This window comes from Pseudoalteromonas sp. A22 (assembly GCF_018141345.1).
Lineage (GTDB): Bacteria > Pseudomonadota > Gammaproteobacteria > Enterobacterales > Alteromonadaceae > Pseudoalteromonas > Pseudoalteromonas maricaloris.
In genome coordinates this window covers 115,343-173,013 of the sequence record NZ_CP047237.1, presented here as the reverse complement: position 1 = coordinate 173,013, position 57,671 = coordinate 115,343, and the positions used below count along the sequence as shown (strand labels likewise).

The window sequence follows — 57,671 nt, the reverse complement described above, 5'->3', positions numbered from 1 at the left end:
GTGAGCTAAAACCTGTTCCAAAGTCGTCAATCGCGACACTTATTCCTGCATCTCGGCATTGTTGTAATTGTGAAATCGTATCATTGCTGGCCTTTATAAGAGTGGACTCCGTGATCTCCAACATCAAAGCGGTGGCTGGTAAGCCGGTTTTTTCCAAGGCCGCATTTACCCATTCAAAGACCTTTCTGTGTTTTAATTGTATTCCAGATACATTGACCGAGATTTTTACTTTTTTCATCCCAGCATTATGCCAAGCACACATTTGTCTACACGACTCAAGTAGGATCCAATCACCAAGCTCTAAAATTAAATTAGACTCCTCTGCAATTGGAATAAATTCGGCTGGTGGAATTTGCCCTTCTATCGGATGGTTCCAGCGAATAAGCGCCTCAAAATAGTCGATAGCACAATCTTCAACATGCACTATTGGTTGGAATGACAGATAAAAGCTTTGCGCAGAGATAGCGAGTCGTAACTCTTCTAGGAGGTAGTGATAACGTCGCATTTTCGACCCCATTTCGGGGGAATAAACTTTAAAAATTCCACGACCATCCGTTTTTGCTCTGTACATGGCAACATCAGCCATCTGCAATAACGAGTTCGGTGTTGCTGCACTATCTGGGTATACCGCGATACCGATACTTGCTCCAATTTTGACAAGTTTATTGCCAAGCAAGAAATCACGCTCTATATCACTAAGAATGGACTGGGCGATTTCTGTGCACAAACTTGGATTGTTTAATTTGGGAATAAATAGCGAAAATTCATCGCCGCCGAGTCTTGAAAGGTTTTGTTCAAGGCCATGAATAGGGTGGCGATCTTCTAAACCATATTGGCGAACCACTTTTGAGAGCCGAGCAGCAACTTGGATCAGAATTTCGTCGCCAAAACTGTGGCCAAATGAATCATTAACTTGTTTAAAGCCGTCCAAATCAATAAATAGCAGGCCACATTTTTGTTGCGCCAACTCAGCTTGCTTTAACTTTGCCTCAATATGGTCAATATATGCATGTCTATCTATAAGCTTTGTGAGCTTGTCTTGAAAAATTTGAGACTCTGAATGGCGTTTTACGCGAGCAAGATGGCTAGACAAGTCGTGGATCGCATGGCTGAGCTTGGCTAGAGAGGACTTATGATGTAGTGGCGCACTATCAACCTCTAGACGTGTCAATATTCCTCCAACGTCCTTATTCACCTCGCTAATATCTTCATCTTGATTACGGTAGCGGCGCTCTGATTTAAAAAGATACGCAACAATCGCGAGTAAAGTTGCAATTGAAATGAGAGTGATTGGAGAAGTAAATACGGCATACCAGACTGTACTTACATCCAGATATTTGGGTATTCCGAGTGTTGACTCTACCGCAACATAAGTGTGGTTTCCGTTTGCTGCAAAGTTCAAACCGTGCAGTAGTGGGGAATACCAAGGTGATACCATTGATACTGTAAGGTGCTCATTTACCGAGGTTGTAGCGATCAGCTCAAGCACGTGGGCCTTAAAAGACAGATGCAGCAATATGACAACAAATAATGTGCCCAGAAGTAGGGTACTTGTTAGTCTTATCGCGTTTGGCATGAATAGGCTTTCCTTAGTAATTCAGTCTCTTGCATATTACGGAATAATAGTACGCAGATGCGATCTTCATCGCAAAAAATGTAATCTGAAATTATAGTTGCTAACCTAGTTTTTTACACACTTTAGCATTCAGTTGCAAACTTCATCGTGCAAAAGTACTAAAAATTTCACTTTGCAGACTGCTTTATATGAGCGGGATCAATTATTAGTTAAATTCACTTTACATGATAACCATTCTTAACTAGCTTTCTTGTTGACTCTTAATGTGATTGGCTCAGTGATTGCAAGGAACTCATAGCAAACTGAAATCACTGCTTATCTGATTTAGATTGCGCCAAAGCGGTGCAAAATTGCACCAAATTTGTACTGTCATACAAACTCAATATTTGTTTGCTGTACTTAGGGCTGCTGATTTTTAAAGCGAACGGTGAGTTGCCAGCTAATTAAAATTTAATTTTGCAATTCAATATCACTTAAATCTCAATATGCTCGACATAAATCGTACACAGTTACCAGTCGTTTGCAGTATTAGCGTACGTCACTGTGAAATAAGGACTCACAAAAGGTAAACGGGGGTTATATGCTCACTAAACGGTTTTTCAAAACAAAAGACGAAGCAGAAATTACATTTTCATTTTCACACCCAGAAGCGAAAACGGTGGAACTTGCTGGTGATTTTAATGATTGGCAACCTGAGCCGATGAAATTCATCAAAAAAGACAGTGCGTTTAAGCTCAAACACCGTTTACCAACCGACAAAGATTACCACTTCAGATATTTGATTGATGGTGAAGTCTGGGACAACGATCATCAAGCAGATGATTATGTGCCCAACGGCTTTGGAGAAGACAACAGTGTTGTGTCCACAGCGAGAGCGTAACATTATAAATGGACAACATTGCCCAGCTTCTTTATCTCTATGGTATTGGTTATGAGTACCATAAATACACGGGTGATCATGTGGTATTTGATCACCAAACTCGCCTACAGGCATTGCAGGAGTGCGGTGTTGATGTCAGCAATCTAGATGAAATAAATACACTCAATTTTGAGCTGGATATTGCTAAGTGGTTAACGCCAGTTGAAGCCATTACTTTGGTTTGCAAGGAGACGCCAACTATTACGATAAGAGTGGATGCCGGCCTGCAAATTAACGAATTAATTGTGTCGATCCCCGCATTGGGTTATTGCTGTGTTTGCGATCCAAACAAGCAAGTAGCGATTGGGGATTACCGCTATCAAGATACACGTTATGTTCAACTTGAAGTGCCAATAAACGCGATTGAAGTGGGTTATCATAGCGCTGAGGTAATGTTAAATGGTGCGCGGTTTGAGACAGAGCTTTGGGTGACGCCTAGACAGTGCTATGACCCGATTGAACAACATAAAAAGCTCCTTGGGTTGTCTATTCAGCTATATTCGTTAAAGCCTGCTGGCAGCAAGTTAAGTTCAGACTTTTATGAGCTAAAGCAATTAGTTAAAGCTAGCGCAGCTGAAGGGATTGACTACATTTTGCTAAACCCACTGCATTTATTGTTTGTTGATGAGCCAGAAAAAGCGAGCCCGTACAGCCCAAATGACCGCCGCTTATTGCACCCTTTTTACATTTCTATCGAGCTTTTGTGTGAACAATTTGGTTTAGATGTGAGTGTGTTTACCGACTATTTAGACAGCTCAAAGGCTAACTTGAACGCGACATATCTTGATATGACTCGTTGTATGGAAAGTAAGCTTAACGCGTTACGTTTTGCGTGGCAGTTATTGTGTGAACAAACTGGAGCGTGGCGTGTAGACTTTACTCGATTTTGCCAGGCTAAGCAGCAAGAGCTTAAGGCATTTGAGGACGATGACTTCGCTAAATTTTTACAATGGCTTGCGTTTGAACAATTAACGCAATGCCAGTCTTTGGCACTGAATGCCGGTATGGCTGTAGGTTTAATCAATGATTTAGCCGTTGGTTGTGCTGACGGTTCAAGTGAATACAACAGCAATAAAAATTTGTATGCCGAACGTGCTCGCGTGGGCGCGCCTCCAGACCCTTGGGCAGAGCTCGGTCAAAACTGGGGGTTACCAGCGTTAAACCCCGTTAAGTTAAAAGCGCAGCGCTTTGCATTTTTTAAACAGCTGATCCAAGCGAACATCACCGGTGTTGGGGCATTAAGAATTGATCATGTGATGGGCCTAAGAAGGTTGTGGTGGTGCTTTTATCAAGATCAGCAGCAAACAGGTTGCTATGTATATTATCCATTTGAGTACCTTTTAGCGATCCTCAAAATTGAGTCTGTCAAACATCAAGTAATGATCATTGGTGAAGACTTAGGGGTTGTTCCAATCGAAATCAAAGAAGCAATGTCTGAGTCTCATATATACAGCAATATTCTTTTTTACTTCGAGAAGGATTATCACGGTCAGTTTTTAGCACCTACGCACTATAAGCACAATGCGTTACTCATGGTTGCTAACCATGACGTCCCGCCATTTTTTGGCTGGTGGAGCCATGATGACCTTAGGTTGAAACGTGAATATCAGTTATTGAGCGAACCCCAGCTAACAAAAGCGGATGAAGAGCGAACATCCGAGCGAGAGAAGCTTTGTCATTGGCTTAGTCGCTATGGTGAAGTGAGTGTCACCCTTGCGAGCGAAGCCCGTGATGTGTATCAGTTGCTTATCAATGTGCTCGCCAAGTCGCCTGCAAAAATGCTGACAATTCAGTTTGATGACCTCGACGAACAGAAGTTACCAGTGAATATTCCTGGTACTGACCAAGAGTATCCAAACTGGAGAAGGCGACTTAATCAGACATCAGCGGAAATTATTGCAAGTTCTCGGCCGCTGATCCGAGATGCGGTAACCAGCAGGAAAGAATAGATGAATACAAGAGCAAAAATAGAAGACGCCCAAGTAGATGACTACATCAGTCAATTAGCCGCTTTGGAAGCCGGTAAGTGTCGCGACCCATTTGCCTTTTTAGGGCTACACCAGCTAGATGCGAAGCGCTCAGTCGTGCGCTGTTTTATTCCTGGTGCGACAGAAGTTAAGGTGCTTACCAACAATAGCAGTTATGCGCTTGAACGGTTTCGCAAAAGTGCGCTATTCACATTAGATTTTAAAGCGGATGACATCAGCAAAGATTACCAGCTTGAAGTGCACTACCCAGAGCAAACCGTCACTGCGAGGGATGTATATAGTTTTGATAGTTGCTTGGCTGATGATGCCTTGTACTTATTTAATGAAGGAACACAAGCTCAAGCTTATTTGCATTTAGGTGCACATCAAGTAGAGATAGAGGGAGTAATAGGGTTTCGATTTGGTGTTTGGGCGCCAAATGCGTTGTCTGTTTCTGTGATAGGTGAGTTTAACCATTGGCAGGCCGTGCAGCATCCAATGCGATTACATCCAGCCAGTGGTGTATGGGAGCTTTTTATTCCGGATTTGGAGGTTGACTGCTGCTATAAATTTGCAATTACTACATTTGAGGGGGAGCGCATAGAAAAGGCCGACCCCTTTGCATTTAAAATGGAACAAGCACCGGGCACGGCGAGTATAACTCAGGCTCGACCAGCCGCTTTCACATTGAGCCAAGCAGATCATGATAAAAAGGCGCTGCGTAATAAAATCAATGCACCCATTAGTATTTATGAGGTGCATTTGGGCTCTTGGAAACGCCGAGAGGAAGAAGGTAATCGCTATCTTACGTATCGAGAGTTAGCGGACGACCTTATCCCCTATGTAAAGGCTCTGGGGTTTACCCATTTGCAACTGATGCCTATCAGTGAATATCCTTTTGATGGCTCCTGGGGTTACCAACCGGTGGGATTATTCTCGCCAACCAGTCGCTTTGGTGGCGTGGAGGATTTTGCTTACTTCGTTGAGTGCTGTCATCGTGAAGAGCTCGGATTACTTATCGACTGGGTACCGGGACATTTCCCATCAGATCCTCATGGTTTACATAAATTTGATGGCACACACCTATTCGAACATGCTGATAAGCGGCAAGGATTTCACCCAGATTGGAACACCTATATTTTTAACTACGACCGCGCTGAAGTAAAAAGCTTTTTGCTGTCGAATGCGATGTATTGGATAAAAGAATACGCCATCGATGGCTTAAGAGTGGATGCTGTGGCATCGATGCTTTATTTGGATTACAGCCGTAAACAAGGGGAATGGGTGCCAAATCAATATGGCGGCCGTGAAAACCTAGGTGCAATAGAATGCCTCAAATCAGTCAATACCCAATGTTATGGTGTTGATGAAGGTATTATGATGGTCGCTGAAGAATCTACAGCTTGGCCCGGTGTTACCCGCAGTGTTGAACACGATGGTTTGGGTTTTGGTTATAAGTGGAATATGGGGTGGATGAATGACACGCTAAACTATATGTCCAAAGACCCAATTCATCGCAAGTACCATCACCATGAAATGACCTTTTCGATGGTGTATGCCTATTCTGAAAATTACATCTTGCCATTAAGTCACGATGAAGTGGTACATGGCAAAGGTGCGCTACTGAGCAAAATGCCAGGAGACGATTGGCAGCAATTCGCTAATTTACGTGCCTACTATGGCTTTATGTTTGCTCACCCAGGTAAAAAGTTGCTGTTCATGGGCGCTGAACTTGCCCCCCGAGAGGAGTGGGATCATAACCAACAACTCAACTGGAAGTTGCTTGAAAGTGAAGCGCACCAAGGCGTGTATAAGTGTGTCAAAGCGCTCAATACGACCTATAAATCAACGCCGCAACTATTCGAGTGCGATAACAAATCAACAGGATTTAATTGGATTGATGGGGGGAACGCTGAGCAAAGCATATTTAGCTTTGTACGCTACGGACGAGATGGTGTCACACCGCTGGTGGTGATCGCAAACTTTACGCCACAAACCCATTTTCAATTCCGCTTAGGCGTGCCGTCAGCGGGTGTGTATCAAGTTATCTTAAACACGGATGACAAAGCGTTTTGGGGGAGCGGCATTGGAGTCGTTGCACATAAACAACAACTCATTGAATCGAAAAACATAGCAAGCCATGGCTTTGAGCAAAGTATCGATATAACCGTTCCGCCTTTGGCAACCGTGTATTTGCAGCTGATCTCTGGTGGCACATGCTAACCAGTTATCGCGGCGATCATCAATTATTGGGTGCAACGGCCAGTGATAAAGGCGTTAACTTTTGTGTTTATGCACCGAAAGCAAAACGCGTAACCCTGTGCCTGTTCGACAAAAGCGGCCATAGCGAAGTGAATCGGATAGGGATGTTTCGGCATGAGGGCGGGAATTGGTCACTGTTTATCGAGGGAGCACAAGTCGGAGACTTATATGGCTATCGTGTAGACGGAGAGTATAGCGCGGAAAAAGGGCTGCTTTTCAATGCCAATAAGTTACTCTTAGACCCATATTGCCGCGACTTTTTTGGTGAGTTTACTTGGAGTGAACGACATTTTTGCCATTTGCCAGTAGGCCATATAAACCCATCTGATAACGCCTGTGATATGCCAAAGAGTAAAGTGACGGCGATTGAGAAGTATCAAGGGAAGCGACCTAAGACTCCGTGGAGTAAAACGGTGATCTATGAATGTCATGTTAAAGGCGCAACTGTTAGGCATCCAGATATTCCAAGTAAACACCAAGGAAAATATTTAGGGATTGCTGAACAAACCTTTATCGATCACCTCAAGCATATTGGTGTTACTGCGATTGAGCTGCTACCTGTGCATGCGTTTATCAACGAGCAATTTCTTACGACCAAAGGACTAAAAAATTACTGGGGATATAACAGCCTCAACTTTTTTACGCCACACAAAAGTTATCTCGTTAACGACGACATCAACGAATTTAAGGTAATGGTAGAGCGACTCCATCAAGCCGGCATTGAGGTTATTTTGGATGTGGTGTTTAACCATACTGCGGAAGGTGGTTTGGATGGCCCGACAATTAGCTTTAAAGGGTTTGATAACCTGACTTATTACAGCACCTTGCCGAGTAAGCCCAATGTCTACATTAATGACACGGGTTGTGGAAACACAATGAATATCTCGAATCCAGTGGTATTAAGACTTGTCTTGGACAGCTTGCGCTATTGGGTGGAATACATGGGGGTGGATGGTTTTCGCTTTGATTTGGCGACGATCCTTGCTCGTCAAGCCTCGGGATTTTCAAATCAACATGCATTTTTGCAAGCGATCCATCAAGACCCAGTACTTAGCAAAGTAAAACTGATTGCCGAGCCTTGGGATATTGGTCCTGGTGGGTATCAACTTGGGCAATTTCCTTCTCCTTGGCGTGAGTGGAATGATAAATATCGAGATACCGTTAGGCGCTTTTGGCGTGGCGATGAGGGAGTATTGCCAGAGCTTGCGATGCGTATTCATGGCTCCAGTGATCTGTTTGAACATAACTTACGGGGTCCTTTGAACTCCATAAACTTTCTTACCAGTCATGACGGCTTCTCATTGTTTGATTGGACGGCTTACGAGCATAAACACAATGAAGCAAACGGCGAGGCAAATAGAGACGGCCACAGTGAAAACTTTTCATTTAATTGTGGGGTAGAAGGATTCAGTGCCGATCCTCAAATCAATGAATTGCGTCTCAGTATGCAGAAAAATGCATTACTCACTTTGTTTTTATCCAAAGGGATCCCGATGATTTGTGCGGGAACCGAAATGGCACATACGCAAAGTGGCAACAATAATGCTTACTGCCAAGACAACTGCACTAGCTGGCTGGCATGGAAAAACCACCAGCAACACCATACTTTAACTTTTTTTATCCAAGATTTACTTGCCCTTCGAAGGCAATTTGCCGCGTTTTCTCACTCATTTTATGTCCATGACAGTGACAGTCGTTTTGCGGTGAATTGGTTTAATGAACAAGCAAAGCCGTTATCGCCTGAACAATGGCGAGAGCCGAGCCGCAAATGGTTGAGTTACACCATTACTGATCAGCAGTTAGGGCAAAGCTTATTGATAATATTGAACGCCAGTGAAAGTGCATTGCAAATAAAGCTGCCATTTAGTGCATTTTCATCTCATTGGCAGCAAGCAATCACCACCGCGGTTGAGCCGCAAAGACCAGAGTTAGATTCTTATTTACAGGTTCCAGCTAAGTCAGCATGGATATTTACATCAATCAAAGGGGATGAAAAGCATGGCTAATAAAAGTGCGCCAGTATGCGTGGTAAAACATTGGCAAGATGCACCAAAGATAGATGAAAACACCTTGAGTGATGATTTGACTCGTCACTTTTACTACACCTTAGGTCGAGACAAAGTAGGAGAGTCGCGACTGTATTTGTACCATGCATTAGCCTTGACCATTCGTGACCGATTAGTCGCCCGTTGCCGAGCAACCAAAGAGCACATAAAGAGTAAAAAGACGCGTAAAGCAGCTTATCTCTCGCTGGAATTTCTAATGGGTAGAGCACTGTCTAATGCGGTGTTAAATCTAGACTTAGAAGAACAAGTTCAAGCGGCATTACAAGAATACTGTACTGAGCTTGAAGAGGTCGCGCAGGCTGAACATGATGCAGGTCTTGGTAATGGTGGTTTAGGCCGCCTTGCAGCTTGTTTTTTGGATAGCTGTGCTTCATTAGCCCTTCCTGTTGTTGGTTACGGTTTACGTTACGAATTTGGGATGTTTAACCAAACCTGTGAACAGGGTCACCAAGTAGAACAGCCAGATAATTGGCTCCGTGAAGGTCATCCATGGGAGCTTGCCGCACCAGAACAAGCCCGCAGAGTTAAGTTTTTTGGTCATGTTGAAGTACATACTGACAAAAATGGTAGGCAGCATCGTGAGTGGCTTGATACTCAAGATATTCTCGCGGTGCCTTACGATGTTCCTGTGCCTGGATATCGTAATGAGGTGGTAAACACATTAAGACTATGGAAATCAGAGGCAACCGATGAGTTTGACCTCAACGAATTTAACGCTGGTAGTTATTCAGAAGCGGTGGCGAAAAAGAATCTTGCTGAGCAGATAACGATGGTGCTGTACCCCAATGATGCCAGTGAAAATGGTAAAGAACTGAGATTAAGGCAACAGTACTTTTTATCCAGCGCGAGCTTACAAGACGTGATCGCAACGTGGGTTGAGCAATACGGTGATGATTTTAGTGATTTTGCGGATTATCACGTATTCCAACTCAATGATACCCATCCCAGTATTGCCGTAGCTGAACTAATGCGTATTTTATTAGACGATTACGAGCTGGAGTGGGATGCCGCGTGGAAGATAACGACATCAACCATGGCATATACCAACCATACTTTATTGCCTGAAGCATTAGAGCGCTGGTCTGTGAGTTTATTTGAGCGCTTGTTACCAAGGTTGCTAGAAATTATCTATGAGATCAATGCCCGCTTTTTGTCGGAAGTTGCAATGAAATGGCCCGGTGATATCGAAAAGCAGCGCGCGCTGTCACTCATTGAGGAGTCTAGCCATCCTCAAATTCGCATGGCGTATCTTGCGATTGTAGGTAGTTATTCTGTCAATGGTGTTGCTGCACTTCATACCGAGTTATTAAAAGCTGGCTTGTTTAACGATTTCTATCAACTGTGCCCAGAGAAGTTTAATAATAAAACCAACGGTGTGACGCCAAGGCGCTGGTTATCGCATTGTAATCCAGAACTGGCGCGATTGATTAGCGATAAAATTGGCGAAGGGTGGCAAGCTGATTTTTCTAAAATTAGTGAACTACGTCGTTTTTACGATAACCACGCCTTCCAAAAGCAATGGTTAACAGTCAAACAAAACAACAAACAACGTCTAGCTGAGCTAATTGCTCATGAATGTCAGGTAGAGTTTGACCCAACTATGATGTTTGATGTTCAGGTCAAACGTATTCATGAATACAAGCGTCAGTTGCTTAACGTATTGCATGTTATTCATCTTTACGATCGGATCTGTCGTGGCGATGTGGCAGAGCTTGTTCCTCGTTGCGTACTGTTTGGAGGTAAGGCTGCACCCGGTTATTACATGGCGAAGAAGATCATTAAATTAATCAATAATGTTGCCAATGTTATCAACAATGACCCCGCGGCGAGGCCCTATCTTCGAGTGGCTTTCATGCCCAATTACAATGTCTCAAAAATGGAAGTGATTTGTCCTGCAACAGACTTATCAGAGCAAATATCAACTGCTGGAAAAGAAGCCTCTGGCACAGGCAATATGAAGTTTATGATGAATGGCGCGATCACCATAGGTACCTTAGATGGTGCAAATATTGAAATACGAGAATGCGTTGGTGCAGACAACTTTTACTTATTTGGTGTAACTGCTGAACAAGCACAGCAAGTGCGCCAAAATTATCAGCCCCTTAAGATAATAGAAAGCAACAATGACCTTAAACGTGTTATGGCTTTGCTCGAAAGTGGGCACTTTAACCTATTTGAGCCTAATATCTTTGATGACGTAATTAACTCAATTAAGAGTAGTACCGATCCTTGGTTAGTGGCACAAGATTTTCCTTCCTATGTTGAGAGCCAAGAGCATGCGGCTCAAGCATACAAAGACAAGGAACATTGGCTGCGCATGAGTATTCTCAATACCGCAGCAAGTGGAAAATTTTCTAGCGATAGAACAATTCAAGATTACAGCGATGATATTTGGCGCTTGAGCCCAATGCAGTAGTCACCGCAAAAAAGTTATGGAGAGAAGAAATAATGCCTAATTATGCGAATCGTTATATTAGTACCCTCACTCGAGAAACATATGCTTTAATACTTGCGGGTGGAAGAGGTTCGCGCCTTCACGAGCTCACCAATTGGCGAGCGAAACCCGCTGTTTATTTTGGCGGCAAACATCGAATTATCGATTTTCCACTGTCTAACTGCATTAACTCAGGGATCCGTCGGGTTGGCATTGCCACGCAGTATAAGTCGCACTCCCTTATTCGTCATGTTAATCGCGCATGGGGACACTTTAAAAAGGAGCTGGGAGAATCTGTAGAGATATTGCCAGCATCACAGCGATATGGTGATGAATGGTACTGCGGCACAGCAGATGCAGTTTTCCAGAATATGGATATTATTCGTCATGAGCTTCCCAAATACGTTATGATCCTATCGGGTGATCATGTCTACAGAATGGATTACGGTGGCTTGCTTGCAAAGCACGTTGAGACAGGTGCAGATATGACCGTATGTTGTATTGAAGTGCCCTGTGGAGAGGCTGCAAAAACGTTTGGTGTAATGACGGTAGATGAAAGCAACCGGGTGCGTCGCTTTGATGAAAAACCGGTAGATCCGACGTCAATCCCTGGAAAGCCAGGTGTATGTTTGGCGTCTATGGGGAACTATGTGTTTAACACTGAGTTTTTATTCGAGCAGTTGAAAAAGGATGCGGAACGAGAAGGGTCTGGCCGTGACTTTGGTCATGATATTATCCCATCCATCATAGAAGAGCATAATGTGTATGCGTATCCATTTTGCGACCCATCACATGAAGGGCAGCCATATTGGCGAGATGTAGGGACGCTTGATTCATTCTGGGAAGCAAATATGGAGTTGGTTTCTCCTGAACCACAACTTGATCTCTATGATCCTCATTGGCCAATTTGGACTTATCAGGAACAGTTACCACCAGCTAAATTTATATTTGATGATGATGATAGACGCGGTATGGCCGTAGACTCAACGGTTTCTGGTGGCTGTATTATTTCTGGCTCTAAGGTTAAGCGTTCATTGCTGTTTTCCAATGTGCATGTTCACTCGTATTGTGAAATTGAAGGAGCCGTTGTGTTGCCTGGTGCCAAAATCGGGCGTAACTGCAAAATCAAAAACGCAATCATTGACCGCAGTTGTCAAATACCAGAGGGGATGACAATTGGTTACGATACTGACTTAGACAAAGAGAATGGCTTTAGAGTGTCGAATAAGGGGATCGTATTGGTGACCCGAGATATGCTCGCAGAGCTTGCGGAAAAAAATAATAAATGATCCATGTAGAGGTACTATGCATGTAATTTTAGTGGCAGCCGAAAACGATCGGTTGCCAAATTGTAAGGTAGGGGGCGTCGCAGATGTAATACGTGACGTGCCTTATGCATTGGCGCAGCTTGGCATTAAAGTATCGGTGGTGACACCTGATTATGGCCAAGCTGCTTTAAATCGAAACCTAGTCGCTGATATTGCTGTCCCTTTTCGTCAACACCTAGAAACGGCGACTCTTTGGTCTGTTGAAGAAAGCGACAATGTCACTCAGTATGTCATTTCACATTCATTGTTTAGTGAGCATCATGGCGCCATTTACTGTAATGATCCTCACCAGCCCTTCGCCACGGATGCAAATCGATTTGCGTTTTTTAGTGCGGCAGTTGCTGAACTTATTGAACATGAGTTGATAGCAGAGATAGATGTTGTACACCTACATGACTGGCATGCTGCTGTCGTTGCGGTACTTCGTCAGTTTAGTCCAAGATTCAAACGCTTAAAGGCGCTGAGGACAGTCTATACTGTGCATAACCTTGCGCTTCAAGGGATCCGGCCTTTTAATCAAGACTTTTCCAGCCTTGAGTCTTGGTTTCCGACACTCACCTATGATGGACTCAGTATTTGCGATCCTAAATATCCTCACTGCTTTAATCCGATGCGAGCGGCTATTAACCTGTCAGACAAAGTGCATGTTGTTTCTCCTAATTACGCCAAAGAGGTAATGATCCCAAGTCATCCGGAGCTTGGTTTTTTTGGTGGCGAAGGGTTAGAGAGCGACATGCAGCATGCTTCTTATGAGGGACGGTTAGCAGGTATTTTAAACGGTTGTGTGTATGATGAGTCAGGTGACGAAGAGAATCTAACTCTTGCTGACTATTTGGCGCTTGCTGAGCAGCATGTGTTTCAATGGATGGCGAAGTCTAGCCAAGTATTATCCCGGTTTTACATTGCCCACCAACGCATACTCGCTTGGCGCGGTGAAGCCTTTGGTGGCAAGCTAATTACAAGTGTTGGTCGTCTCACCGATCAAAAAGCACTTATTTTAAGACAGCCTACCCAGTCAGGCATTGTGCTCGATGACATCGCAAAAATAGCCAAGCACCAAGGAGCACGTATTGTGATTGTTGGCTCTGGTGACCCAAGTCTTGAGCAGCTATTTACCGAAGTAATGGCACGCCATAACAATGTCTTGTTTTTAAATGGTTATGGTAAAGCACTCGGCGAACAACTGTACCCGTTAGGTGATTTATTTTTAATGCCAAGCTCCTTTGAACCTTGTGGTATCAGCCAAATGCTTGCGATGCGTGCAGGACAACCTTGTATCGTGCATAAAGTGGGTGGACTATATGATACGGTAAAACACAATGAAACAGGCTATTGCTTTGAAGGAGAAACACTCGCTGAGCAAGGTAGCCAGTTTATTGCGATTTTTGAATTAGCGCTTGCTGATCTGATGAACGATAGCGAAAAATATCAACAACTCAGGCTGCAAGCTCGTATGCAGCGCTTTGACTGGTCTGATGTTGCACAAAAATACTGCGAACAATTATATAGATAGCGAAAATGTAGATAAAAAATTTTCGCATCTGTGTTAAGTATTTAGCAATTGGCTCAGTTGCTAAACAAAAAACTAGGTCAAAGGTATCAAAAGATAGCTTTGGCCTTTCTTTTTTGTCATTTTGCATTATCTTTTAAGCTATTATTTTGATTCTTAATAGCTTAGGTTGATTTTCTTTATCATCATAAAGGGTTAAAATCTAAAAATTGCTAAACCAAAAGTGTGATTGTTCACTTTAGGTACAAAGGAGTTTTTGTTTGAAGGTTTTTGTGGCCCGCCAAGCCATATTTAATCGTAAAAAACAAGTTGTTGCATACGAATTGTTGTTTCGCGATGGTGTAAAAAATAGCTTTCCAAATATTGCAGATGATGCAGCGACAGCCAAGCTGATAATGAATAATCAACTTAACCTCGGCATGCGATATCTCACTTCGGGAAAGAAAGCGCTAATTAATATTGGTCCAGACTCGTTACGTCAGGAGCTGTGTGAGTTTCTCCCAGCAAATGATGTGATCTTGGAGCTATTGGAGACTATTCCGCCAACAAAACAAAATTATGAGCGGATAAGAGGCTTATTTCACAGCAACTTTAGACTCGCGTTGGACGATTTTGAATACTCAAAAGAATGGGAACCTTTCTTAAAGCTCGTTAGGTTGATTAAGTTCGACGTCATGGAAAATCCGCTGGATACTATAGTGCCAGTAATTGACATGATCAAAGAGCGAAAGAACATCAAACTACTAGCGGAAAAAGTCGAAACCGAAGAAGAATTCGAGCAAGCTAAAAAGATGGGGTTTCAGTTCTTTCAAGGCTACTTCTTTGCAAAACCAAAGATGATTGAGCAAAAAGACATTACTATTAATTATGTGATTGTCATGCTCATTTATGAAGAAGCACTTAAACCGAATATGAGTATTACGCGATTAGCCGAATTGTTTGCTCAGGACACTGCGCTTGCGTACAAACTGCTAAGGCTAATTAATTCCGGCGTATTTCCAATCAAAAGTCGTATCGAATCTTTAAAACAAGCCTTGGTATATTTAGGAAACGAGCGTGTAAAAAAGTTTGTAAACTTAATTATGACAGCCCACGTAGCAGAGGGAAAACCGACAGAATTAACACGCCTCTCTATCGTTCGTTCGCGATTTTGTGAGCTTATTGCACAGCAAATTTCGCCAGGACTTGCCAATATGAGCTTTATGACAGGGCTATTTTCTCTGCTTGATGCCATTCTTGACAGGCCAATGGAGCAGGTTGTAAACAAGCTACCTTTTCCTGAGCAGCTTCATGATGCTTTGATAGGTAAACCCAACACGCTATATTATATTTTAAATATCGTTAGAGCCTATGAGTCTGGAAGCTGGTGGACTCTGCAGGATGCGTGCAGTTATCTAAACTACAAAGACGAAAACCTTCCTGATTTTCATGCTGCTGCGATAAACTGGGCTGATATGTATAAAAACCGTGTGTATTGATGAATAGAATTATTGCGATGGATGCGATCCGAGGGTTCGCGCTACTTGGCTTGCTTTCCATGAATATGGTACATATGGCCAATTTTGAGTTGGGCTATGTACCAGCCCAAACAGCCCACAATCTTGATCCGTTCTTCGCAATGGTTAATAGTATTTTCTTTGATGGTCGATTCAGAACCTTATTTGCAATGTTATTTGGAGCGGCATTATGTATTCAGGTAGCAAAGACGAATGATCAGAGCCTTGCAAGGCATCGACTAACATGGCTAATGGTCTTTGGCGTGTTACACGGCGTGTTGATTTGGCCAGGAGATATTTTATTTAATTATGCGTTGAGTGGATTTGTCGCGCTTCGATTTATTAATGCGAGTGACAAAAAGTTAAGTCGCTATGCAATAGGGTTCATTTTAATCCCTTCTATTGCTATCAGCTTATTGCTGTTAATTGATCCAGAACCACAAATAAATAGAACTTCAGAAGTCTACCTCGAGTTTTTGCAGCAAATTCCAGCAAACTACCTAGAACTGCTCACCCTTAATGGTCTCTACTTTATCATTATCAGTTTACTTATCCCGGTTATTACTTTGTGGTATACCGCGGGGTTAATGCTACTCGGTATGCGTTTATATCGAAGTGGAATGTTTGATTTAGAGCGTACTGAACCTGTTCGTAAAATTAACTTGTTTGCCGTGATAGCCATTATTTTGTCATTTGTCGGCTTTGTTCTTGAACGTAAGCTAGGCGTCGAGTTTTTTGAAGGAATAGATTGGATCCTTGCAGTACCCGTTGCGTTGTTTTATGTCGTCGTAATTAAGGCGGCAATGCGAGGTACAAAACATCAACTTTGGAGTCTCCAATGTGTTGGGCGTCTCGCGCTTTCGCTTTATCTTCTCCAGTCAATGGTGTTTGTAAGCTATTTTTACTTTATAAACCCGAGCGCTATCAGCATTTGGGAGCGGGTGGATTATTTCGCGGCATTTGTAATTGCGTCTATAATTCAATTAGCCCTTGCGGTGGTATATTGTAAGCTGTTTAAGCAAGGTCCATTTGAGAAGTTATTGAAGGTACTAGTGCTACGAAGAGCCCGCTATGATTAAAAAAGTACTAATTGGGTTAGTGCTATGGATGGTGTGTTTTAGTGTTGATGCTAAACAGTCTTTAAATGTCTTGTTTGTTAATCCTTCTGTGCCTGGTGAACCATTTTGGCAGCGCGTCCAAGGCATTACAGAAGCGGCAGCGGATCAATTCGATATTAGATTAGATGTGATCTATGGAGAAGGAAACCGAATTATACAGCTCGCTGAGCTTAAAAAATATTTGAGTTATCGTGCTACTCCCGATTATGTCATCCTCATTAATTATCCTGGTGGTGCTGAAGAAAGCCTAAAGCTTTTAGAAAAATATGGGATCAATCATATTACTTTAGAAGAAACGATTTCTGGCCCTGAAAGGCTCGCGATAGGTAATCCAAAAGAACACTATAAGTATTGGCTTGGGGAAGTGCATCATGATAATGACCAAGCTGGTTACGATCTGGCAAAGAAACTATACCAACAAGCTAAAACTAACGGTCATGAGACAATTTATCCTATTGCTATCAATGGTCACTATGGCACAGAGTCAGATATTAGAAGCAACGGTGCAAAGCGCTTTTTTGATGAAGTTGGCGTGGTGGTTCAGCAAACTGTCTACGCTGGGTGGTCAAAAGAGCAAGCGCTTGATAAGACTAAGAAATTGTTGCACCGCTATCCAAAAACAAACCTTATTTGGTGTGCGTCAGATTTGATGGCGATGGGAGCTATCACCGCAGCTGCATCAAGCACTTCACAAATAGTGTTTGGTGGGTTTGATTGGTTGTCGGATACTTTTGAGCTTATTGAACATAATGAGATGCAAGCATCCGTTGGCGGGCACTTTATGATGGGGGCTTGGGCGTTGATTTCGGTGTACGATCATTATTATGGGCATCCCTTTTGGAAGGATAACACTGAACTTGCGTTTGACTTAAGCGTAATCACCAAGGAAAATCTAGCGGACTATTACTGGATAAAGTCAGCGAAAAACTGGCAATCTATTGATTACAAGGCTATGAGTCTTAGAGGAAAGCCTAAAGAGCAGTATCGTTTTTCTCCTGAGCTATTAAGAAAAAGTTTGCAAAAGTAGAAATGCAGTAGTGTAAAGCGACTGAAGCGATTACAATACGGGTTTTTACTCAAAGTGGTTGTATCGTGACAGAGCAAAAGCGCCTCAATAAATACATCAGTGAAACTGGATTCTGCAGTCGTCGAGAAGCTGATGACTTAATCGCCTCAGGCCGTGTCAAAGTAAATGGAATTCTACCAGAAATGGGCACTAAAGTGTCTGATGCTGACACTATCATCATTGATGGTAAGCCTCTGAAAGCAAAGCCAAAGGCTGTATTTATTGCTTATAATAAACCTGTTGGTGTAACTTGTACCACCGAGCGTAAAATCAGAAGTAATATTGTCAGTGCAATAAACTATCCTGAGCGTATTTTCCCAATTGGTCGCTTAGACCGCCCATCCGAAGGATTAATTTTCTTGACCAACCAAGGCGATATGGTCAATAAAATCCTTCGCGCCGGCAATAACCATGAAAAAGAGTATGAGGTTGTGGTCGATAGGCCCATTGATGAACGCTTTGTAAAACGTATGTCCTCAGGTGTTCCAATCCTTGGCACCGTCACAAAGCCTTGTAAAGTTCGTAAAACCGGGGCTAAGTCATTTACCATTGTATTGACCCAAGGCTTAAATCGTCAAATTCGCAGAATGTGTGAATATTTAGGATTTGAAGTAACACACCTTAAACGTATTCGGATAATGAATATCGATCTAACTGGCCTTAGCTCTGGTAAGTGGCGTCACCTTAACGAAAACGAAATGCGAGCGATTAATCACGCCACAGAGTCATCGAGTAAAACGCAAGAGGCATCAGCGGGGGCTGGTGCGGGAAAACAGCATGATAAGCCTAGAAGTGAAGTTAGTGAGGTTGGTCGTCCAAAGCAAGATAGGCGAGCGCATCACAGCAAAGATCGAACAACTGAACTCGACAAGCAAAATAGCGTTAAGCCTAAGCCAAAAACGCGAAATAGTGAACAAAATCACAGTCACAACAAACGTAAGTCAAGCCCAAAGCCCAATGCTAAGCCTGCAAAAAGGGTCAAAGGTACTTTGTCCTTAAATAAGAATAAGTGACCTGAAGTTCGGATAATTAAGCAAAGAGTAGGGCAATGTAAAGCCCCTTGACAGCTTAATTAGAATGGGCAAAACGAAATAAATAAGGGCTATAGAAATAGCCCTTATTACATTTACTCAAACTGTTACTTTTCATCATCAGGTAGAGTAACGTTCAATTCTAATACTGCTAAATCATCCTCGTTTTGTTCAAACTGGACGTTGACGGCATCCGAATCTACTTTCACGTATTTGCGAATAACATCGAGGATATCTTGCTTAAGTTGTGGTAAGTAGTCAGGTGTACCACGCTTTGAGCGTTCGTGCGCAACGATGATTTGCAGTCGCTCTTTCGCTAATGATGCGCTATTTTTTTTCTCAGAACGAAAATAATCTAGTAATGACACCTTACCCTCCAAAGATCCGTTTGAAGATACCTTTCTTCTCAACTTGTAAGAAACGGAAATCAACGACTTCACCTAATAAGCGGTTAATTGCATCGCTATATGCTTGGCCTGCATCAGACTCTTGGTCTAAGATAACCGGTTGCCCTGAGTTAGACGCATTAAGTACTGCTTTTGATTCAGGTATTACACCTAGTAAGTCAATCGCTAGAATTTCTTTAACATCGTCTACCGACAACATTTCACCGCTATCTACACGCTCTGGGTTATAACGTGTAAGCAATAGGTGTTCCTTAACCGGCTCTAGGCCCATTTCAGCGCGCTTCGACTTGCTTTGTAGAATACCTAAAATACGGTCTGAGTCACGAACGGATGAAACTTCAGGGTTAGTTGCTACCACGGCTTCATCAGCGAAGTACAATGCCATCATTGCGCCTGCTTCAATACCCGCTGGTGAGTCGCAAATGATGAAATCAAATTCTTCTTTCATCTCATTTAGCACACGCTCAACCCCTTCTCGAGTGAGGGCGTCTTTATCACGAGTCTGAGAAGCTGGAAGAATATAAAGTTTTTCAACGCGCTTATCTTTAATCAATGCTTGATTTAGATTTGCTTCACCGTTGATAACGTTGACAAAATCATAAACAACGCGACGCTCGCATCCCATGATTAAGTCGAGGTTTCTAAGACCAATATCAAAATCGACAATGGCTGTTTTATAACCCTTTAGCGCTAAGCCAGTACCAATTGCTGCACTTGACGTTGTCTTACCAACACCGCCTTTACCTGAAGTTACGACAATAATTTTTGCCATCTGATTTATCCTTTGACCAAAGCTGTAATTTTTAATGATTCGTCTTGTTGTGTTATTTGAGCAGCTTGACCCCAGTGTTCACCTTGCAGCGAATCACTGATCCAATAACTCCCGTTTATAGACACCAGCTCAGCTTCTAAGCGCTGACAGAATATACTCGTGTCTTCTTGGCCTTGCGCACCTGCGATTGCACGACCACGTAAAGTACCGTAAATGTGCACGTTACCATCGGCGATAACTTCTGCACCATGACTTACAGCACCTAGCACGATCAGATCACGGTCTTTAGCATAAATTTGCTGACCACTACGTACCGTTCCGTTCACAATTTGAGCAGGAAGATAAACTTGTTTTTCTACTACTTCTGCTGCTTGAGATTGTGATGGGGTACTCGGTTGCACATCCCTTGAATAGTTTAGTACAGAAAACCCGGCTTCTTTGGCTAAGTCGTGCTGACTTTGAGTACCGCTACACACACCCACTGGATTGAGCTGTAAATCGACCAGTGTTTGCTTTAACTCTTCGAATTCTACAGTTTGCTCCTGAACATCAGCTAAATTAACCACAATTGGTGCACCTTGAAAAAATTTAGGCGCTTGCGAAATTTTGCTATCAAGATCTTGCCTTAACTTGGTCAGATCTAAAGAAAACAACTGCAGCACAGAGAGTGTAAATAGATTTCCTTTTAGTTCGAATGTTTGATTTGCCATATGTACTCAAATTTCTGTTACAACCGCCGCTAAAGCCTTATCTAGCTGACTTTAGCGCGTAGTAAAACTTTCCACAACTTACTAATAGCATGGTATAGTGACCGCCCATGATTAGCAAGAATTTATAGGCTTATAATGCTCACTGCCATATACAAAAGTCCAAAAAAAGCGGATACCTATCTTTTTGTAACTAAAAGAGATGATTTTTCCAATGTCCCTGCACCGTTAATGGAAACTTTCGGCACTCCTATCTATGTCATGATCATTGACCTTGCGAGAAGAACAAAATTGGGAATTGCTGATCTTGAAACGGTTAAGCAAAAATTAACTGACGATGGGTTTTACTTGCAACTTCCACCGCATACAGAAAGCTTGCTTGATGAATTTAGAAAGCAAAACGGAGTAACAGATTCGTGATAAAAAAAATTTCCCTACTAGTAGCCTCAGTTTGCTTGTCCACATCAGTCTTTGCTAACACTCAAGCGAAGTTTGATGAATACCTCAAAAACTTAAAACAAGAAGCGGTTGACAAGGGCTATACACAACAATTAGTTGATGAGGCTTTTGCAACAGCAGTATTTAAGGAAAAGGTGATTAAGGCTGATAAGTCCCAGCCAGAAATTGTCGAAACACTAGAAACTTATTTACCCAAGCGCGTCCCTGAATGGAAAATCCAACAGGCCCGCAAACTCTACAAAGAACACCAAGAATCTTTAGAAAAAATAGCAAAAGAATATGGCGTACAGGCACGGTTTATTGTTGCCCTATGGGGCCTTGAAAGTAACTTTGGTCGTATTCAAGGTGGCTATCCAGTCATTAGTGCGTTAGTGACGCTTGCTTTTGATGGTCGTCGAGAAGCTTTGTATAAAAGACAGTTGTGGGCTGCGCTGGATATTTTAAGGGATGGTCACATCGGTCTGGGTGATTTCAAAGGATCTTGGGCAGGAGCAATGGGTCAAACTCAGTTTATGCCAACTTCATTTAAGTCTTATGCCGTTGATTATAATAAAGATGGTCGCAAGGACATTTGGACGACGCAAGAGGATGCTTTTGCGTCAATAGCCAATTACCTGAAAAGTGTGGGCTGGAACGATGATCTTACTTGGGGTCGCCAAGTTAAGCTACCTGAAGGCTTTGACAATAGCTACATTTTAAAGCGTGGCACCAAATCACACAAAGAGTGGCTTAGTGAATGGCGTAAGTCTGAGCGTTCATTGCAGGAGTGGCAAGCGCTTGGTCTTCGCAGAATGGACGGCACTGACTTGCCACAAGTGAATATCACAGCCGCTTTAGTGATGCCAGATGACGCCAATGGCCGGATGTACTTGGCTTATGACAATTACAAGGCTTTAATGAATTGGAATAGATCTTATTACTTTGCCTCAAGCGTTGGATATTTATCTGACCGTATAGGCTATCCAAAAATTTAGCCTAGAAAATCTGATTTAGCCCGTTCTAGCAACGGGCTTTTTTATGCATTTTTATTGGTGGATATAGCTTGGTAAACAGAAAGACATATAGCTGAGGCGAGTATTATTCTTAATGCAATAAAAAAGGCAGCGTCCAACTCGCTGCCTTTTGGTTGGGCTAATGTATGCAAGTGTCAATAGTAGGACAAAGGTTGAACCTTGCCCCAAAAGACTCGGTACGAAAATAACGTATATGCAATTAAGGTCGGCACCACAATGACTACGCCATATAATAAGAAAGTAAGAGCCGATGCGTCAGCGACCGCTTCGAAGATGGTTAGCTTGCCCGGAACTACAAATGGGTAAAAGCTATAAACTAAGCCGAAGAAGCAAAGCACAAAGATAAATGCTGAAATCAGGAATGGTAGCCAAGCCCCATTATCTGGTGACTTTGGTAGTTTCTGTAACACAAGTTCTAAAATTACAAAGAGCGACAAGCAAATAATCGGGGCTGGTAATACGACTAAGGCCATCGGGAGGTCAAACCAACGCTCATAGATCCACTCATTAATCGCTGGGTTGATGATAGAAACGAGCAACACCCCAACAAAGGCTACTCTCGCAAATTTTTTGCACCAGCTAATAGCATCTTGTTGCAATTTCCCTTCACATTTCATAATTAGCCATGCTGAACCAATTAAGCCATACGCGCAGACAACGCCAATTCCACTAAAGATTGCAAATGCATGGGCAAGAGGGGTATTTTCAAAGCCTATGACATAAAGCCCCAGCATATACCCTTGCGCAAACGAGGTGAGTAGCGACCCAAATTTAAATACTTTGTCCCACCGCCTTTGGCGTTTAACTCTCGCTTTTGCTCTGAAATCAAAAGCGACACCACGCATAATTAAGCCAAAGAGTAAAAACACTACAGGAATGTAGAGCGCCTGCAAGATCATGCTATGGGCTTGAGGAAATGCGATAAATGCAAGGCCTACAGCTAAAACTAACCACGTTTCATTAGCATCCCAAAATGGACCAATAGAGGCTATCATAGTGTCTGCGGTTTCTTTATCGTCCAGCGGGATCATCATGCCAACGCCAAGGTCGTAACCATCTAATATTGCATAAACAAGCACTGCGAGTGCCATCAAACCGGCATAGATGAGAGATAGATATTCCGGATTAAACACGAGTCACCTCCTCAGCAAATTCCTTCATGTCGTACTCTTCCACTTCTACAGACTTGCTAGCAGTGTGGAACAAAGTGCGAATATAAGCGTACAGTAAGATTGCATATATCGTCAGATAGCCAATGAGTGTAAATAAGACGTTTTCTGAGGCAATTGTTGTGACTGCATCTTCAACTCTTAAGATCCCACTGACGATATAAGGTTGGCGGCCAATTTCTGTGACATACCAGCCTGCGAGGGTAGCCACCCAGCCTGAGAAAGTCATCGCAACAAGCGTTTTCAGTTGCCACTTAGGTAACTCGCCCTTTTTCCATAATGTAAAACGAGTAACAAACGCAACTAAGATCATCAGCATGCCCATCCCAACCATGATTCTAAAACCGAAAAAGACGGGCTTAACAGGTGGGTGTTCACCTTTAAATTCATTAAGCCCTTTAATTTCACCGTTAACGTCGTGGGTAAGAATAAAACTTGCCATGTTAGGAATACCGAGCGCAAAGTCGTTGCGTCTTTCTTCCTCATTCGGAATCGCGAATAATAATAGTGGTGCACCTTTCTCTGTTTCCCAAACCCCTTCCATTGCTGCAATTTTTTGTGGTTGATGTTTTAGCGTATTTAGGCCATGCAAATCGCCAACGAAAGCCTGCAATGGAGTAAGCAGCGCCGCAACTGTTAATGCAACGGTTAGCGCTTTCTTGGGGGCATGTTTTTCATCGTTTTTCAGCATTCGATACGCACTGACACCAGCTATCAAAAATGAAGCCGTCAGCGCACTAGCTAATAACATATGGAAGAAGCGATAACCGAATGAAGGATTGAAAATAACTTCGAACCAGTCCGTGGGATATACGATACCGTCTCTAAGTTCAAAGCCTGTCGGGGTTTGCATCCAACTATTCAAAGACAGGATCCAAAATGCGGAAAGCGTTGTACCTATGGCGACGATAAAAGTGGCTAAAGTATGTATTTTAGGTGGTACGCGCTTCATGCCAAACAACATGATCCCTAAAAATGTTGCTTCCATAAAAAATGCGGTCAATACTTCATAACCGAGCAAGGGACCTGCAATATTGCCGACTTTCTCCATAAAGCCGGGCCAGTTTGTACCAAACTGGAACGACATGGTAATGCCGCTTACGACACCGAGTGCAAAGGTTAATGCAAAAATTTTGACCCAAAAGCGATAAGCTCTTAACCAAACCGGGTGTTCGGTTAGGTCATACTTGAGTTTAAAAAACGCCAGAAACCAAGCTAACGCGATGGTTATCGTGGGAAAGAGAATATGAAAACTAATATTTGCTGCGAATTGTATTCGCGACAACAACAACGTATCAAGCATGACGCACCTCGCACTTTAAGACTTACGTAATAATTTATCCTTTAAATCTATTACTTTACTCACAGAAGAACCGAGCTTCATCAACGATTGCAATTGCTCTGGTGATAGGCGTTGAAGTTCCGCTGACCACTTAGTGACGGTTTCAAGTAGGTCATGAATGGATTGCATTTGCTGCTGTGCATACACTTCTTCAGGTGAGTTGGCGCTATCTAGGATTTGGTCACGAAGTAGAGTGAGTGTTGGGTCGATTTCCCTTTTTCTTCTCTCTTCAAATACGCGGTTAGCGAGATCCCAAATAGAGCCGTTTGGAGAGTAGTATTCTTTACGGTCGCCGGGAATATGATGCACCTTAACTAGTTGCCAAGATTGCAATTCTTTTATTCCCATACTCACGTTACCGCGTGAAATTTTTAACGCATCGGCGATTTCGTTCGCTGTTAATGGTTTTTCATTAATAACCAACAAACCAACCATTTGTCCTATAGTTCTGTTGAAACCCCAACGGCTTCCCATTTCGCCGCAATGAAGTACAAAATTTTCTATTTTTGGTGATAAGTTCATTGTTCTAAACTTTCAGTAATTATTGAAACTTTAATATAAAGGTCACTTTGACTTAGATCAAGCATTAATTAAGCTCAACTACAACATAGTGAAAGTTAACCCTCCCCGAATATCTATAATTGCCATCCACTGACCGCAAATCAATATAAATTTCAAATCATTGTGATTTAATGCGGCCGCAATCACACGGATTATGCTGCACAGCCTCTTACTTTTGCAGCGGTACTCACATGACACGGGAATTTATACATGCTAAGAATCCTCCTTTTCACCTTATCTATCTTTAGTTGCACTGCCTTTGCTGAGCGCGCGACAACCATATTGATCTCCATCGATGGATTTAGATGGGACTACATTGAAAAACACGATGCAAAGAATATTGCAAATCTTGCGAAGCAGGGCGTCCGAGCGACTAAGCTATGGCCTCAATATCCGACTAAGACATTTCCAAATCACCTGTCTATTGTTACGGGTTTAAAACCAATCAATCACGGCATCGTCGATAATTACTTTTGCGATAAGAAGCGTGAAGAGTGTTATAAGATGGGGATGGGTAAAGTGGATAGCTCTTGGATAAGTGGTATTCCCTTATGGAATCTTGTAAAAATGCATGGATATAAATCTGCCGCTTATTTTTGGCCAGAATCAGACGCTAGAATCAATGGTATGACGCCTGACTATTACTATCATTATTCAAAGAAAGCCGATTACAAGAATCGTCTTAATGAAATACACAATTGGCTAAAATTACCAAAAAGCGAAAAACCATTGTTTGTCGCCAGCTACTTTTCTCTAGTGGATTCTATGGGTCATGGATACGGACCTGACCATGAAAAAACGAGAGAAGCAGTACAATTTGTTGATGGCTTAATCGGAGATTTTGTCGTTGCTTTGAAAAAGGACAAAATTAAAGTGAACCTAGTACTCGTTTCTGATCATGGTATGGCAAGTATAGAGCCAGACAAAGCTGTGATCCTCGAAGAGCTAGATATACCTAAAGAATGGACTATCAAAAACAGTGGAACGAGAGTGTCGCTTTATGCGCTAGGCGAAGAAAAACTTGAAGCTGAGACACTTATACAGCAGTTACGTGAAAAAGCGGAGGGTCGTTATGAGGTGTTGAGTAGTGAGCGAAAACAGCAACTTAATGGCGGTGAGTCTTCTCGTATCGGTGACATTATCCTGCAAGCAAAAGCACCTATTGTCTTTATGCAGAAAGGCAAGCAAGGCTATTATGGTACACATGGGTATGAGGTAACAGCTGATATGGCCGCATTTTTTGTCGCAAGTGGCCCCGCCTTTAAATCGGGTGTAACGATAGAGCAAGCTAGCAATTTAGAAGTTTACCCAACACTTACACACATTATGGGGCTTAAGCCACTTAATGAGCTTGATAGTAGGGGAGAAAATCTATTAAAGCTGGTTAGGCAGTAAAACAAACTATTTATGATGTTCAGGGCTAATGCGTAACTTAGCTCTGAACTAGGTGAGTAGAGTAAGTTACTTTTTATTGGAAGATTTCATCAACCGTTTTGCTAAAGCAAATACAATATAGACAAGAACCAAGGAATTAAGGACAAGCAATGCATCTTTATCAGATACGAACATCCATATCGCCGCAAGCGCAAGGCAAGCAAGTGTAAAGTGGCCAACTAGTGGATTGGTAGTCTTTTTCTTCATTAAGAACTTCGCTGTATTTATGTTCAGATTATTTTACACCTGATAGCTGAGACAATACCAATAATCCGTTCAAAAAACTAAATATTTTTAACCATGTGGTTATAATACGGGCACACAGAATGTGGACGTTCTAATTCGTTATTGGTCTGACCAGAGTTTGATATAGATTAACTGTTTCACTCAAACGAATAGCTAAAATGTCATGGAAGTACATTAAAGAGAATTTTTAGTGGTACAAATAAATAAAGCAAAACATTGGTTAGACCTTAAAAAGCTGATACTCATTCTTGCCACATTATGCGTATTTACATCGTTACTAAACGCATTGTTTTCGAGCTACCAAGTGCAAAAACAGGTGATGGTAAAAGATACGCTAGAGGCAAATCGTGCCTATGCAACTAAGTTAGCAGATGTTACCGATCTCTTCTTGCAATCAGTATTGATGCAACTAAAAGCGTCGAGCGAAACCATTGCGACGCAGCTAGATAACCCTGAGGTGGTTAATAAAGAGTTGAGTCAAATGCTTACAAGGACACATAGTTTTGACTCTATCGTGTTAGTAAACGCAAAAGGTGAAATTATCGGTGCCCAACCAAGTTCACTTGGTGTGATAGGAGCTACACTCAAAAATGAAGTCGAAACTTTGCCACTTCGTGAAAAAGCCCCTTTTATTGTAGGTCCATTTGTTTCGCCGGCTGGGAATTTGATGGTGAGCCCAACTCATCCAATGTTTGACCAAGAAGGAATATTCGTAGGTTTTATCGCAGCCGGGATTTATCTTAAAGGTGACAATATCTTAGGCCGATTATTAGCAAACCATCATCACCAAGACAAAACCTATATTTATGTTACCGGCCCCAACGGTAAACTCATTTATCATCATGATGATCATCGTATTGGGCAAGACGTCACCAAAAATGAGGTCGTTGAATCATTACTCAGCAAAACTTCAGGTTCCGCCCAAATCGTCAATACCCAAGGGGTAGCAATGCTAGCTGGGTATGCTTCAGTACCGACGAGTGGTTGGGGGGTCGTGGCACAACGCCCATTAGAGGTCACGATGTCACAATTAGCGAACACCATGCGGCACGTCTTAAAAACGACCATTCCGTTTACCGTATTCTTGCTGATTTGTGTGCTTGGACTCGGAACCTTAATTGCTAAGCCATTATGGCGATTAGCTAAGTTATCAGAGCAAGTGCAAGATGGCAGAAACATCGATTTTCCACATGTATCCACATGGTATTATGAAGCCGCGTGGCTTTATCAGGCAATGCACAGTAGTGTTAAAAACTTAGGAGCACAGATCCAGCGCTTTGACGATGAAAGAAAGCAAGATCAGCTGACTCATTTATTCAATAGACGAGGAATGGAAAAGTGGCTAGAGACTGCCTATGAGCAGCAAACTCCGTTTAGCATTATTGCGCTCGATATCGATCACTTCAAACACGTGAATGATACTTACGGCCACGATGTTGGTGATGTGGTAATCAGAAAACTCGCAGAGCTGATGCGCACTAATGCACGTGAACAAGATCACCTATGTCGTAGTGGTGGTGAAGAGTTTTTGATGTTTCTACCGCATGTAGATATAGACAAAGCAGATAGGATCGCTGAGCGTCTGCGCGCATGTACCGCTAAAACTGAGTTTGGCGAGGCGGGACATATCACGATTTCTCTTGGGATCTCTCATTGGCCGCTATGCTCTGAGGATTTGCATCACGCACTTAAACTAGCGGACCGTAGTTTATATCAAGCGAAGGCTAACGGTAGAAACCGCGTAGAGCATGCCGTTTTAGCTAATCATAATGTAGCATAATTGGAAATTCGATATTAAAAAGTGAAATCTGCTCCGAATATCGGTAAGATGCGTTGCAATTCTTACCGTTACCTAATTTGGAGCTGTACTTTCCATGGCAAAAACATTGAAAGTTCCTCATACACTAGTCTTATTGCTAGGTATGATGCTAATTGCATTGCTGTCGACCTGGATTATTCCACAAGGCTTTTTTGATACTGCAACCACTGACACTGGCAGACAAGTTGTACTTGCTGGCACCTACCACATTGCAGAAGAATCTGTTCAACTTACTCCTTGGGATCTGTTAAAAGCTATTCCTCGCGCTTTTGCCGCCGCGCAAGACGTTATCTTCTTTGTGATGATAGTGGGTGGTGTACTCGCAATTGCACGTGCAACAGGCACTGTTGATGCATTGATCGGTCGCTTACTTGAGAAAAATGGCGATAAACCACAAAAGCTGATTTTTATGGTGGTGTTTTGTTTTGCAATCGCGTCAAGTGCGATAGGTACTGCAGGTGAATACATTCCGTTTGTGCTGATTTTAGTTGCGCTCTGTAAGGCAATGAGGCTAGATGCCATGACTGCCGTTGGCATGATCATCGCAGGCTACGGTATTGGATACGGTGTTTCAGCATTCAACCCATTTACGGTATTAATTGCCCAGCAAATTGCTGAAGTACCAGTATATTCGGGCATATGGTTAAGATTTGCTATTTTTGTTCCCTTTGTACTGATTGGCTTTCATCATGTATGGAGCTACACCAAAAAGGTACAGCAAAATCCTGAACACTCGATGATGAAAGATGTGCCTTGCCCACTGGCGGGTCAGGCCGCACCTAGCTATCCGCAGCTTAACGGTCGTCATAGAACCATTTTGCTTACTTTTATTGTGACACTTGTTTGTGCAGTTTGGGGAATTGCCACTCAGGGGTGGTATTTATACGAGCTAGGTGGTTTATTTATCGCATGGGGTGTCGTGATTTCAATTCTTGGTAAACTTTCAGCAGACGAAGCTGCAAACCGTTTTATTGAAGGGGTTTCAGACTTGGTCACTACTGCCGTGCTTATTGGCGTAGCTCGTGGTATTGCCCTTATTCTTGAAGATGGTCAAATCCTTCACACGATTGTGCATGGACTTTCAACTCCTCTTTCTTATGTTGCTGCAGAAGTTTCGGCCGTTGGTATGTTACTTATCCAAACGCTTTTAAATATGTTTATTCCGTCGGGCTCAGGTCAGGCATATGTGACTATGCCACTGATGGTGCCGGTAGGCGACTTAGTTGGTGTACCAAGACAGGTTGCGGTACTTGCGTATCAGTTTGGTGACGGCTTCTCAAATATGATAGTGCCAACAAATGCGGTATTAATGGGGATACTCGGCATGGCTGGCGTCCCTTACACACATTGGTTTAGATTCTGTATGCCGTTGATGGCTAAACTCATGGTCGCTGCGGCAACTGTACTGGTACTCGCTGTGATGTTTGGTTATGGTTTGGACGTACAACCGCAACTGTAGTTAAACAAATTTTCTTCTTAGATAGCGCCAATCGGCGCTATCTAACCTTCACTAGACTCAATTTCTCATCACAAAGCAAATTTATTGATCTGTATTTATATTCTATGTAGTTTATTAAGCTATTATTATTTATTAAACAAAAATCTTGGTCGGGAATGAGCCATACAGACTTCTATGAATTTAACGTTTAGCCATTTTTACAATTTAACATCCACTAATCAGCGATATCAATTTGCATTGAAACAGTTGTATGAACGATTTGATGCGGATCATTGTTTTGTGGGTAAATTTATCGATAACGATAAGCGTGTAAAGACCGTGATGTACCTCGCGGATGGTAAAGAAGTCGATAATATTATTTATGACCTTGAAGGGACACCTTGTTTTGATGCTAAAGCAAGAAATGATGTATGTTGCGTCACAAGTGGTTTACAGCAACTTTATGAAGAGGATGAGATCCTTCGCGTTTTAAGCATAGAGGGTTATCTTGGTTTAACTTTGCGAGCATTAGATCATACACCCATAGGAATAATGGTCTGTTTGTTTAATAAAGAAAAACAAGTTAGCCTAGAAGAAAAACTATGGTTTCAAGAATTAGGACACCTGATCTCAACGGAGCTTAGCCACAATTTAGAATTGACCAAACAAGGAATTTTACTCAAACAACTTGCAAAAGGTGAGCAAATAGCGGACCTATGCACATGGACATGGCAACTTAAACAAAATAAGCACTACTTTTCCCCCCACCTAAATCATCTACTTAAGACAAAAGCTCATTCTCCGTCGCTGTCATTATTGCTCGATAAACTCACGATAGAAGATAGTGAAAGGCTGCGGATTGCATTAGAAAAAGTGAGGTTAGGTGCCGTTCGAAATACTGATTTGCAAGTTTCATTGGCCGCTCGCACGGAAAATCATGGGTTATTAAGAATTATTGGACAAGTAGAGTCTGATGAGCAGCATAGCGATGAGTTTGTATTCACTGCGACTATTCAAGATATTAGCTATATTTCATCGCTAAATAAACAGCTCGAACTCACTAATGTTGTGTTCGAGCATGCTACAGAAGCCATTATGATCACCAATAATGAAAATAAAATCATTATGGTAAATCGTGCATTTGAGCGGCTAACGGGTTATACCGGCTACGAATTATTGGGCCAAGACCCCGCGGTGTTATCATCTGGTAAACAAGATAAATCATTCTATGAAGCCATGTGGGCATCATTGAGCACGGTTGGCCATTGGAAAGGAGAGATCCACAACCGTCGCAAGAACGGTCAGATTTATCCTGAGGAATTAACACTGAGTGTGGTGAAGGATGAGCAAGGTCGAGTTGCTAACTACGTCGGCATTTTTAGAGATATTACCGAATGGAAGCGTAACGAGTCTCAACTTACCTTCTACGCTAATCATGAACCATTAACCGCGCTGTTAAATCGCCGTAGCTTTATGCAGCGCTTAGAAGAACAAATATCGGGCTCAAGAAGTAACAATACCAGTTGCTCATTGCTTTTTATTGGCTTGGATAGGTTCAAAGAAGTCAACGATGTCTTTGGTCCGGAGATTGGCGATAAGGTACTTATTTCTGTAGCTAAACGATTGAAAAATGCGGTTCGCCAAAATGATATTATCGCAAGATACGGTGGTGACGAGTTTGCGTTACTACTTACGTGCAGCGATGTGGAAAGCGCGCTTAAGATTGCTCAAAAGCTTTCACAGAAACTCTCTCAGCCCTATGTATTTAATGAAATTACCATAGAAGTCACTTGCTCGACAGGCATAGCTCAGCTTGAAGCTGGCTCTCGGATCACCGCAGCAAATTTACTCAGAAACGCTGCGCATGCACTTAACAGTGTGAAAAAGACCGAGCGTGGACAGGTAGCCCTACACAATGCCGCAATTCAAAATGCCTATTTAAATAAAATAAAGCTTAAAGACAAGTTAAAACAAACACTGAAAGAAGGAGCGCTTACCGTTTATTATCAGCCGATCGTTAATGCTGATACCAACCACATCACAAAGTTTGAAGCCCTAGTACGTTGGTTTGATGATGAATACGGAATGGTATCACCAGGTACTTTCATTCCTATCGCCGAAGAATTTGGTCTTATTCATTTAGTTGGACAGTTCGTGCTTGAGCGTAGTTGCCAAGACTTAGCAAAAATCCACCAAGCTGGTTTTACAGAGGTTGGGATCTCTATTAACCGTTCTGTTAGTGAGTTTAAAGCCAGTATTAATCAGGTGAAGTTAATTACCTCTGCCATCGAAAAAGCAAAGATCCCGTATGAAGCAATTACCATTGAAGTTACCGAATCGCTTGCCACAAATCGTTATACTTGGAAAACGCTTAATCAACTAAGAGAGCATGGGATAAAGGTTTCGCTTGACGATTTTTGTACTGGCTATTCATCATTAAGTAACTTGATAGAAAACCAAGTGGATTACCTAAAAATAGACAAGAGCTTTGTCGACAGCTTAATGTCTGATTACAACAAACAAGTAATGATAGACTGCCTCATTAAGCTCAGTGATAAGTTGGGAATTGGTGTAATAGCCGAAGGGGTAGAGCAGTTTACTCAACTCGAAAAGTTAAGAGAGCTCGGTTGTCATCACATTCAAGGATTCTTTTACAGCCCCGCAAAACCAATAGATGCCTGCCTTGAGTTACTCACAACAGACGCTTTTGTTGAACAAACACAAAGTGCGTTAGAAAAATAAAGGTGTGATATTTTGATATCACACCTAAAAAATAGCAGATTGCCTCTGTGCCTTTATTACAACAGTGGTTTTATCAACGCAGTGATTGCTTTAATGTGATCATCACGGTCGTTTAGTGCTGGAATATAGCGATACTTTTCACCGCCAGCAGACTCAAATATCTCACGGTTTTCAACTTCTAACTCTTCGAGTGTTTCTAAGCAATCGGCACTAAAAGCTGGGCTTAAAATTGCGACGTTTTTAATACCTTGACTCGGATAACTCTCAAGTGTTTTGTCCGTATAAGGTTGCAACCATTCTGCTTTACCAAAACGACTTTGGAAGGTCGTCATCACTTTTTCTTTATCAAGATTAAGTTTTTCAACGACTAAGCGAGTCGTTTGTTGGCAAAAACAATGATACGGGTCGCCTCTATCTAAAAATAACTTTGGTGTTCCATGATATGAAAAAACCAATTTATCTGGCTCTCCATTCGCCTCAAGATCTTCTCTAATGGAATTAGCTAAAGATTCAATATAAAGCGGATGTTTGTGATAGCCATTAATAAAATGCAGTTCTGGTACCCAGCGCCAACCTCTTAGCACCTTTGAGATCTGATCAAAGGTTGAACCTGTTGTCGCGCTGGAATATTGAGGATATAGCGGCACAATGATAATTCGTGTGATGCCTTTTTCTCTTAACTTCTCAAGCCCTGATTCAATTGACGGGTTGCCATAGCGCATGGCAAGCTCAACTTCGATGCCTTCAAAACCTTCACTGCGTAATTGCTTTTCTATTTTATCAGTTTGCGCTCGACTAATGGTTATCAAAGGTGAGCCTTCATCAGTCCAAATTGACTGATAGGCGTGTGCAGATTTTTTAGGGCGAACACGTAAAATTATGCCATGCAAAATCATTAACCAAATTAGTCTTGGAATTTCGACAATACGGGGATCGGAAAGAAACTCAGCGAGATAAACTCTAAGTGCTTTAGCCGTTGGTGCATCTGGGCTACCTAAATTTGTAATAAGAATACCCGTTTTGGAATTAAATCGGCCTTCATGGGGGTTATCTGTTATGGCTGAAAAGCGAGACACCTAACGCTCCTTAGATTATCATTTTAATAGGATTATTTTACAAGAAAGGCTATACGGGAGTAAGCCTAATTTCGATCTAAACTGGCATAAATCAATTTGCGCCTAAAATTAACTCACACTATAGTTGTAATTATCATTAATTAATCCCTTCTCTATTGCTATTCATGGATTGAGGGCGTATTTTCCTGCAAATCTTTAAGGGAAAATCAATTTTTTGTTAGTTTTGGACATGTCTAATGAGAACCAACCACCCAGTAACCCAAAGAGAAAAAACCTTTTCTCGCGATGTAAAACTCATCTCCGTCACTGATTTGAAAGGTAATATTGTTGACTGCAATCAAGCGTTTATTGATGTTAGTGGATTTTCCCGTGATGAGTTAGTTGGACAACCTCATAATATAGTACGACATCCAGATATGCCACCTGTGGCGTTTCAAACCATGTGGGCGCAGCTTAAAACAGGTAAGCCATGGATGGGGATCGTAAAAAACCGCTGTAAAAATGGTGATCACTACTGGGTAGATGCCTATGTAACGCCAATAACAGAAAATGGCAAAATCATTGGCTATGAGTCGGTTAGAAGCTGCCCAGATAGGGCGACGGTTGAACGGGCAAGTCAACTTTATACAAACGTAAATACTAATAAAGGAAGCAGTTTCGGTCTTCCCAAATTACGCGTGGTTTGGCCAGTCTTTAACATCATCTCATCACTGGCGCTTTGGTATTTTGCTTCTGAGTCTGCAGGATTTTTTTGGTTGATGGCCAATATGCTGGCATATTCAGCCTATGCAACTTGGCGCGATAAAGAACAGCTGAGACGACTAGAATCTGAGTTGGCGCACAGTTTTTGCGATGAGATATCTGAGCAAGTTTATTCGACTTGGGATGGCACCATGGCATCAATCCAAGTACGCTTAAAGAGTGAAAGGGCACACCTAGATACAATTCTTACGCGTGTTGAACATGCGGCGCAAAACGTATCAAAAGGAGCGCATACGGCGAGTAAAGAAGCGCGAGCAACTTATGCCGATTTACAAAAGCAGCAAACTGAGACTGAGCTTGTTGCTACTGCCATGAATGAAATGACAACAACCATCAACGATGTCTCTAACAGCGTGCAATTGAGTGCTAAAGATGCTCAAAACTCCCTTGATTTGACTTCTCAAACAGAGAAGATCGCTAATAAAACCAAAATTGCTTTTGGTGATTTAAGTAATACCATTGCCGATATCCGCAATTCTGTTGAAGGTGTCTCTAAACAAACTGATAAAATTGCAGCAGCCGCACAAATTATCGAACAAATCGCTGAGCAAACTAATTTGCTAGCACTAAATGCAGCAATTGAAGCTGCGCGAGCTGGTGAGCAAGGTAGGGGCTTTGCAGTAGTTGCTGATGAAGTTAGACATCTAGCACAGCGCACACAAGAGTCGACGAAAGAGATCCATGCAATTATTGAAGAACTAACCAGCAGCACACAAGCGTCAGTAGACATTGCTCAGCAAGGCCAAGAAGAATCGCTTCACGGTATTGAACAGCTGAATCAAAGCACCGATATGCTACAACAAATCACCCAAGCAGTTATCCAAATTAGTGATATGTCGATGCAAATTGCAACTTCTGTTGAGCAACAAGCGACCGTGTCTGATGACATTAATCAGCAAGTTGTGAATATTGCTCAGCTTGCGAACAATAGCCTGGATAGTGCAGACAAAGTACATCAAGAGAGTAAAGATTTAGAATCGACCGCAAAAGAAATGTACGAGCTGATTGTACGCTTTAAGCGTAAGTGATGCTATTTAGTTGAGTTAAATGTAGTAGTTCAATCCATCGCTTTTTTGCTAAGACACTTAAATGATAAAAAGGACATCAGTGGATGTCCTTTTTCATAATTATTTTCATAATTAAGGCTCATAGCTTAGTAGTGACAATACTTTTTCAATCGCCGCATCTTTGTTCTCTTTTCTAAATGTGATGTCGAAGGGATCGACTTCAACGTCAACAGGAACACCTAGCACTTCCACATTCAAATCCAAACTATTTTCATAGTACTCATTACTAAGCTCATAAATCCAACCATTAGGCAGCATCCGTGGAAAAGTATCGGAGGTAGCACCAGCCGTAGCGCGTCCTACCAATGTTACTTGAGGGAGCGCAGACATCGCCAACGCAAAGGTTTCGCTAGCACTGAAAGTACCGTTTGAGGTTAGGAGATAAATATCTTTAAGATAATATGGCCTGTCATTATCAGGCTCTGCATAAACCGATGTCAGCTGATGTAACGCCCCAGCATAAAATGTACTAATATCCCAAACAAGCGTATTTTGTGAGATAAAGCGCTTGATTAATTCTAGTGCTTGTATGTCATGGCCACCTTCATTATCGCGAATATCAATAATCAGCTGATTAGTACGGGATAAGTCTGTGAAAATTTCATCCAGTAAATCGTTGAAAGCCGCATTGGCATAACTAATATCTTGACGCTCAATACCTGCTACATCAATAAAGTTTTGAAAATGATAGAGTTTCAAATAACCAATATGTTGACCACCAGTGTTAATCACTCCCCAATTAGGGCCATTTGGACTTTGCTGCTTACGCATTATAAAGTCTTGCTTTGTCTCTTGAACCAGGTATTGTGCAATCGTCATTTGTAGTTGATTCGTTTGCGTTTCAATATATTTTTCAGCAAGTTCACCACTCAAGTTTAGAGCAACCGCTTCTCGTTCTAACCTTTTGGATAGGGTAGGTTTAGCTTCAAAATTTATCGGTTCTTCTTCAAGGCTAAAATAAAGCCTGGTGTGACCATCATTTAGTAGCTCAAGTATTTCACGAAATACGCCTAGTAGTTTTGTCTCATTGGCATCACTTAGCTGCCCAGCATACTGGTTATAAACAGCGTCCCAATCTATATTACGCTCAGAGAAAAATGCATAGTGATTTTTCATATCCAGCCAAAAAAGTTCAAAGATTGCCTGTGCATCAAAGGTATAGTCACTTTTATCTGAGGTAGATATAAATCCGTCTTTACAGACTTCATCGAGACTGGATATTTCAGTGTATTTTACAGGGCCAGAATCGTAGGGTCGTTTATAGGTAAGCAAGCCTGCACTTTTGGCGCTAAACGCATCAAATAACGGAAGAGGGTCTAATGTCAGAATTGGATAGCAAGAGGAGCCTGTTACTTGCCAGGTCACTAGACGCTCATCAACTATTTGTTTTATTTCACCATAATGTTCCGAATACCAAAGCTCATTTCTTTGCGTTTGTTGAACAACCTCTACACTGCTTTTATTTTCGTCAAAGTGGCAACCAGCAAGGACGATACACAAGATTAAAGTGATGGGTCTTAAGTTGAATTTTTTCATCATAACTTCCTATCGATTAAAATATGAAGCTATTTTAAAGTGTAAGTGGTGATTTGATTGTCGCGGATTTGTCAGGGGTTTGTCATAGTTAATAGATCAACATTGGGGACAAATTGATAGTTAGACATGCGCCACCGAGTTCACTTCTGCTTACCGAGACCTCAGCGTCATAGTTCAATAAAATTTCTTTTACGATGGTCAAGCCAAGGCCTGCACCCCGTCTTCTTCCTGAGCGACTTTCATCTACCGTAAAAAAGGCTTGGAAGACTAACTCATGTTTATCTTCTGCAATGCCAATGCCATCATCTTCCACAGTTAAGAGAAGTTGAGCGTTACATAAACTTAGTGAAACACGGATCTGCTCGACTGCAAATTTATCAGCATTAACAATTAAGTTATGAAGCACGCGTTTAACATCTGTTTGGCAGGCTCTTATCCATACTGAGTTTGGACAATTTATAATTATAGGGTGATTACAATACTTTTCTAAAGTGACGATGTATTCATTAATTAGTGTACTCAAATCAAAATTGGAAACGCTGGTCTTTGCGGAAAACTGTTCTACTTTACTGAACTCCAAAATCTCATGCACCAGCATTTCAAGCTCTTCACATTCCTCAAATAACTCTCGAACCAGATTTTTGTTCTTTGGTGGAACATCAAGCAACTCAAGCTTGAGCTGAAGTCGGAATAATGGCGTTTTGAACTCGTGAGATACGGCTCTGATCATATTCCTTTGCTGTGCAAAGGCACACTCTAATTTTTCAGCCATTTGATTAAAGGCGTAATTGACACGTCCGACTGCTAAAAGTCCGGTATCTGCACGTTTAGATAACAATCCGTGTGCAATTAATTTACTAGCATGTTCTAACCTAGAAAGTCGAAATTGCAACCAAAGTGAGTGCAACAAAAATAGGACTAGGATTAGTCCTAAGGGTAAACCATACTGAATAAAATTGAGGATCGCCCCTGCAGAGCCTTGCACTCCAAGCGCAGAAAACGCTATTAACTCTTTACCTTGTATTTTTGCGATTACGGTTTGTAATTCCTCATCATAAACGTTTTCGATGACTAACTTAGTCGTTTGCTCAAATGCAGGTCTATCTAGTGTCTGTACTTTTAGATTACTTTTTTCTGAGATCTGGGCAAGTAAAGCTTGCCACTGAGCATCATCCAAGCCAGGACGAGCTGCATCTAAAGCATAAACATAGGCTAGATAATCTAGCTCTACATCCTTTTTCAGCTCTTTTGAGAAATAACTTGTAGCTAGAGAAGTCAAAAGGGGGTTTATCACTAAAAACAAACTAACAAAGAGTGAGCTTGCAAATGCAAAACGTATGCTTGTCATTCAGTTTCCTTGCTATTTACAAAAATATATCCTTTCCCTCTTACAGTGATGAGGTGTTGATAGGGCATTTCATCACCGATAATCTTTCTTATCTTCATTATTTTATTGTCAACTGTACGATCGAAACCATCAAATGAGCGGCCGTACAGCTGAGTTGAAATTTGGTCGCGACTTAGAATAGAGTCAACATTAGACGCCAAAAAATGGAATAATGTGTATTCACTGTCTGAGAGACCAAGCGGTATACCATCTTGGCTTGCTTGCCTTGTCGATGAGTTAAATGAGAAGGGGCCAACACGGATCACGTGCCCATTTTGCTGTTTATTCTCACTTTCTTCTGCTAAGCGAACTAGTTTTCGAAATCTCGCTAGGATAATTCGTGGGTTGACTGGCTTATGAATAAAGTCATCAGCCCCCATTTCTAATAGCGTAATTTCGTCTATATCATCGTGACTCGCGGTTAACACAATCAATTTACCATTGTACCTGTTTTGTAGTGACCTACAGATCTCGAAACCATCTTTATTTGGCAACATCAAATCAAGCAATACAAAATCTGGCTGAAGTTGCAGGACATGCGCCAATCCGCTCACTCCATCATTTTGGATACTCACGATAAAACCATGTTTTTCAAAGAAGCGCCTAAGCAGTTCCGCAAGGCCTAAGTCATCTTCAATTATTACCAATGATCTTGAGCTCATATATACTCCTTAAAATCCAGACCGAACGCTCAGAGCCTAAATCTTCCGTTTCAAACCCGATTTGGCGCGTTCTTTAATATTGGTTTGAATATAAATTTGATCTGTTGTTGCGATTTTAGCGTGACCTAAATCTTCAGATAGATGCTTTAGCGGTCGGTGTTGCGCATCATGCGTTGCACCTGTATGTCTTAGCCAGTGTGAAGTTGCGGCTTCGAGTTGCTCTGACTCTTCTGTAAAGCCATCTTCCTTTAGTTTAGCCACTGCTAAGTCAAAACTTTGCTGAACAATACGGCGTAATTGACGAACGTTCATACCGCCTTGGCCCCTTAGTTTATGAACAATTGGGTAGGGCTCATCAACGCGAGGTAGGGTGCTTAACCCCCGGTACTGCCGGTAACGCTTTAAATAACTGATAAAGTCTTCGCTAAGCGTTACATCCCTTAGCTTATTGCCTTTACCCATAATTCTTAGGTACCAAAAGTCATCTTGATCTTGCCAAAAGTGGCTCATTACTGGTGACCAATGAGGGCGGTCAGATAGCTCTGAAATGCGTAAATACAAGCCTTTTAAGCAAGCTAATACGAAAAGATTTCGTTCTAGGTCCGGCTGCTGTTCACTTAAATCACGTGTTACACCAAAAACATATTCCCATTGCAAATCACTCAGCGTATCAGGAAGATTGATTTGCGATTGAACCACTAAATACGGGCTATTTTTCTTAACCACTGGAACAAAGTTAGCAAATGATTTTTCTTCTAAAATGGCAAACTTGTAAAACACATTGAGCGCGGTAAACATTGCTGCCAACGTTTGCTGGCTAGCGCCGTTTTCTTTGAGAACAAATGGCCGCCAATTTTCGTTAACCTGACGGATACCTTGGTTTTGCTTATAACGCCACTGCACAGAAGTTTGTGTCCATGCGTTATCTGGCTCTACCACAAAATCCACATATGCCTCGATGTCTTCGCGTTTTAGCTCAAACACTGACTTCTCAGCAACCAGCCACGACCATAAATAAAAGCGCTCAAGCTCATTACGAAAGCGGTTAAAAGTTGCTTCAGACTTACGACCGTAAACATACAAAAACTGAAATAAGAACTGTAGCTCGCTATGTACCGGTAGTGATTTACCATGACGAGCCAAGAATTTTTTCAGCTCTGGATATTCATGCCCAAGCGTATCATCTTCAAGATGGGCGATTTGATACCTAAGCTGCTTTAAAGTGTCGACCAGTGGTAAAATCATGATAAGTCCGATATTGGTTAGTATTGGACATATTATAGTAATTCAGATACGTATTATGCAATACTGTATAAATAATCCCATAATTTATATTATGTTAAATTTGTTGTGTGGCGTTTTTGACCGTCATCTGAGGACCCCTATTCTAATTTCTTTCGTCGCATTACAACAGCAACTTTAGATTCATATCATCAATCATGAAGTTATCCAAAGCACAATTTAAGTTGTATCTCCATAAGCTATTAACGTCTTTAGCCGTTGTACTAATTATTAGCAAAGGCATCGTCTACTTTGGGTAGGAATTATAAAATAAAAAATTAGCTCTTAACTAAGTGTTTACAGTTGGTGCTCTACAGATCAACAATAGTAGAGAGAAGATCTTTAAAGATTAAGCTCACAGTACTTTTGTAGTTGAAGATATTTTAGCTGCAAATAAGATGGTAGATGTGGTCTTGCAAATTATGTTTTCATGCGAGATCTGCATACCGTAGCGTGGCCTTCTAACACTTAAACAATCCATGTCATTGTTGTAGGAGAAATTCTCTAGATACGACTCAATAACGTATTGGTTGAAACTGTTGATGAAGGGACGCATTTTATGACTAAAAGGAAATCTCTATGTTTAAAAAGATACTACTTCCAATCGCTGCAACTATGTTTTGTATTAGTGCGGCTAACGCCCTAACTCCACTAGAGGACCGTGCTCGAGTTTCTAGGATGAATGCCGATTTGCTGTTGCCTGATGGTTCTACATTAAATGTAGACGTGTCATTCGATTGTGGTAGCGACTATAAAAATACGGCGCTTATGGTGATGAGTGATTCTGGAGCTCAGCTATTAGCGGCAGCCTACACACATTTATATGGTGTTGAAGCCGGCGAAGCGGTAATGCATTCTTGGAATAATAAAAAGAATGAATCTGATCCTCGTAAACCGACCTATTTGTTTGTACTTGCTGAGCGTGAAAAGCAATTTGATTGGGAAAAATCAAAAGGTGACAATCAAAAACTTAACAAAGGCTTAAAGAGTGTTACAATGGAGCGTAATATAGTTGATAAAACGGCATCTGGAGAAACTAAGAACGATTTGCCTATCGTCGTAGCGGGTTGTGGTGTAAGAGATCACAATGCGTACGAGATCAACTAGGAAGTAAGGCCAGCTCTTGTGGTTGGCCGTATTTAATGAATGGATTGTTTCATGCGTATCTTCGTATTTTTATTTCTTACTGCCCTTTCATTGCAGTTACAAGCGTTCCAATTTGAACATCTAAATGGCGTCGTTCATGACTCAAACGATAACTTTTATTTGTCCTCGCACAATGGAGTATATAGATACGATGGTCGTCATTTTCTTCCTTTAAGTAAAGCTGCTGGATTACCAAGCGGTTTAGTTCGTGATATTAAACTGCAACATAAAACTTTGTTTTCTTTGTACTCTAATGGTGACGTTTGGATCACGGATCTAACAAGTCTAGAATCTAAAAAAATAGCGTCTGTGGAAGCGACAAAACTTGCCTTAACAAACTCATCGCTTTTCACTTTAGGAAAATATGATGTTAAAAGGATTGATCTTGATTCTGGAGTAGTTAGTACAATATACAGCAGTTCAAGCCGAGTTTTAGACATTGACGCGTTTGCAAACTTAGCCTACCTAATGACCAGAGATGGTGTGTTTATAGTACAAGATGGTGTGATTAAAACTGTTGAAGCACTAAGCATTGATAACGGAAATTTAGCGGCAACACCACATGGCGTTGTTTATTTCGTTAATAATAGGATGAGTTACTACTCTACCCTACAGCAGCAGCTTATCTCTAATATGGAAATACACAATGCTGATAATATCGTGTTTGCTTCCCCCTATTTTATCTACTTTACAGATAACGAAAGTGTCAATGAAATCACACTCACAGACCTAAATATTACGAGAACCGGTATTAATACTAAGAAGAAAAACTACAGCAAGTTACATGTAGATGGTAAAAATCGGGTGTGGGGTTTAAGTCTAAACACATTCGAACCTATCGAAGTTGGTCTTAAGTCTTCTGAGTTGTCGCTAGGGTCTAAATACAACGTACTTGAAGGCGTTGCTGGAGAATTGTGGGTTGGCACTACAAAAGGCATTTTTCAAAAGGCCGACAGAAATCATTTTGAGCCATTAACTTGGTTAAATAATCAAATATCTGCACAGGCATTTGAGGTCACGGCCTTTCAACTATTCAATCGCGGTCTCGCGATAGGAACCAATGTGGGTACCTATTTTGTGGATTTAGCGAGTAAGAAAATAACAAAAGTTCATGATGATTATGTACTAAATTTTTCAGTGATCGATAATAATTTGCATATCGCAACAAATGGTTATGGGGTTGTGGAAGTTGATTCACACTTAGAATTGATAGTAGATAAAAAGCTTAGACAATTGCTTCCTAGTTTAGAAGTTTTAGACATTAATCATAGTGGGAACTATATCTATGCAAGCACCAAACAAGGGTTGTTGGTTGTTGATACACAAGACTGGACGCACCGTCTATTTGAAGACGGTGTAGTTGTCACTGACAGTTTTGTTACAGAGGAAGGCCTATTTGCAGCGACTTATGGAAAAGGTGTCTGGTTTAAACCCAATAGTGGAGTTTGGCAAAAGTTAAGCTCACCAAATTTTGTTAAGGAGTTTGTGGAGTTTAATGACAATTTGTATTTAGCGACCAACAATGGTGTCCACATTATAGAAAGAGGCGCGGATCATACAAAATTGGTACCTGGAACAAAAGCGCACTCTTTTACGATAGGAAGTCTTAAGGTACTGGGCGACAAGCTTTATGCTGCCAGTTCAGATTTTATATTTGAGCTGACAACGGCACCTTCAGTCGATCTTTATGCTCCAAAGGTAACAAGTGTCACTCTGGATGGTAAAACCTATTTGGAGTTTTCTGAACTGGTTAGTCAGCATCCAGCTATTGAAATAACGATTAGTGACTACAATTTTGTAGATCAGCATGTCAACTCGTTTGAAGCAAACATAAACGATACTGGATGGCAAAAATTGTTAGCTGCAGGAATCCAACTTAGCAATTTAAAGCCAGGAGGATACGATATTTTATTTAGGGTTGAGAATAAGGGACGCTTCAGTGATGTTACGGCGCTGACTTTTAACGTGGCTGCGCCATGGTATTCAACACCTTTAGCTATTTCAATGTATGCTGCTTTGGTCTTTATCCTAGTAATTGCGATTTCTGTGTATATATATATTTGGGTGCAGAGTTTTCATAAAGTTTTCAGGAATAATCAACGCCAATACCAAAAAGAAGACTTGAGTGATGCTGTCCTTAAAGTTGCCGAGGCTAAAAAGTTGTGTAGCGGCAATGACATTATGATTTCAGAAGGTTTAGACAAACTCGACCAAGCACTTTTGAAGCTCGAACCACTGGCACGAGGTCATGCGGCACTTGGAAAAGAAAAACTGAGCGTTGCTATCGGTATGTTGCAGGCTCACTGCTCATATATGAGTGATATGGAGCTTAATTTCAATATTTCTATTGGTGAGACACAACTTAAAAAACAGTTGGAAAAAGATATTTACAGTGTAACCTACCATTGTATTGATAATGCGCTTAAACACTCAAAAGCAACGCAACTCAGCCTGTCCATTAGCAAACAACAAGATCAAATTCACGTAATTATTTCTGATAATGGCAAGGGAATGGCGCTTTATTCACGACTTCATTTCGGATTAGGGATATATACCATAAAACAAATTGCGAAAAGCTATAAAGCCAAGTTGAGTATTAAAAGCTCAAAACAAGGAACTGCTATTCGCTTTGTGTTTCCTCTTTTAGAAATTGGCAGGCCGAGCAAAGAAGAAATTCAAAAAGAGGTTTTAGAGAGAATGAAGGATTAGACACGCTAACCAGTCTTTTTATCTTACAGATTTTATATGTCTTGGAAGTATCAAAGCGGCTTCGCTAAGGTCTTTACAAACTTAATCTTCTAATATAAAACAATCAACTACTTTAGCTATAAACAAAAAAGCGAGGGTTCCCCTCGCCTTGCTTAATTAGATAGACCTATTCGCAGTAATTCGCTACATACGTTAAATCGTTGATGTGCTCCGGACCATCCATAACAAAGGTCGCTTGTGCCGTATTTGGATCTAGTGTGTAGATCTTCGCGTCTTCACCTGAGTTACGGCCAGATACGTATAACGTGCCGTCTGAGCTTACTGCTAAACCCGATGCCCAATTTACACCATGCTCGCCAACGAGATCTAAAGACATGTCGCCTTTATCTAGTGTGTAAAGTGCTTTACCTGTTAGTACGTAAATCACGTTAGTATCTGCTGAATAGGCGATATCACCGTGTGAGAAGTCGTCACCTGCATAGCTTAGTTTACCAAGCACTGTTTTTGCGCCTGTTTGTATGTCAAACTCATAAAGATAGGTTTTGCTGCTTGCGAGTAATTTTGTACCGTCTGGCGTTACAGCTGAACGGTATAATGGCCATGAAATCGCATTAGCAGCTAGAGTCTGTTCTGCACTATCTAGTGAAACTTTCCAAAGTGATGATGTTTTAGTTGCACTGTCATTTTGTTCCATAAAGTAAAGTGCGCCATTGTGCGCAGCAATGTTTGACGCTGTGTTAGCGACGCCATCAACGTATTCATAGGTACCGTTAACCATGTCGAATTTATAAACATAGCTATTGCTGTCTTCACCAAAGTTATTGATGCCATACACACCGACTTTACAGGTTACTGGCGGCTCTGGAGGTGTAACTTCCTCCTCTTCTGTTACAACAACGTTGTCTAATAACGCACCATATGAGTCAGAAGTGCCTAAACCTTGAAAACGTAACTGCGTCGAGCTACCTGTCGCTTCAACCGTATACTCGTACTTTGTCCAGCCACGGGTCGTTGCATTCATCGTTACTAGTGTATTATCGCCAAACCATGCACGTGCACGATTGGTAGAATCATTGTTTACCACTCGAGGTGAGTAATAAAAACTCACTTTATACTTTTTACCAGCCGTTGTTGGGATATTCTGGTAGATTGTATAATTTGCAGTCGAGTCAAGCTCTAGGTATTGGTTGCCGTCTTGAGGTACGACAATACCAAGGCTTTGTTTTTGAATTTCGAATTTGGCACCTTCTCTGCTCCAACCTTGGAGATTGTCAAATAACGCCCAATCACCAGAAATATTGCCTGATGTTTCAAACGAGCCGTTAACGACTAAATTGTCGGCTGCACTTGCTGTACCAACAACTGACATTAGCGCTAGGGTTGCAAAGTTAAGTTTCATAGCCACTCCAATAAAATAGAGTTAATGTAAATTTTTTGTTTACATTAACATCACTTAATATACTACCATTGTCGTATTTTTTAAGTTTGCGGTCAATGAATAACCGAAAAACCAGATTTTATGATGTTTTACGTCTCTAAACAGGTTTTTAAATTGATACTTTAGTATTGTTTTTGTGGCGTGAAAAATAGATGTTGAAACCTTTCCGTTATTTTGACTGAAGCTTAGGTTACGTATAACAAGGTCATTAAAGCTAGTGGTTAACGGTACATCTAAGAATGTTTGTTTGATTGCAGTAATGAAAGTCTAAGTAGTAGTTATCCTCGGAGGGTGCTTGGCCAAGTGCTATCGTATTATAAAGCAATTCAGCTCCTTTTCGGCCCATTTCATAGGGGTTTTGGCCAATATTGATTGTTGAAAGTCCCTTTCCCAAAGCTTTAAGTTGCATCTCTTCTGTATCTGCGGAAATGATCACAGCATTGTAATTCGTGATCTTCTCTTTGTAGGGTAAGACGCGCTCAATATAATTAGAGTGAAATTGGGCGAAGCCTGCTACAGCAATAAAAATCGGGGGGTTTTCATAACTTAGCAAGGTCAATAGTTGGCTTATCGCATCTTCGCGTTTACCCATAGTATAGAGTGGGCATCGTTCGTACTCTCGCCACCCCTGCTTGAGATCATTTTCTGTTTTTGTAAGGTTATCTATTGTATGTGTGGAGAGTGCATATCTAACGCCTTTAATTCTTTTATCTAAATTAGGTGTTGAGTGATGACCTGTTTGAATACAAAACGATTGAAGCGCAGCCTTTTTATAAGGCTTGGCGGCTTCTCCTAGTGCAACACCAAACGCAAAGTTATCGGTTCCTACATAGGCGAGACGGTAATCTTTATGCTCTGTTAAAAGGTCCGAGTCAAAAGTGATCACTGGGATCTTCAATTGCTTCGCCTTTTTGAGTGAACGTGACACGAGATAGTTTGAATCGGTAGTTGATATTAATAACCCATCTACCTTTTTATTCAATAGTTCGTTAATGATAAGGCTTTGCGTTCTAAAATCTTGATAGTCGTCAGCACCATCGTAGATACACTCTACATTTGGATGTTGTTTCGCAAAGTCTACACACCCTTTATACGATTGTTCATAAAAGGTGTCATTTTTAGTTTTGCCTACAACCGCAATGGTTATTTCCGCTTGAGTACTTTGGCTCAGTATCGCAAACAATATTAGCCCAAATATCAAGGTACAACGGGAGAATAGATTTTCCTTTAACTTCATGTTTAGAGTGAAATAATTTTCTTAAACTACTGCAAGCATAACGTAGATTTTTAGTAACGCAAATGAGGACAACATTCCATCTGGCGCTCACTAGTGCATCGCAGCATTTTTCAATACAAATTGATGAGCATCCATATAGCTTTTAATAGCACTTTGCGCAATTCGTATCGTCGCGGGCACATCAGTACTACCTTTATGAATGCAAAATACTTCCACTTTTTCCAGCTCGAATTCGGGATCTACTCGCTCTAGGTTATGATTATTAAATGCGATGATCTCTGGTACTAACCCGATACCCAAACCGCTTTCAATGAGCCCTATTGTATCGCTAACGGAATTGGTTTTGTGATGTGCTTTGAATGAAAGCGGTTTAACGATATTTTGTGTGGTATGGATAAATTCATAATTTGTGACTTTACCTTCCCAAGAGTTTGCAATGTAAGGAGCGGTTGTGTCGTTAAATTCACTGTCCTTTGCTTTATACAGCACGTCTCTAAATGAACCAATATATTGCTGTGATTGCTCCACATCTGCGCTTTTTCCCACTCTAACAGCAAGATCTATCCCCCGCTCTACTAGATTGAGAGGGCGATCTTCATTAATTAAATTCAGGCGGATCTTAGGATGCGCTTTAATCAGCTTACATAGTGCAGGTGCAACGATGGTTTGCATCAAAGCATAGGATGTTGTCACTGTTAACTGCCCTGCAAGTACTGATTGCTTAGATCTTGCTTTCTCCCAAGCTAATTCTGATAAATGGCTGATTTCAAGGCAGTATGCATAGAAGTCTTTACCAACGTTGGTCAATGATTGGCTTCGTGTGTTTCTATATAGTAGTGGTGTTCCTATCTCATCTTCTAGTTTCTTGAGATGTTGGCTGATCACTGATTTAGACAAAGATAACTTCTCCGCGGCTTTGGTCAGTGAGCCTGACTCTACCACCCCCTTAAATATCATCATTCTTCTTAGTTTGTTCATTTTGACTTCTCTTTTCACGTTACTTTATAAGATAAAGACCGCCACACCTAAATAAAATTACATAAATATTACATAAATTAAACATGTATTTTTAATAGTTATAAATGAAATGCACTTTTTGGTCTATACCAAATTAAGCGGCACTTTCCCAACCTAGCTAAAAGTGGTTATTGATAGTCTGCTTAATCGTTTTAGATTTAATCTTGTTTGAATTTTTAAGTCATTTAGATAACTTAAAGTAGCTGCGTTAACGGGCAGCTACTTTGATTTTTCGTAACAAGATCAGATGGCTGACAATAGATTTAATTTATTTTTTCAACAAAGAATGTGCGTCTAATTTACAGTGGTAGAAACATTGAGTTCGATTTTATGAAACAGTTTAATAAAGGTTGAATTTTGAGCGAAAGCGGCTGTAAAAATAAACTGTCGACTATCTGTCTGGAACAACACCCCCTACATCTATAGCTATGGATGGCCAGATTGTAGCTGGTTTTTGTTAACTTTCATTTACTTAATTTGTTATTTTGTAGATTGTATACTGTGGTGTTTGGTGTTATTGAAAATGCAACTAAATCCCTCAATTTGTTAGAAAGTGTAGAAGTTCTTCCATTCTCATTGTCCCTATATCAATAATATTAAAGGTACATTTGGTTAACATTTTAACTACATGCACTTTTATCTTCAGTTGCACCTTTAGAGACCAAAATAGGTCTAGTGCAACTTAATAGTTAGAACACCGATTGATTAAGGAATATGAAAGATGAAATCAATTAAGTTAAAGAAAAGCGCAATTGCTATCGTAACGTCACTCCAATTATTTGGGCTTAGTCAGCTCGCAACTGCGAATACCGACGTCCCAGAAATCTCACCAATTATGTACGATACACTTCAAGGTGATATTGAAGGTGCACCTTTGTTTGTAGATGTTGGTTCAGATGATTTTCTATTAACACAGGAGCAATGGCACACAATTCAAGTGTTCGCTCAAGCTGCTGTTGGCTTACCAAACAACGAGTCTGCATTTAGAAGTTCAACGCGCTACCCTGACAACACGCCTTTGAATAACCACTACAAAGCGTTAATGGAAACGTTTGGAGAAATCAACGCATCTGGTCAAAACTGGAATCATAATATCTACCCTAGCGTTATTGATTTAGCGACAAAACTTGCTAACTACTCAGACACTCATGCACTGTTAATTAACCCTTTTATCAGCCAATTAACCAACTTACATAACGCTTCACTTACGGGGGATATGCAAGCTGCTGAGCAGAGTCGCCAAGCCGCAATTTCATTTCTCAATACTTTTATGAGTTTTATTGATTCAAACCTGAATAAAACAGAAGAAGTGGTGAATGAACTTGTTAGTTTTCAGGGGGGATTGACTACGCATACAGGGGAATTGGAAACGCTTGAGAGTACATTTGCTGATATCTTGAATAAAGATCAGCCTGCGAATATTCGCGAAAAAATTAGTACCTTGCAAAATCGCCTAAACAGTCTTAACAACGAAAAAGACACTAAGTTGAAGATAGTTGCAGGCCTCTCTGCTGGAGGTCCTTTAGTGTTGTTAATCGGCGGCTCGGTGCTTGGCAGCCAAGTCGAAGAGCTTAAAGATGAAATAGATAAGGTTCAAGCACAAATTGATAGTTCAAACAAAGACCTAGCACATTCTGTGAGCCTGGCCGCATCTTACGAGATTGCAAAAGGTCAAGTAGATGGCATGAATGATAAGATCCTCAAAGCAATCGATAATGTGCGCTTAGTGCAAGTGCATTGGCAGTCTCTACTAGGAGATATGCGGTCACTTAAAGAAGTCTTGGAGCAACTAGACAGTGAAAATGCACTTCGAAATGCTAATGTTGTGGTAGCTGGTATTGTTTCATCTCCGCTTGCTAGTAGCGCAACAAACTCGTGGAAAGACATTTCAGACAAAGCGAGAGCATTTTTGCAAAACGCTTATCTACCTATCTCTGAGCAGTAATCAAATACAACATGCATTCCTTTCTTATTGCTATAAGGAATATATCACCGTACCTGAGCTAAATATGCTCAGGTACATAAGGAGTTACTATGAAACCAACTTTACTCAGCCTATTGATTGGCTGCGCTTTTTCGAGCCAAGCTGCGACTTGGAACGAGCTATATAATCTTGAGCTAAGTCAAAATCTACCGAGCGTTACGACTTCAAATCAACAACAGATAGACACACAAAATTATTTGGTCTCGGCCTTACATGTAAATTTGAATGACGTGCTTACCAGTGCAAGAGATCATAATACTATCGTCATTGCGGCTGACACTGTAGAAATCGACCGAAACATGATTTTCGATGCACCAAACAAACGAATTTTTATCGTTGCACGTAAAATAATGGGTAATGGTACGGTGAGTATCAATTTAGACACCCAAAATGCTCAAGCATCAACATTGGTATTTATGGCTGATAAAGTTGAGGCCAATATCAATATAATCACAGCTCATTCGCCAAGCGATGGTGAAATTGAACGTTTTAGTATTGCACCGGACTCGTTTGGTACGCTATATCAGGTAATACAAGGCAATAAGTTTGCAACGCCTGTTTCGCCAGCGTTAACGTCACTTATCTCTGTGCATAAAGAGTACTTTTTAGATGCATTTGAAAAGTCATTCGATATGGCGGCTTCTATCTATGATCAAAATCCAGCGTTGAGTATTGAGATGTTGAGCTGGCCTGAATCTATTTTAAACGCAGCTCATGATGTTAGAGAATCTTCCGTTCAAGCAAAGAATTTTTACTTGCAGCTTGCTAACTTTAAACAGTTTTTGTCGTACGCAACACTTAACAAAAACTATGTGCCTAGTCTATCCCGCGACTTTTATGAGTTAACGATTAAAGCATATATTGACGCGATGGAAGCATATCAGGATAGCTACAACAATTTTCAGCAACAAGGCCGAAGTTTAGAAAACAAGCGCCAAGATCTCACTTTGATGCAGGATAACCTATTCGACGTTGCATCTGCTGAGCAACGAATTATCTCTCGCTCTGTTGAGCAACTGACTAGCTTGGTAAAAACACTTGATGAACAAAAAGCATCATTCAGCGGACAAGAAAATAATGTCTTCTATTCAGGGGTCGAGTTTCAACAAGGAATTTTGGACTACAAACTAGATAAAATCACTGAAATTGGGCTTAAAGTACTTGAAACCGTAATTAGTGCGGGCACTGCATTTGCGGGGGCAGCTGGGGGTGACACCAGCGGTCTGAAAGACTTGGTCGCGAGCTTGCCCGCCACAATCCAAGAGATCAATGAGTTAAAAACCAAAATTGATGATATCGCGTCATTAATGGATAAAGTACAAACGGTTAGCGGCCAGTTAAACGTGTTATCGCAAAAAACCGCGGATCCGTTTTCTAGTAGTGAGCTTGCACAAGAGTTCAATCGTCTTAATTCACTGATTCCGACCAAAGAAGAGGCAAATCGAATTTGGGACGAATTTTTGATAACTGCTAAGGCACAAATGAAAAAGGCCATAGATGAAGACATTGATGGTGCACGTGACTACCTTGTTGCTATCGAAAAGTTGATTAATCATGGTAAGGCAATAGTTGCTGTAGAGATTGATATTGCCCAGGAGCAATCTAGACAGATAGATTTGCGGATCACCGCTGATGCAAAGCTTAAACAGATCAATCGTATAGATGCATTTTTACAAAACACTCAAAACAGTCTAGATGAAATTCAGGACATGGAGGAACAGCTATTCCGGACTTTGAATAATCTAAAACGTCCGATATTTGTTGCATTAACAAACTATCAGGCGGCATTTAGCTACTGGTCTCTTGATGACACCATAGTGACACCAAGCCTTAATCAAAGTTATCAAGAATACCGTCACGACTTAGCTTTACTACGTGAACAAGAGGCCGCGTCATTATTGCGTTTTAACCCTCGACCTCAAGATTTTATGCTCACCATAGAAGAGTTAGATGCGCCGCAGCAATTGCTGGATTTTGCGCAAGACGGTGAAATGAGTTTTACGCTGTCGTTGGAAGATATTGATTTTTCCCAGTTTGATCGAGTTAGATTAGACGAGGTCAATGTTGTACTAGAAGGTTCTGGGTTAAATGAGAGCCAGCGCTATGATATCGAAGTAAGATCTAGTGGTTCATATCAAGATAGGTTTAAAGGGCAACCCTATCAATTTAGTGCAGAGTCGTTATACCGATTGGTAAGTTACGAGCTGTTAGATAGTGAAACGACGAGCATAGATCCAATCACCAGTGGTGCAATCGCAAATGATTATGCAATTAATTATTTTAAACCAACTCCGTTTACCACTTGGTCAATTAAGCTGAAAAATCCACAGCTTTATGACTTAAGTAAAGTGACGAATATCAGAGTGTCGTTTAAAGGTAATGCGATCCCCAAACAATAGTGTAGCACTTGCACTTTACAGCCTAGTAGGGGCCACTTCACGTGGCGATCTGTTAGCAAAAGCTCGCAGGGTTAACCTGTTCCTACTTTGGTGAGGTTTGAATATTTGCTAAACCAGATCGCCTTTTCGTAGGAGTCACTTCACGTGGCGATCTGTTAGCAAAAGTCCGCAGGTTAAGTCTGCCCCTACTTTGTTGGGGCTTAAATATTTGCTAAACCAGATTACCTTTCGTAGGAGCCACTTCACGTGGCGATCTTTAACAAAAGCTCGCAGGATTAACCTGCTCCTACTTTAGTGTGGCTTGAATGTTGGGTAAACCAGATTACCTGTTCGTAGGAGTCACTTCACGTGGCGATCTGTTAGCAAAAGTCCGCAGGTTAAGTCTGCCCCTACTTTGTTGGGGCTTAAATATTTGCTAAACCAGATTACCTTTCGTAGGAGCCACTTCACGTGGCGATCTTTTAGCAAAATTCCTCTGGATGAGCCGCCACCTACTCTACAACTTGAGCCCTGTTATCTAGATGGCCACTAAAACGGGTTGCTAATAAGGCTGCAGCGCTAATAAGTGCCCCTACCCAAGCGGTGTCCTGCAGCGACATATTTTCAACAATTTGGCCACCTAAAACAGAACCGAGCGCAATGCCAACGTTGAAGGCAGTGATATTCAACCCTGATGCGACATCCACCGCTTTTGGACTAAACTTTCCGGCTAGCTGTACAACATAGACCTGAAGACCAGGTACATTTCCAAAAGCAAATGCTCCCCACACTAGTACTGTGATCACCACGCCTATTTTCGACTGCATGGTAAATGTCAACACAGCCAAAATGACCGAGAGTAACGCGAAGATGATGGTCAGAGCGCTTATCGGCCCTTTCTTATCGGCTAATTTTCCGCCATAGATATTGCCAACAGCAACAGATACACCATAAACTAGCATAATAATACTGACTGTAGCGGCGTTAAAACCGGCTTCCTGTTGTAAAATTGGCGCAAGATAGGTGAATGCCGTAAAGGTTCCACCGTAGCCGAGTATGGTCATAAGATAGACGAGCAGTAATCTGGGTTGCAATAATACCTTTGCCTGCTCAGATAGACTGGCAGATGCGCTTTGCTTTAGGTTCTTTGGAATTAATAATGCACTCCCCAAGAGAGCGATAAAACCTAAAGCAGAAACTACTAGAAAAGTGGCTCGCCAGCCAAACTGTTGGCCAATCCAAGTACCCAAGGGGACACCTGTTACGAGGGCAACGGTCAGTCCCGTGAACATAATGGCGATGGCACTTGCCTCTTTGTCTTTTGAGACCAAGCTAGTTGCAATCGTAGAGCCAATCGAGAAGAACACACCATGAGCGAGCCCTGTCATGATCCTCGCTAAAATGAGGCTTTCATAACTTGGCGCTTGCCACGCAAGCAGATTGCCAAAGACAAAGAGTGCCATCAAGCTAAGTAATACAGATTTCCTATTCCATCGCCCTGTCAGTGCGGTTAAAACGGGCGCACTAACAGCAACGCCAATGGCATATAAACTCACCAGTAAACCTGCACTTGGCAGCGAAACTGATAAATCGGAAGAAATGGTCGGTACTAAACCAACAATGACAAATTCGGTGGTACCAATGGCAAATGCGCTTAATGTCAGCGCCAGTAATGCAAGCGGCATAAATAACCCTTTTAACGTGATAAGCAATAAGTTGGTGTAGTGTGAAAGCTTTTTTATTTGCAAAAAATAGCGAAAATGACAAAATACTTTTGTAGAAAATGAAAAGGAATACACATGACCGTTAGCTCAAAAACCGAAGATCTAGAAGCTTTTATCTGTGTTGTCGATACTGGGAGTTTTTCCGCTGCAGCAAATCTGATGGACGAACAAGTTGCAAAGGTTTCAAGAGCAGTAACTCGACTGGAAAAGTCCCTGTGTGTAACCCTATTCAATCGAACGACTCGACGGATAGAGTTAACCGAAGAAGGAGAGCTATTTTTAAGCTATGCGCGGCAGGCACTCAATACCATTGAGCAAGGTGAAGAGGCGTTAAAGCTGTTACGATTTTCACCAGCTGGTAAATTAAGAGTGGATGCTGCAAGTCCTTTCGTTTTTCACCAGCTTACGCCTATATTAAAAGGTTTTAATGAGGCCTTTCCCGATATTACTTTGGAAATAACGAGTCATGACAGCATTATCGATTTGTTAGAGCATAAAACCGATATCGCAATACGAATTGGTGACTTGGCAGACTCTAATCTTCATGCGCGTTTGCTAGGTCGCAGTAAACTTCATCTTGTAGCCAGCCCTGACTATTTAAGTAAATTTGTAGGTAATGAACCACTGATTGATCTTCCATATCATAACTTGATAGGTTTTACCGATGCCCCACATCTCAACGTCTGGCCTTTACTAAGTCCGCAGCAGCTCAAGTTTTCCATTAGCGCATCCAGTGGTGAGACCGTAAGGCAATTGTGTATCGCAGGCCATGGCATTGCACTGCTATCTAACTTTATGGTGAGGCAAGATATAAAAGCCGGAAGACTTGTTGAAGTTTTTACCGAGCAAATTATTTCGCCAAATCGCAGAGAAGCAGTACAAGCCGTGTATTATCAAAATAGTGGTGTATCCTCTCGGATTTCGGCATTTCTAGACTACATTGCGCCTAGGCTCACGCTATAGTTTTTTCATTTTTTACAAATATATTTTGTATTTATTGCGGTTAATGAACATATTTTAAACCGTTAAGCTTCTCATAGTGAAAATAAACGTTGAGGAGGCCAAATGGCTGATTTATTTGAGTCGATTAACTTAGCTGGTAAAACATTGAGCAATCGCATAGTGATGCCGCCTATGACCCGCTCGCGGGCGAGTCAACCTGGGGATACCCCTAACAATTTGATGGCAACCTATTACGCACAACGTGCAACGGCTGGTTTAATTATTAGTGAAGGGACACAAATATCGCAACTCGGTAAGGGGTATGCTTGGACACCGGGGATCTATTCAGACGCCCAAGTTGCTGGCTGGAAACAAGTCACAAAACAAGTACATGATGCTGGCGGTGTTATGTTTGCGCAGCTTTGGCACGTTGGGCGCGTATCGCACAAAAGTAACACCGGTGGGATTCAGCCGATTTCAGCTTCAGCAATTCAAGCTCAGGGTGTGAAAGTTTTCATCGATGAAAATGATTCCCCTGATTTTATTCAAGCTCAAACACCTAGAGCAATGACCCAAACAGACATCAATAATGTAATGAACGAATATCGACACGCTGCACGAAACGCGATGCAAGCAGGCTTTGATGGAATTGAACTGCATGCAGCGAATGGTTATTTGATTAATCAATTTTTAGACTCTCACTCAAATCAAAGAACAGATGGCTATGGTGGCTCTGTTGATAACCGCATTCGCTTTTTGCGTGAAGTCGTAACGGCGGTGAGTGAAGAAATAGGCAGTGACAAAGTGGGCGTTAGACTTGCGCCGCTTACTACCTTAAATGGTACAGTAGATGAAAACCCTGAGCAGACATACCTCGCGGCAATTAAACAGCTAACTGTGCTCAACGTATGCTACGTACACATCGCAGAAGCGGATTGGGAAGACGCGCCAGATATGCCTCTGAAATTTAAATACGCAATTAGAGAGGCTTTTAATGGCGTGTTAATTTATGCCGGAAAGTATACGAAAGCGCGCGCCCAACAAGCTCTTAATGAAGGTTGGGCTGATATGATTGGGTTTGGTCGTCCTTTTATCTCAAACCCTGATTTGCCCTACAGGCTGGCAAATGACTTGTACTTAAACGAACATCAGCCTGAGACATTATTTGGTGGTAGCGAACAAGGTTATACCGATTACCAAATTCACGCCTCAAATCCAATAAACGTAAAATAGACAAAAAGTTAGCTTTCAATCTGCGTACGCATTAACTGGTGTGTGCGCAGCTTTCATTTCAACGGCGTTAAGGTGAGAGCAATGTAGCGAACTTTTGCTCTCACTTTTCCTAAATTGTTGCTAATGATAGTGTATGCCAAAGCATATAGATTGGAGTTTAGCCTCAAAATAGGGAATAATGTCGCCAAATTAAAGACACATAAAACATTCTACATCTTATCTAAAAATGAAAAATATAATTCTATTTGCTATTGCACTTTTATGCACTAGCTCTGCTAACGCCCAGTTACCTATTGAAAGTTACGCGCAACTCCCTAATATGAGTAAAGTTTCACTCTCACCCAGTGGTAAAGCAGTTGCGTATTTACAAAATTATGATGGAAATCTAGTACTTACTGTTCATGACCTAAAAACGCATAAAAAAAACTATATATTGCAAACTGATAATAAAACGATAGCACTTGGTTGGTACGATTGGGCCAGTGATGACATGCTCTTATTTGGTGCTAATTACACCAAAGTGCAGCGAGGCGTAAAGTACACAACATCTCGTTTATTTAAATTTGATTTAAAAAACCCTACGGATGAATTGGTTCAAATCAACCGTGCTTATCGCAATGAAATTCCTGCCCAATTTCAAGACGATGTCATTAGCATACTGCCAGAACAACCAAACAAGATATTGGTACAAACTGACTTCGATATGGCAAACAAGCCGAGCGTTTATATCTTAGACATAGCTAAAGATAGACGCGAGAAAGTTGTTCGCGCAAGAAGAAAAATATCTAGCTGGATAGCCGATCAACAAGGCAATGTAAGAATGGGTTATGGGTTTGAAGGGATCACTGCCTATTATATGCTCTATGATAATGAGACGAAGGATTTAACCGATTTCTATACCTTTCAGGCTCGTGGTCCGGAAGCTATCCATATTCTTGGATTTGATAAAGACCCAAATATTATTTACCTCACCGCACTTCATAATGGTAAAAATGCGCTGTTTAAAGCAGACATTACTAAGCGCCCGCTTTTACCTCAGCTTATTTTCTCCGATCCAGACTATGATTTTGATGGCAGTCTCCTTTATTCACACGACGGTAGAGCCATAGGCTTCAGCCATTCCAATCTTGATAACTCGAGAGTCTATTGGGACGAAGACCGCAAACTCCTACAACGCTCACTCAAGGCGGCATTACCAAGCTACGACACC

Annotated in this window: 41 protein-coding genes (2 of these 41 running past the window's edge); 25 read left to right on the top strand and 16 right to left on the bottom strand. The window is 41.5% G+C overall.

The genetic code is table 11. The annotated features are described in order from the left end of the window. Positions 1 to 1,576: the 5' portion of an EAL domain-containing protein gene (locus tag GSF04_RS00670; protein WP_211857078.1), read on the bottom strand. Its footprint begins 326 nt before the window's first position; the window shows 1,576 of its 1,902 coding nt (coding positions 1-1,576); it begins with the start codon at positions 1,574 to 1,576; its stop codon lies off the left edge, out of view. 580 nt (positions 1,577 to 2,156) lie between these two features. On the opposite strand from GSF04_RS00670, the gene GSF04_RS00665 reads away from it, so the two are divergent. The 11 genes from GSF04_RS00665 to rluF all read left to right on the top strand — a co-directional run bounded on the left by GSF04_RS00665 (position 2,157) and on the right by rluF (position 18,755). After that, positions 2,157 to 2,456, top strand: a complete 300-nt coding sequence (locus tag GSF04_RS00665) for an isoamylase early set domain-containing protein (RefSeq protein ID WP_010372991.1) — start codon at positions 2,157 to 2,159, stop codon at positions 2,454 to 2,456. Positions 2,457 to 2,464: 8 nt separating this feature from the next. Continuing rightward, the gene (malQ, locus tag GSF04_RS00660; RefSeq protein WP_211857076.1) at positions 2,465 to 4,444 is read left to right on the top strand and encodes a 4-alpha-glucanotransferase; all 1,980 of its coding nucleotides are present in this window, start codon (positions 2,465 to 2,467) and stop codon (positions 4,442 to 4,444) included. Further along, positions 4,445 to 6,685, top strand: a complete 2,241-nt coding sequence (gene glgB / locus GSF04_RS00655; protein WP_211857074.1) for a 1,4-alpha-glucan branching protein GlgB — start codon at positions 4,445 to 4,447, stop codon at positions 6,683 to 6,685. Then, positions 6,679 to 8,730 carry a glycogen debranching protein GlgX gene (gene glgX, locus GSF04_RS00650; RefSeq protein WP_211857073.1) on the top strand — a complete coding sequence of 684 codons (2,052 nt, stop codon included), beginning with the start codon at positions 6,679 to 6,681 and terminating at the stop codon, positions 8,728 to 8,730. The genes glgB and glgX overlap by 7 nt, the downstream gene beginning before the upstream one ends. Continuing rightward, complete coding sequence (locus GSF04_RS00645; protein ID WP_211857072.1) at positions 8,723 to 11,206, top strand: glycogen/starch/alpha-glucan phosphorylase; 2,484 nt, start codon at positions 8,723 to 8,725, stop codon at positions 11,204 to 11,206. The genes glgX and GSF04_RS00645 overlap by 8 nt, the downstream gene beginning before the upstream one ends. Positions 11,207 to 11,238: 32 nt before the next feature. Beyond that, positions 11,239 to 12,513, top strand: coding sequence for a glucose-1-phosphate adenylyltransferase (gene glgC, locus GSF04_RS00640; RefSeq protein WP_211857071.1), 1,275 nt, complete (start codon positions 11,239 to 11,241; stop codon positions 12,511 to 12,513). 16 nt (positions 12,514 to 12,529) lie between these two features. After that, complete coding sequence (locus GSF04_RS00635; protein WP_211857070.1) at positions 12,530 to 14,065, top strand: glycogen/starch synthase; 1,536 nt, start codon at positions 12,530 to 12,532, stop codon at positions 14,063 to 14,065. Between the two features lie 257 nt (positions 14,066 to 14,322). After that, a complete protein-coding gene (locus GSF04_RS00630) occupies positions 14,323 to 15,540 on the top strand; it encodes an HDOD domain-containing protein (RefSeq protein ID WP_010605397.1) in 1,218 nt (405 codons plus the stop codon). Further along, positions 15,540 to 16,637 (top strand): DUF418 domain-containing protein, encoded by a 1,098-nt coding sequence (locus tag GSF04_RS00625; RefSeq protein ID WP_249122350.1) that lies wholly within the window; start codon positions 15,540 to 15,542, stop codon positions 16,635 to 16,637. The genes GSF04_RS00630 and GSF04_RS00625 overlap by 1 nt, the downstream gene beginning before the upstream one ends. Continuing rightward, positions 16,630 to 17,703 carry an ABC transporter substrate-binding protein gene (locus tag GSF04_RS00620; RefSeq protein WP_211857069.1) on the top strand — a complete coding sequence of 358 codons (1,074 nt, stop codon included), beginning with the start codon at positions 16,630 to 16,632 and terminating at the stop codon, positions 17,701 to 17,703. Before GSF04_RS00625 ends, GSF04_RS00620 begins: the two co-directional genes overlap by 8 nt. A gap of 65 nt (positions 17,704 to 17,768) precedes the next feature. After that, positions 17,769 to 18,755, top strand: a complete 987-nt coding sequence (rluF, locus tag GSF04_RS00615) for a 23S rRNA pseudouridine(2604) synthase RluF (protein WP_211857068.1) — start codon at positions 17,769 to 17,771, stop codon at positions 18,753 to 18,755. 125 nt (positions 18,756 to 18,880) lie between these two features. Here rluF and minE read toward each other — a convergent pair whose 3' ends face one another. From minE to minC, 3 genes are read right to left on the bottom strand one after another with little or no spacing between them, the layout of a single operon-like run. Continuing rightward, entirely contained in the window at positions 18,881 to 19,141 is a 261-nt protein-coding gene (minE, locus tag GSF04_RS00610; RefSeq protein ID WP_010372964.1) for a cell division topological specificity factor MinE, read from the bottom strand. A gap of 1 nt (position 19,142) precedes the next feature. Further along, complete coding sequence (gene minD / locus GSF04_RS00605) at positions 19,143 to 19,952, bottom strand: septum site-determining protein MinD (RefSeq protein WP_010372960.1); 810 nt, start codon at positions 19,950 to 19,952, stop codon at positions 19,143 to 19,145. Between the two features lie 5 nt (positions 19,953 to 19,957). After that, positions 19,958 to 20,662, bottom strand: coding sequence for a septum site-determining protein MinC (gene minC / locus GSF04_RS00600; RefSeq protein ID WP_211857066.1), 705 nt, complete (start codon positions 20,660 to 20,662; stop codon positions 19,958 to 19,960). A gap of 135 nt (positions 20,663 to 20,797) precedes the next feature. Here minC and GSF04_RS00595 point away from each other — a divergent pair, with 135 nt between their 5' ends. Further along, positions 20,798 to 21,079, top strand: a complete 282-nt coding sequence (locus GSF04_RS00595) for a YcgL domain-containing protein (protein ID WP_010372955.1) — start codon at positions 20,798 to 20,800, stop codon at positions 21,077 to 21,079. Then, complete coding sequence (locus GSF04_RS00590) at positions 21,076 to 22,092, top strand: lytic murein transglycosylase (RefSeq protein WP_211857064.1); 1,017 nt, start codon at positions 21,076 to 21,078, stop codon at positions 22,090 to 22,092. The genes GSF04_RS00595 and GSF04_RS00590 overlap by 4 nt, the downstream gene beginning before the upstream one ends. A 173-nt stretch (positions 22,093 to 22,265) precedes the next feature. Here GSF04_RS00590 and GSF04_RS00585 read toward each other — a convergent pair whose 3' ends face one another. The 3 genes from GSF04_RS00585 to GSF04_RS00575 are packed head-to-tail and all read right to left on the bottom strand — an operon-like array spanning position 22,266 to position 25,164. Then, positions 22,266 to 23,264 carry a cytochrome d ubiquinol oxidase subunit II gene (locus GSF04_RS00585; protein ID WP_211857062.1) on the bottom strand — a complete coding sequence of 333 codons (999 nt, stop codon included), beginning with the start codon at positions 23,262 to 23,264 and terminating at the stop codon, positions 22,266 to 22,268. Continuing rightward, positions 23,257 to 24,603 (bottom strand): cytochrome ubiquinol oxidase subunit I, encoded by a 1,347-nt coding sequence (locus tag GSF04_RS00580; RefSeq protein WP_039495168.1) that lies wholly within the window; start codon positions 24,601 to 24,603, stop codon positions 23,257 to 23,259. The genes GSF04_RS00585 and GSF04_RS00580 overlap by 8 nt, the downstream gene beginning before the upstream one ends. 15 nt (positions 24,604 to 24,618) lie before the next feature. Further along, the gene (locus tag GSF04_RS00575) at positions 24,619 to 25,164 is read right to left on the bottom strand and encodes a MarR family transcriptional regulator (RefSeq protein ID WP_010605404.1); all 546 of its coding nucleotides are present in this window, start codon (positions 25,162 to 25,164) and stop codon (positions 24,619 to 24,621) included. Positions 25,165 to 25,413: 249 nt separating this feature from the next. Here GSF04_RS00575 and GSF04_RS00570 point away from each other — a divergent pair, with 249 nt between their 5' ends. The 4 genes from GSF04_RS00570 to GSF04_RS00555 all read left to right on the top strand — a co-directional run bounded on the left by GSF04_RS00570 (position 25,414) and on the right by GSF04_RS00555 (position 32,882). Continuing rightward, complete coding sequence (locus tag GSF04_RS00570; RefSeq protein ID WP_211857060.1) at positions 25,414 to 26,598, top strand: alkaline phosphatase family protein; 1,185 nt, start codon at positions 25,414 to 25,416, stop codon at positions 26,596 to 26,598. Positions 26,599 to 27,073: 475 nt separating this feature from the next. Next, positions 27,074 to 28,663, top strand: a complete 1,590-nt coding sequence (locus GSF04_RS00565) for a sensor domain-containing diguanylate cyclase (protein WP_211857059.1) — start codon at positions 27,074 to 27,076, stop codon at positions 28,661 to 28,663. 94 nt (positions 28,664 to 28,757) lie between these two features. After that, positions 28,758 to 30,161 (top strand): TIGR00366 family protein, encoded by a 1,404-nt coding sequence (locus tag GSF04_RS00560; RefSeq protein ID WP_211857058.1) that lies wholly within the window; start codon positions 28,758 to 28,760, stop codon positions 30,159 to 30,161. A 174-nt stretch (positions 30,162 to 30,335) separates the two neighbouring features. After that, the gene (locus GSF04_RS00555) at positions 30,336 to 32,882 is read left to right on the top strand and encodes a GGDEF domain-containing phosphodiesterase (RefSeq protein ID WP_211857057.1); all 2,547 of its coding nucleotides are present in this window, start codon (positions 30,336 to 30,338) and stop codon (positions 32,880 to 32,882) included. 56 nt (positions 32,883 to 32,938) lie between these two features. Here GSF04_RS00555 and hemH read toward each other — a convergent pair whose 3' ends face one another. Then, positions 32,939 to 33,958 carry a ferrochelatase gene (gene hemH, locus GSF04_RS00550; RefSeq protein ID WP_211857056.1) on the bottom strand — a complete coding sequence of 340 codons (1,020 nt, stop codon included), beginning with the start codon at positions 33,956 to 33,958 and terminating at the stop codon, positions 32,939 to 32,941. 236 nt (positions 33,959 to 34,194) lie between these two features. On the opposite strand from hemH, the gene GSF04_RS00545 reads away from it, so the two are divergent. Beyond that, positions 34,195 to 35,748 (top strand): PAS domain-containing methyl-accepting chemotaxis protein, encoded by a 1,554-nt coding sequence (locus GSF04_RS00545; RefSeq protein ID WP_211857055.1) that lies wholly within the window; start codon positions 34,195 to 34,197, stop codon positions 35,746 to 35,748. A gap of 111 nt (positions 35,749 to 35,859) precedes the next feature. Here the strand turns inward: GSF04_RS00545 and GSF04_RS00540 are convergent, their stop codons facing one another. The 4 genes from GSF04_RS00540 to GSF04_RS00525 form a co-directional block, all read right to left on the bottom strand. Then, positions 35,860 to 37,326 (bottom strand): S41 family peptidase, encoded by a 1,467-nt coding sequence (locus GSF04_RS00540; RefSeq protein WP_211857053.1) that lies wholly within the window; start codon positions 37,324 to 37,326, stop codon positions 35,860 to 35,862. Positions 37,327 to 37,411: 85 nt separating this feature from the next. Continuing rightward, entirely contained in the window at positions 37,412 to 38,671 is a 1,260-nt protein-coding gene (locus GSF04_RS00535; RefSeq protein ID WP_211857052.1) for an ATP-binding protein, read from the bottom strand. Next, positions 38,668 to 39,372, bottom strand: coding sequence for a response regulator transcription factor (locus tag GSF04_RS00530; protein WP_174169221.1), 705 nt, complete (start codon positions 39,370 to 39,372; stop codon positions 38,668 to 38,670). Before GSF04_RS00530 ends, GSF04_RS00535 begins: the two co-directional genes overlap by 4 nt. Positions 39,373 to 39,408: 36 nt before the next feature. Further along, entirely contained in the window at positions 39,409 to 40,617 is a 1,209-nt protein-coding gene (locus GSF04_RS00525) for a site-specific integrase (protein ID WP_211857051.1), read from the bottom strand. Positions 40,618 to 41,232: 615 nt separating this feature from the next. Between GSF04_RS00525 and GSF04_RS00520 the strand changes: the two genes are divergently transcribed. Beyond that, a complete protein-coding gene (locus GSF04_RS00520) occupies positions 41,233 to 41,760 on the top strand; it encodes a hypothetical protein (RefSeq protein ID WP_211857050.1) in 528 nt (175 codons plus the stop codon). Positions 41,761 to 41,811: 51 nt separating this feature from the next. Next, positions 41,812 to 44,508, top strand: coding sequence for an ATP-binding protein (locus GSF04_RS00515; protein ID WP_211857049.1), 2,697 nt, complete (start codon positions 41,812 to 41,814; stop codon positions 44,506 to 44,508). Positions 44,509 to 44,674: 166 nt separating this feature from the next. Here the strand turns inward: GSF04_RS00515 and GSF04_RS00510 are convergent, their stop codons facing one another. The 3 genes from GSF04_RS00510 to GSF04_RS00500 all read right to left on the bottom strand — a co-directional run bounded on the left by GSF04_RS00510 (position 44,675) and on the right by GSF04_RS00500 (position 48,161). Then, positions 44,675 to 45,907, bottom strand: coding sequence for a DUF642 domain-containing protein (locus GSF04_RS00510; RefSeq protein WP_211857048.1), 1,233 nt, complete (start codon positions 45,905 to 45,907; stop codon positions 44,675 to 44,677). Positions 45,908 to 46,160: 253 nt separating this feature from the next. Beyond that, a complete protein-coding gene (locus GSF04_RS00505) occupies positions 46,161 to 47,129 on the bottom strand; it encodes a substrate-binding domain-containing protein (protein ID WP_312026967.1) in 969 nt (322 codons plus the stop codon). 144 nt (positions 47,130 to 47,273) lie between these two features. Further along, complete coding sequence (locus tag GSF04_RS00500; protein ID WP_211857047.1) at positions 47,274 to 48,161, bottom strand: LysR family transcriptional regulator; 888 nt, start codon at positions 48,159 to 48,161, stop codon at positions 47,274 to 47,276. A 760-nt stretch (positions 48,162 to 48,921) separates the two neighbouring features. Here GSF04_RS00500 and GSF04_RS00495 point away from each other — a divergent pair. Together GSF04_RS00495 and GSF04_RS00490 are read left to right on the top strand one after the other, a co-directional pair. Beyond that, positions 48,922 to 50,145, top strand: coding sequence for an alpha-xenorhabdolysin family binary toxin subunit A (locus GSF04_RS00495; RefSeq protein WP_211857045.1), 1,224 nt, complete (start codon positions 48,922 to 48,924; stop codon positions 50,143 to 50,145). Positions 50,146 to 50,234: 89 nt separating this feature from the next. Beyond that, the gene (locus GSF04_RS00490) at positions 50,235 to 52,583 is read left to right on the top strand and encodes a hypothetical protein (protein WP_211857044.1); all 2,349 of its coding nucleotides are present in this window, start codon (positions 50,235 to 50,237) and stop codon (positions 52,581 to 52,583) included. Positions 52,584 to 53,074: 491 nt separating this feature from the next. Here GSF04_RS00490 and GSF04_RS00485 read toward each other — a convergent pair whose 3' ends face one another. Then, complete coding sequence (locus tag GSF04_RS00485; protein ID WP_211857043.1) at positions 53,075 to 54,247, bottom strand: MFS transporter; 1,173 nt, start codon at positions 54,245 to 54,247, stop codon at positions 53,075 to 53,077. Positions 54,248 to 54,361: 114 nt separating this feature from the next. Here GSF04_RS00485 and GSF04_RS00480 point away from each other — a divergent pair, with 114 nt between their 5' ends. From GSF04_RS00480 to GSF04_RS00470, 3 genes are all read left to right on the top strand, one after another. After that, positions 54,362 to 55,249, top strand: a complete 888-nt coding sequence (locus tag GSF04_RS00480) for a LysR family transcriptional regulator (RefSeq protein ID WP_211857042.1) — start codon at positions 54,362 to 54,364, stop codon at positions 55,247 to 55,249. A 102-nt stretch (positions 55,250 to 55,351) separates the two neighbouring features. Beyond that, positions 55,352 to 56,461 (top strand): alkene reductase, encoded by a 1,110-nt coding sequence (locus tag GSF04_RS00475; RefSeq protein ID WP_211857041.1) that lies wholly within the window; start codon positions 55,352 to 55,354, stop codon positions 56,459 to 56,461. Between the two features lie 226 nt (positions 56,462 to 56,687). After that, positions 56,688 to 57,671: the 5' portion of a S9 family peptidase gene (locus tag GSF04_RS00470; RefSeq protein WP_211857040.1), read on the top strand. 912 nt of this gene lie beyond the right edge of the window; 984 of the gene's 1,896 nt are visible here — the first part of the coding sequence; it begins with the start codon at positions 56,688 to 56,690; its stop codon lies off the right edge, out of view.

Bases quoted from the DNA above. Each gene is read 5' to 3' on its own strand.
- GSF04_RS00545 (WP_211857055.1), top strand. From the start codon at position 34,195: ATGAGAACCAACCACCCAGTAACCCAAAGAGAAAAAACCTTTTCTCGC.
- minC (WP_211857066.1), bottom strand. From the start codon at position 20,662: ATGGCAAATCAAACATTCGAACTAAAAGGAAATCTATTTACACTCTCT.
- GSF04_RS00495 (WP_211857045.1), top strand. From the start codon at position 48,922: ATGAAATCAATTAAGTTAAAGAAAAGCGCAATTGCTATCGTAACGTCA.
- GSF04_RS00575 (WP_010605404.1), bottom strand. From the start codon at position 25,164: ATGAACTTATCACCAAAAATAGAAAATTTTGTACTTCATTGCGGCGAA.
- glgB (WP_211857074.1), top strand. From the start codon at position 4,445: ATGAATACAAGAGCAAAAATAGAAGACGCCCAAGTAGATGACTACATC.
- GSF04_RS00515 (WP_211857049.1), top strand. From the start codon at position 41,812: ATGCGTATCTTCGTATTTTTATTTCTTACTGCCCTTTCATTGCAGTTA.
- GSF04_RS00580 (WP_039495168.1), bottom strand. From the start codon at position 24,603: ATGCTTGATACGTTGTTGTTGTCGCGAATACAATTCGCAGCAAATATT.
- GSF04_RS00510 (WP_211857048.1), bottom strand. From the start codon at position 45,907: ATGAAACTTAACTTTGCAACCCTAGCGCTAATGTCAGTTGTTGGTACA.
- GSF04_RS00490 (WP_211857044.1), top strand. From the start codon at position 50,235: ATGAAACCAACTTTACTCAGCCTATTGATTGGCTGCGCTTTTTCGAGC.
- glgC (WP_211857071.1), top strand. From the start codon at position 11,239: ATGCCTAATTATGCGAATCGTTATATTAGTACCCTCACTCGAGAAACA.
- GSF04_RS00480 (WP_211857042.1), top strand. From the start codon at position 54,362: ATGACCGTTAGCTCAAAAACCGAAGATCTAGAAGCTTTTATCTGTGTT.
- GSF04_RS00520 (WP_211857050.1), top strand. From the start codon at position 41,233: ATGTTTAAAAAGATACTACTTCCAATCGCTGCAACTATGTTTTGTATT.
- GSF04_RS00540 (WP_211857053.1), bottom strand. From the start codon at position 37,326: ATGATGAAAAAATTCAACTTAAGACCCATCACTTTAATCTTGTGTATC.
- minD (WP_010372960.1), bottom strand. From the start codon at position 19,952: ATGGCAAAAATTATTGTCGTAACTTCAGGTAAAGGCGGTGTTGGTAAG.
- GSF04_RS00570 (WP_211857060.1), top strand. From the start codon at position 25,414: ATGCTAAGAATCCTCCTTTTCACCTTATCTATCTTTAGTTGCACTGCC.
- GSF04_RS00645 (WP_211857072.1), top strand. From the start codon at position 8,723: ATGGCTAATAAAAGTGCGCCAGTATGCGTGGTAAAACATTGGCAAGAT.
- GSF04_RS00525 (WP_211857051.1), bottom strand. From the start codon at position 40,617: ATGATTTTACCACTGGTCGACACTTTAAAGCAGCTTAGGTATCAAATC.
- GSF04_RS00500 (WP_211857047.1), bottom strand. From the start codon at position 48,161: ATGAACAAACTAAGAAGAATGATGATATTTAAGGGGGTGGTAGAGTCA.
- GSF04_RS00595 (WP_010372955.1), top strand. From the start codon at position 20,798: ATGCTCACTGCCATATACAAAAGTCCAAAAAAAGCGGATACCTATCTT.
- GSF04_RS00635 (WP_211857070.1), top strand. From the start codon at position 12,530: ATGCATGTAATTTTAGTGGCAGCCGAAAACGATCGGTTGCCAAATTGT.
- GSF04_RS00625 (WP_249122350.1), top strand. From the start codon at position 15,540: ATGAATAGAATTATTGCGATGGATGCGATCCGAGGGTTCGCGCTACTT.
- GSF04_RS00475 (WP_211857041.1), top strand. From the start codon at position 55,352: ATGGCTGATTTATTTGAGTCGATTAACTTAGCTGGTAAAACATTGAGC.
- GSF04_RS00620 (WP_211857069.1), top strand. From the start codon at position 16,630: ATGATTAAAAAAGTACTAATTGGGTTAGTGCTATGGATGGTGTGTTTT.
- glgX (WP_211857073.1), top strand. From the start codon at position 6,679: ATGCTAACCAGTTATCGCGGCGATCATCAATTATTGGGTGCAACGGCC.
- malQ (WP_211857076.1), top strand. From the start codon at position 2,465: ATGGACAACATTGCCCAGCTTCTTTATCTCTATGGTATTGGTTATGAG.
- GSF04_RS00555 (WP_211857057.1), top strand. From the start codon at position 30,336: ATGAATTTAACGTTTAGCCATTTTTACAATTTAACATCCACTAATCAG.
- GSF04_RS00560 (WP_211857058.1), top strand. From the start codon at position 28,758: ATGGCAAAAACATTGAAAGTTCCTCATACACTAGTCTTATTGCTAGGT.
- GSF04_RS00530 (WP_174169221.1), bottom strand. From the start codon at position 39,372: ATGAGCTCAAGATCATTGGTAATAATTGAAGATGACTTAGGCCTTGCG.
- GSF04_RS00485 (WP_211857043.1), bottom strand. From the start codon at position 54,247: ATGCCGCTTGCATTACTGGCGCTGACATTAAGCGCATTTGCCATTGGT.
- GSF04_RS00535 (WP_211857052.1), bottom strand. From the start codon at position 38,671: ATGACAAGCATACGTTTTGCATTTGCAAGCTCACTCTTTGTTAGTTTG.
- GSF04_RS00665 (WP_010372991.1), top strand. From the start codon at position 2,157: ATGCTCACTAAACGGTTTTTCAAAACAAAAGACGAAGCAGAAATTACA.